This is a genomic window from Plesiocystis pacifica SIR-1 (assembly GCF_000170895.1).
In the GTDB taxonomy this organism is placed as follows: domain Bacteria; phylum Myxococcota_A; class Polyangia; order Nannocystales; family Nannocystaceae; genus Plesiocystis; species Plesiocystis pacifica.
Genome location: NZ_ABCS01000018.1, coordinates 57672 through 115342, shown reverse-complemented (window position 1 = coordinate 115342; position 57671 = coordinate 57672). Strand labels below are relative to the sequence as shown.

At 65.6% G+C, this 57671-nt stretch carries 45 protein-coding genes (2 of these 45 cut by a window edge); 19 read left to right on the top strand and 26 right to left on the bottom strand.

All coding sequences use genetic code 11. The features are described 5' to 3' along the window. Positions 1-1039, bottom strand: the start of a protein-coding gene (locus PPSIR1_RS11900) for an OmpA family protein (RefSeq protein WP_157595462.1). 1211 nt of this gene lie to the left of the window's left edge; only the first 1039 of its 2250 coding nucleotides appear in the window; its start codon is at positions 1037-1039; the stop codon falls past the left edge of the window. 328 nt (positions 1040-1367) lie between these two features. Between PPSIR1_RS11900 and PPSIR1_RS11895 the strand changes: the two genes are divergently transcribed. Then, on the top strand, positions 1368-1898 hold the full coding sequence (locus PPSIR1_RS11895) for a hypothetical protein (protein WP_006971306.1): 531 nt from the start codon (positions 1368-1370) through the stop codon (positions 1896-1898). A 7-nt stretch (positions 1899-1905) separates the two neighbouring features. Here the strand turns inward: PPSIR1_RS11895 and PPSIR1_RS11890 are convergent, their stop codons facing one another. Next, a complete protein-coding gene (locus PPSIR1_RS11890; protein WP_232296467.1) occupies positions 1906-3288 on the bottom strand; it encodes a serine/threonine-protein kinase in 1383 nt (460 codons plus the stop codon). Positions 3289-3537: 249 nt separating this feature from the next. On the opposite strand from PPSIR1_RS11890, the gene PPSIR1_RS11885 reads away from it, so the two are divergent. Next, on the top strand, positions 3538-4095 hold the full coding sequence (locus tag PPSIR1_RS11885) for an RNA polymerase sigma factor (protein ID WP_006971304.1): 558 nt from the start codon (positions 3538-3540) through the stop codon (positions 4093-4095). Here PPSIR1_RS11885 and PPSIR1_RS11880 read toward each other — a convergent pair. Together PPSIR1_RS11880 and PPSIR1_RS11875 are read right to left on the bottom strand one after the other, a co-directional pair. Beyond that, a complete protein-coding gene (locus PPSIR1_RS11880) occupies positions 4092-4436 on the bottom strand; it encodes a helix-turn-helix domain-containing protein (protein ID WP_045115850.1) in 345 nt (114 codons plus the stop codon). The two genes, PPSIR1_RS11885 and PPSIR1_RS11880, sit on opposite strands and share 4 nt — an antisense overlap. Then, positions 4433-4948: a hypothetical protein gene (locus PPSIR1_RS11875; protein WP_006971302.1), complete on the bottom strand. Its 516-nt coding sequence runs from the start codon at positions 4946-4948 to the stop codon at positions 4433-4435. Before PPSIR1_RS11875 ends, PPSIR1_RS11880 begins: the two co-directional genes overlap by 4 nt. A 317-nt stretch (positions 4949-5265) precedes the next feature. Between PPSIR1_RS11875 and PPSIR1_RS11870 the strand changes: the two genes are divergently transcribed. From PPSIR1_RS11870 to PPSIR1_RS51195, 9 genes are all read left to right on the top strand, one after another. After that, complete coding sequence (locus PPSIR1_RS11870; RefSeq protein ID WP_045115849.1) at positions 5266-6597, top strand: M16 family metallopeptidase; 1332 nt, start codon at positions 5266-5268, stop codon at positions 6595-6597. Between the two features lie 41 nt (positions 6598-6638). After that, on the top strand, positions 6639-8033 hold the full coding sequence (locus PPSIR1_RS11865) for a M16 family metallopeptidase (RefSeq protein ID WP_157595461.1): 1395 nt from the start codon (positions 6639-6641) through the stop codon (positions 8031-8033). A 33-nt stretch (positions 8034-8066) separates the two neighbouring features. Next, positions 8067-8321, top strand: coding sequence for a helix-turn-helix domain-containing protein (locus PPSIR1_RS11860; RefSeq protein WP_006971299.1), 255 nt, complete (start codon positions 8067-8069; stop codon positions 8319-8321). Between the two features lie 173 nt (positions 8322-8494). Beyond that, a complete protein-coding gene (locus PPSIR1_RS11855) occupies positions 8495-15697 on the top strand; it encodes an AHH domain-containing protein (protein WP_006971298.1) in 7203 nt (2400 codons plus the stop codon). Further along, complete coding sequence (locus tag PPSIR1_RS11850; protein ID WP_006971297.1) at positions 15694-16251, top strand: imm11 family protein; 558 nt, start codon at positions 15694-15696, stop codon at positions 16249-16251. Before PPSIR1_RS11855 ends, PPSIR1_RS11850 begins: the two co-directional genes overlap by 4 nt. A gap of 1050 nt (positions 16252-17301) precedes the next feature. Continuing rightward, positions 17302-17760, top strand: a complete 459-nt coding sequence (locus PPSIR1_RS49240) for a hypothetical protein (RefSeq protein ID WP_198154496.1) — start codon at positions 17302-17304, stop codon at positions 17758-17760. After that, entirely contained in the window at positions 17697-18971 is a 1275-nt protein-coding gene (locus PPSIR1_RS51200; protein WP_157595460.1) for a DNA cytosine methyltransferase, read from the top strand. Before PPSIR1_RS49240 ends, PPSIR1_RS51200 begins: the two co-directional genes overlap by 64 nt. After that, entirely contained in the window at positions 18971-20512 is a 1542-nt protein-coding gene (locus PPSIR1_RS45960; protein WP_086001241.1) for an ATP-binding protein, read from the top strand. Before PPSIR1_RS51200 ends, PPSIR1_RS45960 begins: the two co-directional genes overlap by 1 nt. Then, the gene (locus PPSIR1_RS51195; RefSeq protein ID WP_086001254.1) at positions 20424-22613 is read left to right on the top strand and encodes a Z1 domain-containing protein; all 2190 of its coding nucleotides are present in this window, start codon (positions 20424-20426) and stop codon (positions 22611-22613) included. The genes PPSIR1_RS45960 and PPSIR1_RS51195 overlap by 89 nt, the downstream gene beginning before the upstream one ends. A 1-nt stretch (position 22614) precedes the next feature. Here the strand turns inward: PPSIR1_RS51195 and PPSIR1_RS47725 are convergent, their stop codons facing one another. Continuing rightward, positions 22615-22965 (bottom strand): hypothetical protein, encoded by a 351-nt coding sequence (locus tag PPSIR1_RS47725; RefSeq protein WP_157595458.1) that lies wholly within the window; start codon positions 22963-22965, stop codon positions 22615-22617. A gap of 166 nt (positions 22966-23131) precedes the next feature. Here PPSIR1_RS47725 and PPSIR1_RS11830 point away from each other — a divergent pair, with 166 nt between their 5' ends. Next, positions 23132-24379, top strand: a complete 1248-nt coding sequence (locus PPSIR1_RS11830) for an ISL3 family transposase (RefSeq protein ID WP_006971294.1) — start codon at positions 23132-23134, stop codon at positions 24377-24379. A gap of 325 nt (positions 24380-24704) precedes the next feature. Beyond that, positions 24705-31394 (top strand): ATP-binding protein, encoded by a 6690-nt coding sequence (locus tag PPSIR1_RS11825; protein WP_232296466.1) that lies wholly within the window; start codon positions 24705-24707, stop codon positions 31392-31394. Positions 31395-31701: 307 nt separating this feature from the next. Here the strand turns inward: PPSIR1_RS11825 and PPSIR1_RS11820 are convergent, their stop codons facing one another. From PPSIR1_RS11820 to PPSIR1_RS11775, 11 genes are all read right to left on the bottom strand, one after another. After that, the gene (locus tag PPSIR1_RS11820) at positions 31702-32850 is read right to left on the bottom strand and encodes a tyrosine-type recombinase/integrase (protein ID WP_045115847.1); all 1149 of its coding nucleotides are present in this window, start codon (positions 32848-32850) and stop codon (positions 31702-31704) included. Positions 32851-32852: 2 nt separating this feature from the next. Beyond that, positions 32853-33068, bottom strand: a complete 216-nt coding sequence (locus PPSIR1_RS11815) for a helix-turn-helix transcriptional regulator (protein WP_006971291.1) — start codon at positions 33066-33068, stop codon at positions 32853-32855. Between the two features lie 51 nt (positions 33069-33119). Next, positions 33120-33746, bottom strand: a complete 627-nt coding sequence (locus PPSIR1_RS11810; protein WP_006971290.1) for a peptidoglycan recognition protein family protein — start codon at positions 33744-33746, stop codon at positions 33120-33122. A gap of 2 nt (positions 33747-33748) precedes the next feature. After that, positions 33749-37273, bottom strand: a complete 3525-nt coding sequence (locus PPSIR1_RS47720) for a methyltransferase (RefSeq protein WP_157595457.1) — start codon at positions 37271-37273, stop codon at positions 33749-33751. A gap of 480 nt (positions 37274-37753) precedes the next feature. After that, positions 37754-38608: a hypothetical protein gene (locus tag PPSIR1_RS11800; RefSeq protein ID WP_232296465.1), complete on the bottom strand. Its 855-nt coding sequence runs from the start codon at positions 38606-38608 to the stop codon at positions 37754-37756. Between the two features lie 54 nt (positions 38609-38662). Continuing rightward, positions 38663-39406 carry a hypothetical protein gene (locus PPSIR1_RS11795; RefSeq protein WP_006971287.1) on the bottom strand — a complete coding sequence of 248 codons (744 nt, stop codon included), beginning with the start codon at positions 39404-39406 and terminating at the stop codon, positions 38663-38665. Continuing rightward, the gene (locus PPSIR1_RS11790) at positions 39403-40281 is read right to left on the bottom strand and encodes a hypothetical protein (RefSeq protein ID WP_006971286.1); all 879 of its coding nucleotides are present in this window, start codon (positions 40279-40281) and stop codon (positions 39403-39405) included. The genes PPSIR1_RS11795 and PPSIR1_RS11790 overlap by 4 nt, the downstream gene beginning before the upstream one ends. Next, entirely contained in the window at positions 40281-40493 is a 213-nt protein-coding gene (locus PPSIR1_RS11785; protein ID WP_006971285.1) for a peptidoglycan-binding domain-containing protein, read from the bottom strand. The genes PPSIR1_RS11790 and PPSIR1_RS11785 overlap by 1 nt, the downstream gene beginning before the upstream one ends. Next, complete coding sequence (locus tag PPSIR1_RS47715; RefSeq protein ID WP_006971284.1) at positions 40490-40630, bottom strand: hypothetical protein; 141 nt, start codon at positions 40628-40630, stop codon at positions 40490-40492. Before PPSIR1_RS47715 ends, PPSIR1_RS11785 begins: the two co-directional genes overlap by 4 nt. A gap of 567 nt (positions 40631-41197) precedes the next feature. Then, positions 41198-42115, bottom strand: coding sequence for a hypothetical protein (locus PPSIR1_RS50120; RefSeq protein WP_006971282.1), 918 nt, complete (start codon positions 42113-42115; stop codon positions 41198-41200). Positions 42116-42118: 3 nt separating this feature from the next. Then, entirely contained in the window at positions 42119-42535 is a 417-nt protein-coding gene (locus PPSIR1_RS11775; RefSeq protein ID WP_006971281.1) for a hypothetical protein, read from the bottom strand. A gap of 490 nt (positions 42536-43025) precedes the next feature. Between PPSIR1_RS11775 and PPSIR1_RS11770 the strand changes: the two genes are divergently transcribed. Then, on the top strand, positions 43026-43793 hold the full coding sequence (locus PPSIR1_RS11770) for a hypothetical protein (RefSeq protein WP_045115845.1): 768 nt from the start codon (positions 43026-43028) through the stop codon (positions 43791-43793). Here the strand turns inward: PPSIR1_RS11770 and PPSIR1_RS11765 are convergent. Next, positions 43735-45158 (bottom strand): IS3 family transposase gene (locus PPSIR1_RS11765; protein WP_086001240.1). Its coding sequence is split into 2 segments (ribosomal slippage): positions 43735-44799 and positions 44802-45158, totalling 1422 coding nucleotides; the frame shifts between segments, so codons are not numbered across the junction. The two genes, PPSIR1_RS11770 and PPSIR1_RS11765, sit on opposite strands and share 59 nt — an antisense overlap. Positions 45159-45362: 204 nt before the next feature. Between PPSIR1_RS11765 and PPSIR1_RS11755 the strand changes: the two genes are divergently transcribed. The 3 genes from PPSIR1_RS11755 to PPSIR1_RS11740 all read left to right on the top strand — a co-directional run bounded on the left by PPSIR1_RS11755 (position 45363) and on the right by PPSIR1_RS11740 (position 48568). Beyond that, a complete protein-coding gene (locus tag PPSIR1_RS11755; RefSeq protein ID WP_157595456.1) occupies positions 45363-45719 on the top strand; it encodes a hypothetical protein in 357 nt (118 codons plus the stop codon). Next, on the top strand, positions 45719-47686 hold the full coding sequence (locus PPSIR1_RS11750; protein WP_006971275.1) for a hypothetical protein: 1968 nt from the start codon (positions 45719-45721) through the stop codon (positions 47684-47686). The genes PPSIR1_RS11755 and PPSIR1_RS11750 overlap by 1 nt, the downstream gene beginning before the upstream one ends. Before the next feature lie 504 nt (positions 47687-48190). Then, positions 48191-48568 (top strand): helix-turn-helix domain-containing protein, encoded by a 378-nt coding sequence (locus PPSIR1_RS11740; protein WP_006971273.1) that lies wholly within the window; start codon positions 48191-48193, stop codon positions 48566-48568. Here the strand turns inward: PPSIR1_RS11740 and PPSIR1_RS11735 are convergent. Then, positions 48532-49110, bottom strand: a complete 579-nt coding sequence (locus PPSIR1_RS11735) for an RNA polymerase sigma factor (protein WP_006971272.1) — start codon at positions 49108-49110, stop codon at positions 48532-48534. The two genes, PPSIR1_RS11740 and PPSIR1_RS11735, sit on opposite strands and share 37 nt — an antisense overlap. Before the next feature lie 95 nt (positions 49111-49205). Between PPSIR1_RS11735 and PPSIR1_RS11730 the strand changes: the two genes are divergently transcribed. Continuing rightward, complete coding sequence (locus PPSIR1_RS11730; RefSeq protein ID WP_006971271.1) at positions 49206-50720, top strand: serine/threonine-protein kinase; 1515 nt, start codon at positions 49206-49208, stop codon at positions 50718-50720. Between the two features lie 8 nt (positions 50721-50728). On the opposite strand, the gene PPSIR1_RS11725 is transcribed toward PPSIR1_RS11730, so the two are convergent. The 3 genes from PPSIR1_RS11725 to PPSIR1_RS11720 form a co-directional block, all read right to left on the bottom strand. Continuing rightward, positions 50729-51244 carry a hypothetical protein gene (locus PPSIR1_RS11725; RefSeq protein WP_006971270.1) on the bottom strand — a complete coding sequence of 172 codons (516 nt, stop codon included), beginning with the start codon at positions 51242-51244 and terminating at the stop codon, positions 50729-50731. Between the two features lie 94 nt (positions 51245-51338). Further along, positions 51339-51506: a hypothetical protein gene (locus tag PPSIR1_RS47710; protein ID WP_157595455.1), complete on the bottom strand. Its 168-nt coding sequence runs from the start codon at positions 51504-51506 to the stop codon at positions 51339-51341. A 6-nt stretch (positions 51507-51512) separates the two neighbouring features. Further along, on the bottom strand, positions 51513-52037 hold the full coding sequence (locus PPSIR1_RS11720) for an RNA polymerase sigma factor (protein WP_006971268.1): 525 nt from the start codon (positions 52035-52037) through the stop codon (positions 51513-51515). Positions 52038-52326: 289 nt separating this feature from the next. On the opposite strand from PPSIR1_RS11720, the gene PPSIR1_RS42470 reads away from it, so the two are divergent. Continuing rightward, a complete protein-coding gene (locus tag PPSIR1_RS42470) occupies positions 52327-53346 on the top strand; it encodes a serine/threonine-protein kinase (RefSeq protein WP_006971267.1) in 1020 nt (339 codons plus the stop codon). 8 nt (positions 53347-53354) lie between these two features. On the opposite strand, the gene PPSIR1_RS42465 is transcribed toward PPSIR1_RS42470, so the two are convergent. From PPSIR1_RS42465 to PPSIR1_RS45940, 5 genes are all read right to left on the bottom strand, one after another. Beyond that, complete coding sequence (locus PPSIR1_RS42465) at positions 53355-53681, bottom strand: helix-turn-helix domain-containing protein (protein ID WP_006971266.1); 327 nt, start codon at positions 53679-53681, stop codon at positions 53355-53357. A 592-nt stretch (positions 53682-54273) separates the two neighbouring features. Then, entirely contained in the window at positions 54274-54462 is a 189-nt protein-coding gene (locus PPSIR1_RS11705; protein ID WP_045115843.1) for a helix-turn-helix domain-containing protein, read from the bottom strand. Beyond that, the gene (locus PPSIR1_RS11700) at positions 54459-54752 is read right to left on the bottom strand and encodes a hypothetical protein (RefSeq protein ID WP_006971264.1); all 294 of its coding nucleotides are present in this window, start codon (positions 54750-54752) and stop codon (positions 54459-54461) included. Before PPSIR1_RS11700 ends, PPSIR1_RS11705 begins: the two co-directional genes overlap by 4 nt. A gap of 19 nt (positions 54753-54771) precedes the next feature. Then, positions 54772-55407, bottom strand: coding sequence for a peptidoglycan recognition protein family protein (locus PPSIR1_RS11695; protein WP_006971263.1), 636 nt, complete (start codon positions 55405-55407; stop codon positions 54772-54774). 2 nt (positions 55408-55409) lie between these two features. Beyond that, a protein-coding gene (locus PPSIR1_RS45940) for a hypothetical protein (RefSeq protein ID WP_157595454.1) crosses the window boundary here: on the bottom strand, positions 55410-57671 show its 3' portion. 1704 nt of this gene lie beyond the right edge of the window; the window shows 2262 of its 3966 coding nt (coding positions 1705-3966); its start codon lies beyond the right edge, outside the window — the gene reads right to left on this strand; its stop codon occupies positions 55410-55412.

The window sequence follows — 57671 nt, the reverse complement described above, 5'->3', positions numbered from 1 at the left end:
TGTGTGTCAGCCACGAGCGCGGGACGCCCTTGGGGACGGTGAGCGTCTCGCTTGCGAGGGTTCGCAAGGTTGCGACGCGCCAGTCCTCGATGTGGTGCTGGTTGATCCCGCCGCTCGTCTCGGGGAGCGCGCGGGCGGCATCCCAGGCCTTGGCGACGAGCTTGTTCAGCGCCGACGCTGCGTGCTGCATCTTCGACTCGGGCGAATCGCCGCTGAGGATGAACAGTGGGTCGAGCGCCTGGGCGGCGAAGTAGCAGAGCAAGAGGTCACCGTAGCCAAAGGACACCTTGGGGCTGCCCGGCTCGGCGTCAAACATCACCTCGTTCGGGTCGAGGTCGATCCTCGCGTCCTTGATGGTCTTGGACATGGCCGCGACCTGTTTGGGGGTGATCGGAAACCACTCGCGGGTCCGCACCTCGTTGGGGATCCACCCGCTGCGTAGCCTGTGCTCGAGCACGGTCGGGACCCCTTGGGTTCGGACGAAGCGCGCCTGCGCGACCGAGGCGAAGCGAGCAGCCTTCTTCCCGCCCACGTAGCTCGCAATGCTCAGGTCGATGCCCAGTTGGAGTTCGACGCCTCCCTTTCCGTCGTCCTCGTAGACCTCGTAGAGCTTTCCGCAGGGCTTTGCGAGTGAATCAGGAGGCTCATCCTTGCTGCGCAGGTACAGTCGGTAGACGCCGTCAGGATCCGACGAACGAGGATCGGCGCCGACACGGACGATGAGGGCGTCCATGCGATAATTGTCGTTGTTATAGACGCCGATGTCTCCGCTCTCAATGGCGCTGATCAACAGCTCGAGGTGAGTGCCTGCCTGGTTGATGAACAGGTGGTAGAGCTGGTTTGACGACGCCCATACCCCCGTGAGGGTCTCGTCTTGCCAGAGCTGCCGTCTTGGCTCGGGGCTTCTCTCTTTGTTGCCGACTCTGCAGGTGGGCTTCGTGTATGTACTGTTGTTGGTCGCGCCCGGAGCGCTCTCTGGGAGGTCGGGCTTGCACTCGTGAGTCGTGCGCTCGTGAGCCTCGGCGTCGGGGTTCGGCATCGACCCATGCTACCAGCAAGGCGATGACGTTCAGTCTGCCTGGGTTGGGTGGCCCCTGACGTCTGGGCCCGTCTGACTGGAGCCGAGGGGGTAGGGAAGGGCTTGCCTGGCGAGGTCGGCCTCGTGGGTGAGCGGTGGCCACGAGTTCAGCCTCGTATTGGCAGAGGGGTGCCGCGCTGGGGATGGCTCCGGGCAGTCGGTCATCTCCCGCCGCGGCCGTGACAGGGCTCTACGAGAACACCGATAGGTCCGTGGATCGCGGAGCTGGCACACGGGTACTCCGACGGAGGCGACCGATGAGGAGCTGGTCCAGTGCTAGCGTCGATTCATGATACTCGCGAGTTCACTCACCATTTTGCAAACTTTCGCCATCCTCTCCGGTGTCCCCGACTTGTGCGGGGAGTTGCACCGCGACGACGACGGCGAGGCCTACGTCGACGCGCTCGGCCAGGTCTTCCCTCGCTACTGCCAGCCCAGCGGGCCCGATGCTCCGATCCTGGATGCCGAGCTGTGCTGTGAGATCGACGAGACCTCTGACCTGGCGGTGTGCGACTTCCCGGATGTCTACGACCGTTGCACGACGGGCGAGCGCTACGCTTGCGAGTACGGCGAGGCGACGGAGGCGGGGGTGACCTGCTACCAGCCCTTTGTCGATGCGTGTGACATGGGCTTGTGCCTCGAGTACGTGGGACCGCCGCCCGTCGAGGCGACCGAGAGCCTGCTGTGCTGCACGAGCCAGGGTTGCGAGCCGCTTGCTGCGGACGTCGCATGGACCTGCATGGAAGCTGGCGGCTACGTCACCGTTTGCGCCGATGGTCAGACAAACGAAGATGGCACGGTTACCTGCTTCGACGACTGAGGGGGAGTCACTCGGAGCTCTTGGCGCCTTGCAAAGCCAGCGCGTCGTCCATCAATCGATTTGCGGCGTCAGTAGGTTGGTCCGTCTCAAGAAGTTCAACAATCACGTCTGAGGTGATCGAGATGACTTTGGCCACCAACTCCTGGCCAAGCTCGGGGTTCTCCTCGAGCACCTCTTTGCTGCGCTGAAGCAGCGCGGCCGCAACGCGCAGCCCTTCCTCCGCGAAGGGCTCGCGCTCGGCCTCTCGTCGCCCTTTCTCGGCCTCCCACACCGTCAAACCATCCTGGTATTTTCCGGCGACGATCAGCGCGACCGAGAGGTCCGTTGCTGAGCGCGCCGGCATCTCCTCCGTTGCGCGCGCCAGTCCATGGTTGGCCTGCGTCTGGACCCTGGGCTGCTGAAGCGCCCATGCGAACCAAGTGAGCGACAGGGCAAACGAGCTCGCCATCAACCCGAGGGCCAGCGCGGCCTGACCCCCGCGCTGCCGCCACCGCCGCTTCGTGTATCCGGGCTCGGGAGTATCGAGCACCTCGAGCAGGGCTCCCAGGTTTGGGTGTCGCTCCTCGGGGTCCGCTCGAAGACCCCGCAGCACCGCGCGAGAAAGAACCTCGGGGATCTCCTCGACCCCGTGGCCGTCGTCCTGCTCGATCTCCCCCCGCTCGATCGCCCCCAGCAGCTCCTCGGCAGAGCTCCCCGCGAACGGCCGAACCCCGTGCAGGGCGTGCCAGAGCGACACACACAGCGAGAACTGATCCGCCCGCGCGTCTCCTCGGTGCCCCCGAATCCGCTCCGGCGCCATGTAGGCCAAGGTCCCGCCCCGGGGCGTCGACCACTCCTCGTCGCCGTCGCCCTCGCTCGACTCGCTGTCAAAGCCGATCAACTCGGCCACGCCGAAGTCGGCGACGCACACCTCCCCGTTCCTCCCCACCAGGATGTTCGAGGGCTTGAAGTCTCCATGCAGGATCCCCGCCCGGTGTGCCGCGTCGAGACCAAGGCAGGCCGCTCGAAACACTCGGCAGACCTCCCTGACGTCGATCCGCTGCCTGAGCCAATCTCGCCCATCGAGCCCCTCGACGTACTCCATCACGATGTACAGGCTGTCCTCGAAGCGACCAATGTCATGGACCGCGACGATGTTCGGGTGCCGGATCTGAGCGAGGGTCATCGCCTCCCGGCGCAGCGCCTCTTCCCCGACCTCTCCTGGGTTCAGGCACAGCTTGATCGCCACGCAGCGCCCAAGCTCCGAGTCCCAACCCCGCGCCACCACGCCCATGCCCCCGTAGCCAATGACGTCGTCGAGCACGTAGCGATCGATCTGAAACGGCTCGACGTCCTCTTGCCCGTTGCGCCGCTGCATCAACGGAGCGTCGATGCGCGCGACCAAGTCCACCCAGCGATCGGGAGGCCACCGAGACTCGGGCAAGGGCTCGTTCTCCTGCTCGTCATCCTCCTCGAGGGCGAGCCACTCGCTGAAGCTCAGCAGCTCGTCGCGCGGACGCCCCGCGCTCTCGTCCTGAGTCCCCATTGATGTCGATGAAGCCTAACACCCACGGTCTATTTCAAAGTCCGCGAACTTCGTCGAAGTTTGCCTGTTCTTCGGTCCAGTCGCGACTTCGCGCGCTCGTGTACGCTGACCGCGATGCGCCTGGACGAGCTCTATCGCGATTATCGTCGCGCCCCCGATGGTCCGGCCAAAGAGCGCCTGGGCCGTGCCCTCGAGCGCTTCTTTGTCCGCCACTTCTCCCGACGCTGTGGCTCCGCGAGAGCCCCCGACTTGAGCCAGTCGGCGGTCGAGACCGTGTGGCGCAAGCTCCCCAACTTCGAGCCCGAGCACGACGACGCCTTCACCCGCTGGGTGACGCGGATCGCCCACTACGCCGTCCTCCACGAGCACGAGAGAAGGCGAGCCAAGGCCGTCGAAGCCGGCGAATTCGAGTCCGTCGAGTTCCAGCACCCCAAGACCAGCCCGAGCGGTCGAGTCCGCGAACGCGAGCGCATGCGTCTGCTCCGGAGCGAACTCCGGCGCCTCCACCCTCGTCTGCGTGGGGCGCTCGAAGATCAGCTCCGAGGTGGTGATGTCCTGGGCTATGCCCGCCGTCAGGGCCTGCCACCCGCGACCGTCCGCACCCACCGTCGGCGCGGGCGTGAGGCCCTCCGTCAGCGCATCGAGCTGCGCGAGCGGACACCCTCGCGTTAGGCCGTCTCGTCTCGGCGATCGAGCTCCGCGAACAGCAGCCGCAAGACCGCGGTCGCCAGCTCGATCTCCTCCACACTGCGCGTGCAAACCATGTCCACGAGCTCCCGGGCGATGTCGCGCTCGCCGATCTCGAAGCCGAAGAAGACCGTGCTGAGCATGAGATCGAGGCCCAGGCACAGCTTGTCCAGGGTGTCGAGGCTGGGCGAGAAGACTCCGTGTTCGAGGCGGCGGATCGTGTCGGAGGACAGGCCGCTGTGCTCTGCCAGCGTCTCTTGGGTCATGCCGCGGGCCTGTCTCAACGAGCGGACATACGCACCAAAGCGGGCCCTCGACCGGCTCACAGGACACGCTCCCCCTGCCGAAGACGGTAGCGCGTCGAACTGGTCCGACCGATGCGCTCGACCACGCCGGATTCGATGAGCCGAGCGAGCGCGGCCTGGAGCTTCCAGCGCGGCCCGCCCACGAGGTCGCGCAACAAGCCCGAGCCTACCCAGCCCTCTCGGCTGTTCTCCGCGTGGACCCCAGCCCGGGCCTCTTCGAGGACCTCACGCACGAAGGCGTCGAAGTCGGGGCCGACGGCGTGGGTGGCTGCTTCGAGGCGAGCTGCGTCAGCGCGGCTCACCGGAGCTCGCGCAGGCGGACGACGGCGCAGGATGACGACAGGATCCGCGAGGACAAACTCCCCGAGCTGCAAGTCGCGCAAGACCGCGGCGTAGCGCCCCTCGCCCTCGATGTGCTCGAGCAGCTGCCCCAGCGTCCAGCTTGGGTGGGCCCGCAGAGCCTGTACGACCGCGCGGCGCTCTACCTGGTCGAGGAAGGGCGCGAGGATCGAAGCCAAGTGATGCGTCGCCACTTCTTAGTTTCATCAGGCGAAGGAGCTGGAAGTTTCAGCGGGCGCCCAAAAAGTGAGAGGAAGCCTCGTGGCTGGGGTATCCGCTATCTGCAAGCCTACTGATCACCAATGCGACTCTCTGGGGGACAGCTCGTCTCGCTCATTTACACAGGCTGACCAGGCTGACCTGCTGGGGACATGTCGGCTCGAGCTCTCGTGATACCTGGCAGGTGGATCTCGGGGCCGACGACCGCCCGACCTGCCATGCTTCACCTCGCGGATCCCCGCCGTGCATCTTCACGCTTTGCGAACGGGGCGGCTGTCGCTATCACTTGGCCATGCTTCGAAGAGCAGCCGCGTGGGTCACGGTCATTCTCCTCACCCTCGCCCCAGCCAGCGCCAAGGCCAGCGAGCTCCTCGCCAACACGCACTACCAGCTCGACAACGGCCTGGAGGTCGTCCTCGTCGAAGACGACCGCCTCCCTCTCGTGGCCGTGAACCTCACCTACCACGTGGGCTCTGCGCACGACGGCAGGTCCAGAGGCCTCGCGCACCTCACAGAGCACTTGATGTTCAGGGGCTCTCGGGATCTCGACGACGGCGAATACTCCGCGAAGATGAGGAGCGCCGGAGCGCTGTGCAACGCCTCGACTCACCCGTCTCGGACCTCCTACCACTGCCTCGTTCCGACGAATCAGCTGCCCCTTGCGCTGTGGATGGAGTCGCATCGCATGGCCTACGTCCTCCCGGCCTTGTCCTCGATCAAGGTTCAAGAGGAGAAGGTGACGACGATCGACGAGTGGCGCTTTCGGGTCAGCTCCCATGCCACTGGGGACAGCCTCGAGGACTTACTGACGACGGTCTATCCCGCTGGTCACCCTCTGCAGCCCGCGACTCCCGCGTGGATCGAGAAGCTTGGCCTCGGCGATGCTCAACAGTTCATCTCGACCTACCACGGCCCCCAAAACGCGACCCTTGTCCTCGTCGGTGACCTCCCAGAGGACGTGCAGCGCACCATCAGCCTGGACTTTCGGCGACGAAAGGGAGGGCAACGCCCGGCGAGTCCGAAGGCCGCGCCCCCAGAACAGACCCAAGAGCGTCGCGTCGTCCGTCAGTCCAAGGTGGCGACCTGGCCGACGGCGATCATTCACTGGCAGACGCCTGGGCTGTTCGAAGCCGGAGACGCCGAGGCTGATCTCGTCGCTGGCGTGCTCGAGAACATCTTCTACGACCTCGCCGAACGTTCGGCTCCAGGTGTTCTGATGGCGTTCAGCGCCGAGCAGCAGAGCCACGTCGGCGTCTCGAGCCTCTCCGTTCACCTCGCAGGTGCGTCGACGGCCTCGCCGGAGCAGCTGCTGGCGCTCTTCGATGAGCTCTTCGACGAGATCTTTGATGATCTGAGCGAGCAGTTCCTGGAGAAGGAGCGCCGCCAGCTCCTTCGTACAAATTACCAGGCTCTCCAAAGCCTCGGGGCCCGCGCTGCGCGAATTCAGATCTACGTCAACGCGGGAAAGGACCCCGACTGGCTCGATGAGGATCTCGCCCGCTATGACGGGGTCACGCTCGAGCGCGTTCAGTCCTTCATCACGACCTACCTTCGGCGAGAGCTGAGAACGGTCATCTTGTCCCACCCCGCCGAGCGAGCGCCCACCAAACAGGGGGCGCGATGACCTGGACACGGCGTCACCTGTTGAAGGGCCTCAGTGGGTCCGTGCTCCTCGGAGGGTGCGGAACGCCAGCCTCGTTCGTGGGCAGCGAGCATGAGCCACCGACGACTCCCGAGACGATCACGGTCACCTTCCCTCCGATCGCCCGTCACGAGTTTGGTGGGGACGCGCAGCTGTACATGCTCGAAGACCGGAGCAGCCCGTTGGTCTCACTCGGAGTGTGCATCCAGGCAGGCTTCGCGGATGATCCGGTGAACAAGGAGGGCCTCGCCCGCCTCGTGGTTTCGTGCATGCGGCGCTCGGGTGGGGGACACCTCGAGGGGCTCACGACGCTCGGCGCCGAGCTCAGTAGTCGGCTGCGGCCACAGAGCATCGGGCTGCGCTGTACGGTCGAGCGCAAGTACGCCGCCCAGGCTCTCGCCCTCCTCGTGCGCGGCTTCTCGAAGCTGGACCGCGACCCTGCGCTGTTCGAGCGTGAACGGAACGCGCAGCTCGAGCTGCTTGGGGCGATGCGCTCCGACCCGAGGTCTCTGGGCGGCCACGGGATCGTGTTCGCCAGCCTTCCGGTCGCCCCGGCGTCGCGCTCGCTGGCGACGGGCTGCCCCGAGAGCGTGGCCTCGATCAGCCATGAGGACTTTCTCCGCTGGGTCGACGCACACCTGCGACCGAGCCGACTCAGCTTCGCGCTCGCAGGGAACCTCAGCCTCGACGAGGCCAAGAGCTGGGCGATCGCTGCGGCGACCGGGTGGACGGTCGCAACCCGGACGCCCGCTTCACCGACTCCTCCCGTCCCGATCGACCCCGACCGTCACGGAGCCGTACTCACGCCGCTCCCGGGGATGCAGGACGTGATCTTGAGCTATGGCGGGACCGAGGCTCCCTACGGCGCTCGGGACCGAGTCTTGATCGAGACGGCCAACTCCTTCGTGGCTAGCTTCATCAACAGGAAGCTCCGCACGCACCTTCGTGCTGCCTACGGCGTCGACTGGCAGGCCTGGCAGACGCGCTCCGAGATCGTTACGCAGTACTTCGCCCCGGTGACGCCGGAGGCCCTAGCCCCAGCGATTCAGGGGTGTCGGCGACAGCTGGAGCAGCTCCAAGACGATCCGCAGATCCGCAGGCGCGCCGGGTTGATAGCCAATGAGAACCGGTTGGCGCAGTACGTCGCGCAGATGCGTCGGTACGAGACGACGAGCGCTGCGTGTGGGCAGCTGCTGAACATGGCGGACGTTCGCCTACCCGTCGAGCGTGCGTACCGAGAACTCGACCAGCTCTACGCCCTGGACGGCAGCAAGATCGCCAGCGTGATTAGCGAGCGCTTCGCGCCTGAGAAGATGCGCTGGAGCGTCGTGGGGCCTCCAGAGGCGATCGAGCGAGCAGCCGGGTCCTTTGGAGCCGCCAAGGTCGTCCGCCGGACGGTCGAGGGCCTGGTCGGGTGAAGCGTCTGAGCGATGCCGCGCTATTCTCTCAATATGGCGGACGCCGGTGAGCTGAGCGCCCACGAGCTCATGACTGAGAATCTGCGTCGACTGACGCAGCTCGGGGGGATTCCGCTGACGGTCGTCGCGGATCGAGCGGGGATCGATCGTCGAGAGCTGTTCGCGGTGATGGCAGGGGAGGTCGATCCAGACCTCAACTGGCTGTGCCGTCTCGCGGCGGGGTTGGGTGTTCCGCTCTCGGCGTTGTTCATCGAGCCTGAGCCAAGGACCGAGAAGCTTGACAGCTGAGGTCGACGCAGCGACGAGCGCCCGAACCATCGACCAGACTCGAGGGTGGGGAGCAGTTGGGGATATTCGCGAAAGTGGAGTCTGAACGATCTGATGGACTCTTGATCGCAAATCCCAATCCGTGAGCCACTAAAGAGGTGTGGACCAGAGCGGATCGTGCCATCGGCCCAGCCTTGCTTCTCGCGCTCGCGGGGACGCTCATCAGCGCCCCCGTCGCGCTGGCGGACCCGCCCGTCGTCGACCCGCCGCCGACCGTCCTCCCGCCTGAGCCGCAGCTCACTCCGACCGCGCCGGTGGGCACGCTGCCCGGGAGCTTCGAGGTCACCGACACGGGCTCCGCGCACTACGCCATCCCCCTAGAATTGCCCCCGGCCCCAGGCGGGCACGCCCCCAACCTCTCGCTGGTCTACGACAGCGCCTCCGGTGATGGCTTGCTCGGCGTGGGCTGGGGCCTCGCCGGGCAGTCGGCCATCTCCCGGTGCGGGCCGAGCCTCGCTCTCGACGGGGAGCTGGCTCCGCTCACCTTCACGGACGACGACCAGCTCTGCCTCGACGGCCAGCGCCTCGTCCTCGCGTCCGGCCAGCACCTCGCCGTGGGCGCGGAGTACCGGACCCGCGACGACAGCTTCGCGCAGGTCCGGCTGCTCACCCCGAGCGAGTGCCCGGCCGGCATGGCCTTCGAGGTTCGCCGCGCCGATGGCCTCATCGACCGCTACGGGTGCAGCGACGACGGCCAGGTCCGCTCCCATGTCGGCACCCAATCCTGGGCGCTCTCCAGCCGCAGGGACCGCTTCGGCAACACGATCCGCTACGCCTACGCCTTCGAGACTCTCCCGACCCCCGAGGGCTTCTCCCGCGTCGACCACCGCCTCGCCCGGGTCGAGTACGGCACGCGCCAGGTGGAGCTCGAGTACGAAGCCCGGCCCGACGACGTCACCGGCTTCGTCCGCTCGACCGCTAGCGAGCTCGGCATCCCCACGGCACGGGCCCACCGCCTCACGGAGGTCCGCACCCTCGTCGACGACGACCTCGTCCGCCGCTGGCCGCTGACCTACGCCAACGACAGCATCACCGCCCGCTCACGCATTACGGCGATCCGGGAGTGCGCCGCCGATGGCGTGTGCCGCCCGGCGACCCGCTTCGAGTACTCCCTCGGCGAGCTCGCGGCTGACAACGAAGTCGAGGACACCTGGTCCTTCGACGGCGTGGCCTTTCCGCACACCTACTCGCAGTGGCACCACGACCCCTACGCCAGCGCCCAGGTCGTCCTCGACGGAGACGGTGATGGCCTCACCGACATCCTCGTCGCCTCCGGCAACAGCGGCGTCCCGGCCCCGATCAGCCGCGGCTGGGAGTTTTGGCAGATGCAGCCCGAGGCCACCGCGGTCAACGGGAACATCTGCGGCCACAACTACGGCGACGTCGACCCCGAGGACTGCCCCGAGGGCATGTACAGCCTCCCCGAGGGCCTCCGCTCCGAGGTGCTCTCGGCCTCGGACCCGCAGTCGATCGGCGTCGACCAGCCGATGTTCGCCTTCGACTACGACGGCGACGGCCGGGACGACGCGATCGCAGCGACGCAGACGGGCTCGCCCGGCTACCCCTACGGCTTCGCGGTGTGGGGCTTCCTGATCACCTCGCCGACCAAGGACGGCTTCGGCGACGTCTCCCTCGACATCTCCGGCCCCGACACGCCCGCGTGGATCTACGCCGCCGCGGACTTCACCGGCGACGGCCTGGGCGACCTACTCTACTGCCAGGGCGAGCCCGAGGACCTCGAGGGCTGGACCGGTACCTGGCGCCTGCTCCCCAACACGCCCGGCCTGGGCTTCGAGCCCGAGGCCGCCTTCGATACCCAGCTGCACTGCTCGGCCCTCGACAAGCTCGTGCTCACCGACCACGACGGCGACGGCGTGGCGAGCCCGCTGGTGATCACGGGAAAGGCCCCGGGCGCCGACAGCTGGCTCCCCGTTGAGCAGTGGGCGGACTACCGCGCCCTCGTCTTCGACGCGGGCCTCACCGAAGCGAGCTGGGCCGAGACCGGACTCCCGCCCGACGTCGTCCAGCGCTGGCGCTGGGCCCCCACGCCGATCCTCAACGTCCCCAAGGAGTACCCCTGGCACGGCCCTACCGTCGGCGTCGACAAGATCGTCGACGTCCAGGGCGACGGCCTTCCCGACATCCTCCGCTACGAGCTCCAGACCGGCGACGGCGTCGAGGACAGCCTCGACATCGCCACCTCCGTGCTCACCGCGGATCCGCCCCAGCCCGAGCTCGGCGGCGTGCGGCTGTGGCTCAACGTCGGCGGCCGCTTCGTCGACGGGGGCTGGGTCGCCCTCGCCGACGAGCCCGGCGGGATGCTGTTCCGGGAGTTCACCAGCGCCAGCCCCCTCGACTGGAACGCCGACGGCGCGATCGATCTGCTCGTCCCCTCAGCCGAGACCCAGAGCTGGACGGCCTGGCTCTCCCAGCGCGATGGGAGCTTCGCCGTCGAGCCGCTCCCCGACGGCCCCACCTGGTGGACCCAGGTCTCGATCAACGCCCGCTCCCTCGCCGCCATGGACGTCGACGGCGACGGCCTGCACGACCCGGTGTTCTGGTCCTTCGCCCTCAACGGCCACTGGGACATCTGGCGCCACCGCGGCGAGGTCCCGGATCGCATCACCGCGATCACCGACGGTATGGGCCAGCGCGTCGAGATCGACTACGCCTCGCTCACCGACTACGAAAAGCCCAGGCTCGAGGCGTTCGACCTCGACGCCTGCAGCTGGCCCCAGGACTGCGCCCGGAGCCCACAAGTGGTCGTCGAGCGCCATCGCATCGACACCGGCCTGGGGTCGACGCAGGCCCCGATCTTCCGCGAGTACACCCACCGCTACGAGGGCCGCCGCAACGATCGCCTCGAGCGGCGCGGCCTGGGCTTTCGCCGCCACGAGACCACCGAGTGGGTCGACGGCGTGGCCGTGGCCCAGCGCACCCGCTCGTTCTGGAACCACCTCTACGACGAGGACCTCGCCGCGAGCCCCTTCGCCGGGCGCCTCGCCAGCGAGACCGAGCAGCGGCGCGACCCCGAGACCGGGCGCGTCTGGGCGAGCCGGACCGCGCGGACCTTCGAGGCGGAGCCCACGGTCCCGGGCGCCTACCACGTCGTCAGCAACCTGAGCGTCTCGAAGGTCTGGACGCTCCCGGGCTGCTTCGCGGATTTCTCCCTGGGCTTTTGCTCGTCCGAGGAGCTCACCGACGAGCACTTGCTGAGCCAGACCACCCACAGCGTGTTCAGCCGGGACGCGCTGCTCATGCCGCTCCAGGAGCGCGCGACCACGGGGATCGCCAACGGCCCCGACGTGGTCACCACCGCGCGACGCCAGATCGAGCACGACCTCGATACCTGGCTCCTAGGCCAGATCGTCCGCGAGACCATCACGAGCGTCGGCGGGCCGGGGGGCCCCGACTCCGTCGCCCGGACCACGGCCTACGCCTACGACCCGGACACCGGCGCCCTCGCCAGCGAGACCCGCGAGCCCGAGCACCCGCTGCTCTACCTCAACACCGCCTACCTGCGCGACGCCTTCGGCAACGTCGAGAAGGTCACGCACACCGACTTCTTCCTCCACTCCCGCGAGCTGACGATCGCCTACGGCCCCGACGGCGTGTTCCCGATCAAGGTCAGCAACGCCCTGGGCCACTCGCGCTCGATGCAGTGGCACCCCGGCCTGGGCGTGCTCGTCGACGCGACGACCATGGCGGGGCTTCGGCAGATCGTCGACATCGACGGCCTTGGCCGGACGACGGGCGTGCGCGTCTACGCGGCCAACATCAACAAGGCCCGCGGCGACGACACGACGCTCAGCTACCTCCCTAGCTCCGGCGGCGGCCTGAGCGTGCGCGTGAGCGCCCTGGGCCACGGCAGCGAGGTCACCGACTACGACCGCCTCGGCCGACCGGTGCGCGAGGCCTGGGTGGGTCCCGACGGCCTCCAGCGTGAAACCCGGACCCGCTACGACAGCGAAGGCCGGGTCCACTCGAGCACGCTCCCTAGCTTCGGGGGGCAAGTCCCCCCGGGCCAGCACGCCTTTTCCTACGACGGCGCGGGCCGGCTCTCCCTGCACGAGTTCCCCGACGGGAGCTTCGAGCGCTGGTACTACAGCGGCCTGACCACCGAGCACCGCGACGCCGCGGGCGAGCGCAGCGTGACCCGGGTCGACGCAGCCGGGCGCGTCGTCGAGCGCACCCGGGCCGGCGGAACCCCGGACGCCGAGCGGCTGTGCTTCGACCACGGCCCCTTCTCTCAGGTGGTCCGCGTCCGCCCCGACTGCATCGAGCCCGGCGAGGACCTGCTCCTCCCGCCTGGCGAAGCCCCGGCCACGGTCAAGACCTTCGAGCACGACCGCCTGGGTCGGCTGATCGCCAGCTACGACGCCCAGGAGGGCCACCAGGACTTGGCTTGGACCGCCTTTGACGAGCTCGCCTCCGTCGTCGACGGCAATGGCCTGCTCACGGAGTTCGGCTACGACGAACTCGGCCGTCTCGACGCGCGCATGGACTCTGACGGCCTGAGCACGTGGACCTACGACGAGCAGACCCCGGGCCTGCTGAGCGCCTCTCTCTCCGCCACGGGCGTCTCCAAGGCGATCAGCTACGACGCCTTCGCGCGGCCGATCAGCGTCGTCAACACGATCCACGGCGAGGACTTCGTGACCCGCATGGCCTACGACGACCGCGATCGCCTCGCCCGCGTCCACTACCCGGCGGCCCCGCACGTCGCCCCGATCGGCGTGAGCCACACCTACAGCGACGAGGGGGCGCTGCTCGAGGTCCGCGACCAGTCCGGCGAGGCGCTGTGGACCGCCGAGGCCTTCGACGAGCACGGCAACCTCACCCGCGAGCGCTTCGCCAACGGCCTGGTCACCGAGCGCGGCTGGGATCCGCTCACCGGCAAGCTCCGGCGCATCCAGACCCTCGACCCCGAGCTCGGCCCCGCGGATCCGCTCCAGGACCTTCGCTACGACTGGAACCCCGTCGGCACCCTGGCCGCGCGCGAGGACGTGCGCGGCGGGCAGCGGGAGGACTTCGGCTACGACCACCTCCACCGCCTGGCCATCACCCGGGCCCTGAAAGGGGCCAAGGTCCACGAGCGCCACTTCGCCTACGACAGCCTCAGCAACCTCGCCTACGCCACCGACGTCGGCGAGTACGAATACGACGGCCTGGGCCGGCTGACCCTCGCGGGCGGGGTGGGGCACGTCTGGGACGATGCCGGCCTGCTGCTCGAGCGCACCGACGCCGAGGGCACCGCCAGCTTCGAGTACACCGCCTTCGACAAGCCCTGGCTGATCACCCGCGGCGCCCACGAGCTCGAGTTCGACTACGACGCCGACGAGGGTCGGGTCTGGCGCTACGACAGCGCGAAGGAGCAAGAGACCGTCTACGTCGGCGGCCTCTACGAGCGGGACACCCGGCCCGCCGAAGGCGGCGAGGAGCTCGAGCACCGCTACTACCTCTACGCGGCCGACCGCGTCATCGGCGAGCTGCGCTTCACCGTCGGCTCGGATCTGATCGTCGAGCAGCAGCAGCGCACGATCCACGACGACCACCTCGGCTCCGTCGACCTGGTCACCGATGAAGCCGGTCACGCCGCGCAGCGGCGCTCCCACGACGCGTGGGGCAAGCTGCGCGACCCCGACGACTGGACGACCCCCGACGAGTTCCTCGAGCCCGGGGAGGTCAACCGCGGCTTCACGGGGCACGAGGGCCAGCTGGACTTCGGGCTCGTCAACATGAAAGGCCGGCTCTACGACCCCAAGCTCGGGCGGATGGCCAGCGCGGACCCCTTCGTGCCCGCGCCCGGGGTGACCGCGGGGTGGAACCGCTTCGCCTACGTGGTCAACAACCCTGTCTCGCTCACGGACCCTTCCGGGTTCTCGCCTGCCCCCTCTTCCGAGCCTGCCTCCCCGGCCTCCGACGCGCCGACCTCCGCCGACTCGACCTCTCCCACCATGGAAGGCGCGAACAAGAGCGGAAGCACCTTTGTGATTCGGGAGGTCGCGCCGAACGAGTTCGAAAGCCACACCGACCTCGGGGAATCCGAGGCTGGAAGCCCAACGGATCATGGGCCCGATAGCCCCGAAGCCGAAACCGCGGACCAAAACAGCGGAAACGCCGAGAGCGAAGCCGAAGCCCGGGGTCCCGCGGGGGAGGCCTCCGGGGCGCCTGGGATGGCCGAAAGCACGGGGAGCGACATCGGGCTGGGCGTCTTCGATGGGCTCACCAACCTCGCCTACTCGAACGATCACTTGGGCATGGCGGTCGCGGCCGTCCGGACAGCCTCCACGGGAGACCTCGGCGCGCTCACCAACCGCGCGGCCTACGAGCGGGGTCGTGTGGGCGGCCTGCTGGGCAGCGAGGCCATCGCACGCCAGCCCGACAGCATCCCCTACCACGCGACCATGCTCCTGACGGAGATGGCGGCGACGGCCGGGGTCGGCGCGGTCGAGGGCCTGGCGAGCGGCGGCCGCTCCTTGCTTCAGCGTGCCCTGTCCCAAAACGGCGGCGGCATCCGGGACGCCCTCATGGAAGCTCTCCCCGAGTTCGGCTGCTTCCTCGAGGGGACCCCTGTCCTGACGCCGGACGGGCCCGTACCCATCGACGAGCTGCGCGCGGGAGACACGGTCCTCGCAGCCGACCTCGACGAGCGCGGAAATGTTCTGGGCTTCACCCAGCAGATCATCACGGGAACGAGCGAACGACAGGTCGATGAGCTCCTCCGGCTGACGCTCGATGCCGACGGTGAGCGCCTAACTCTGACCACCACGCCCGACCACCCCTTCTATGTGCCGGAGCTCGACGCCTACGTTCGGGGCGAGCACCTCGGCGAGGGCACCCAACTCCTCACCCTTGGCGGCGAGCCCGTGAAGCTCATCGGTAAGGCCTCGCTACCCGGACCGGCGGCCGTCTTCAACCTCGAGGTCGAGGGCACGCACAATTACTTCGCCATGGTGGACGGCGTCGCGTTCCTCGTCCACAACGGCGGCTGCTCGAGGCGCCTGGGCAAGAACCTGATCGCCGCGGGCTTCACGAGGCCCCATGGGCACGCCGCGCACCACATCGTCGCCAAAGCCGCAAAATCTGCCAAGGAGGCCCGTCTCAGGCTCGAAAGGCTTGGGATCGATATTGACGACGCAGTCAATGGTGTATTCTTGCCCCAGACAAAGGCCGCGAAAGCGACATCGCAGGCTGCCTACCACCCCAAACTCCACACCGAAAAGTACTACATGGCGGTCACCAAGCGACTACGACGCGCCAAGACTAGCGAGCAGGCCACGAAGATCCTCAACAGGATTGCCGATGACTTGTCAAAGGGAGTGTTTCCATTTTGAGAAGCATCTACGAACTCGAGAGTGACGTCGGCAACTTCCAGGCTTACGTACACGCTTCGGAGTCTGACCTCGAAGTGATGATGGCGGTCCGAGGTCTTCCTCTCATCACCGAATGGTCTCCACCCAGGGTTGTCAGGAGTGACGAGCCTGGTCCGCGCAGCGACTGCCCCAGCCTCTTCGGAACGTCTTCTCCATGCCTCAGTAAACGAGCCCTGGACATCCTCGGAGATGTCCTTCTTGCCAGGGGCGAGGCTCTGCCGGTCGACTGCGAAGACGAGCCGCTTTTCATCTACAACTGCACCCGGTTCGCGGATGTCCTTGACGTTGAGCGGAGCGGCGTTGAGTGGGGCGAGGGGGGGCAGTCCCCACAGGACGAGTCCGACAACATCCTGTGGGTCGAACGGATCGTATGGAAGCCGGAGGCATATACTGAAACGGTTTTCCGCATCCCTAGGATCCAGCACTCTCCGACTTTCATATCGAGCGAAGTCCGTCAAGCGATCGAGGCATCAGGGCTTCAAGGCTTCCTCTTTGAGGAGCTAGAGGGACTCTAACCCACCGACTGGGGGCATGACCCAGAGCTCCTGACACTGGTAGTATCCCCCCTAGCTAGCCAGAGGTCGGCCGTTTGGAGTTGCCCTTGTCAAATCGGACAGTTTTTCAGCCCTGGCTCGTGCCACGGAATTCCCGCGCACCACATCGTCGCAAAGGGAGCCAGGCGGGCCGAGCGGACATGGAAACTGCTCGTGAAGCCGGGCTGATAGCGAGGTGGGTCAAGCGACTCGATTTTGACACGCGGGAGTTCGACCTGCCCGAGGCTGAGTAGCTCGGGCCATGACGCGATTACCGCGCTGCGGGAAAGGCGCGTAAAAACCCTAGCTCGGTGGACGTTCCTCCGTAGAACCGTGTACCGTCGAGGCATGCAGAACCGCCCCTGCTCGAGTTCCCGATCGAGAACTGCCGTCGGCTGACGGAGGAGAGGGGATCTCGTTGGGCTCGTGGCACGGGCAAGTGTCAGCGTGAGCATGCAAGCAGGACGCGCCATGTGCTCAGTGTGCAGTTCCCCTTTGAGCGCCCGCAACACAAGTGGTTTCCTTGTTGTTTTCTGACCCTTACAATCCCAGGCTCGTGAGCACGGACAACACTGAGCGAGTCGAGGGGAAGACCCGCAAGAAGATCCTCGAAAAGGACCAAAAGATCCTTTGGTCACGAGCCGCCGGTCGATGCTCCAAGTGCCGTGTGCCTCTGACTCTGGATACCGAGGTCCGCTCGGTGACTCTCGGTGAGATGGCTCACATCGTCGCGGCTGAGCATGATGGTCCTCGGGGCAATTCACCTCTTACGACAGACGAAAGGCGCCGATACTTCAATTTGATACTTCTTTGTGGCCACTGTCATACTGTCGTCGATGAAGCTCCTGACGCATATCCCGTCGAGGTCTTCATCGGATCAAAGATGAACACCAAGAGTGGGTTCAGGAGTGCCTAAACGTCGAGGAAGTTTCACTAGAAAATAAGGTTTACATTAAAGTTATCGACTCAATAACCATTGCGCTCTATCTTGATCAGTGGGATGAAATTGCGCGACACGCCGTTTCGAACACCATGCCGCGCCGCCTTGCTGGTGCTCGTCGTCAGATGCAGAATATTGGCGCTGGAACAATCTGGCCTGGGACCTATCCGCAGCTAGAGAATTCGATCATGGCCCTATGCGACCGGACCCTTGCTTATCTCGATCACTTTCGAAAGAATGCGGTGGATTCGGGTAAAGGATACTATCATGAGGACAAGTGGTGGGCAGAGCAGGCCTGGGACTCGGATGTCTATGACGACGCCCTTCATGAATCCCGAAAATGGCAGCTTGAGTCGTTCTATAGGTTTGTCATTTTGGCCCGGACACTCGACCAGTTTTCAGAACACGTTCGGCTGTCAGTGAGTAAGAAGTACTTCTTGGTAGAAGGGCTTTTTCTGGTTCGAGAGCGTACTGACCGTGACCAGATATGTCGTCTCAGCCTGGAAAGTGCCCAGGAAGCTCTAAAATCAATCACTGCGGAAACCAAGTAGGCACCGTGGCTCACACGAAGCATCCGTCAATCTCTCTATTTACTGGAGCCGGTGGTCTTGATCTCGGGCTTGAAAAGGCAGGGTTTCAGGTTCGACTGTGTGTGGAGAAAGACACGGCTTGCCGCTCGACGCTTCGTGCCAATAGGCCGGACTGGCCTCTATCCACACCGGGGGATATCCATCTGGGAGAGTCTAGCTCTCTCATGGCCCAAGCCGGTGTCCAGCGCCGGCAACTCTCCCTTGTATCGGGCGGACCTCCATGTCAGCCCTGGTCAAAAGCTAGTTTGTGGACCGACGACGGAACTCTAGGCTACGGCGACCCTCGAGCGGCGACGATCGATGCCTACTTCTCATTTGTCGCGGCCACACTTCCCCAAGCCCTTTTGTTGGAGAATGTTCCTGGGTTGGCATCGCCAAAGGGCGGGGCGCTAAAGCTGATTGAGCATCGTCTCGCAGAGATCAACTCTGCCCATGACAGTGTCAACTATCGACCCCATGCATTCCTTGTAAATGCTGCTGATTATGGGGTGCCACAGTTCCGTCAGCGTCTCTTTGTCTTGGCGAGCATCGAAGGGAAAGACTTCAGTATGCCATCGCCGACACATGGTGACGGCGCGCTGGAGTATATCACTGCCTGGGATGCGATCGGTCACCTTGACAACAAACGTTGGCCAAAAGAGCTGTCTCCAACAGGTCGCTGGGCAGGCCTACTTCCTAGCATACCCGAGGGACACAATTACCAGTGGCACACGAGTCGCATGGGAGGGGAGCCACTGTTCGGCTGGCGAACAAAGTACTGGAGCTTCCTTTTGAAATTGTCCAAGAGCAAGCCATCTTGGACAATTCCTGCTGGGCCAGGGCCTTCAGCGGGGCCATTTCACTGGCGGAATCGCCTACTGTCGGTTGAGGAACTCGCCGCCCTCCAGACATTCCCCGAGGACTATCGATTTGACGCGAGCCGTCACATCTCACATCGTCAGATCGGCAATGCAGTCCCATCTGCGATTGGTGAACTACTAGGCCTTGAGATTCGACGGCAATTCTTTGGAGAGCGGGTCAGGCGAACCCTTCGTCTACTGCCAGAGCGAGCTTCGCGGCCTATCCCACGCCGTCACCCAGTTCGCCCAGTTCCAAAAGAGTTTCTTCATCTTCGTGGGAAACACGCTGCCCATCCAGGGACTGGCAAAGGCCCGTCTCCGCGGCGGAGGTAATGATGGTCAAAACGATCGATATTCGTCCAGAAGTAGCTATGTACTCTGCGTTCGCGCGGCTGAACTACACTCCCTGGCACGCACTAGCAGAGTTTGTGGACAACTCTCTTCAAAGCTACCTAGCGAATAAGAGGGCGCTAAGAAAGGCCGATGGGTCAAACTATACCCTCAGGGTAGACATCTCGATAGACGATGGTCTCATCACGATCATTGACAACGCTGCGGGGATCGCGGAGAGGGATTTTGGGCGAGCTTTCCGTCCGGCAGCGGTTCCTCCTGACAGAACCGGCCTGTCAGAGTTTGGCCTTGGAATGAAGGCCGCCGCTTGCTGGTTTGCTAAGGAGTGGAGTGTCCGGACATCTGCACTAGGCGAAACTGTTCGCCGCGAGGTATACTTTGACGTCCCCCAAATATCGACTTCAGGACTGGATAAGGTTGCAATCGTTTCAAGGAAGGAGGCGAAGAACCGACACTACACCCATATAGTCCTCAAAGACCTCAATCACCAGCCTCGGACTAAGACAATTGGGAAGATAAAAAGCCACCTTGCGTCCATTTTTCGAAAATTTATCCTCTCAGGAGAGCTCTTACTCTGGGTGGGTGATGATATGCTTTCTTACGAAGAACCTGAGATGCTGGTTGCCCCACACTACAAGAGGAAGGGCAAGCCCCGTTTGTGGAGGAAGGATATATCAGTTGTTCTTGATAATGGTGCCCAAATTGAGGGGTGGGCGGGTCTGCTCGACAAGGGGAGCGCTGCAAACGCAGGTTTTGCAATATTTCGAAGGAAGCGCCTGATTCAGGGCAGTGTTGGAACCGCCTATCGACCAGAAGAAATATTCGGAAAATCGAACAGCTTTGTGTATCAGCGCCTGGTTGGAGAGATCAATGTAAAAGGGTTCTCTGTCAGTCATACCAAGGATGGTGTTCAGTGGTACGAGTTGGAAGAGGAGATAACAAAACGCCTCAAAAAGGAATTGGATAAGGGAAGCCTTCCTCTGATCCAGCAGGCGCTCCACTACCGGAAAGGGAGGACGGCGTCTCCTCCGACAACGATGCATCATGCTGCACAGGATGCGACGGCGAATGTAGTGCAGAGTCTCCCCCCTGTCGTTGACGAGCAACTTAGCCGCAGCCCTGACAACCCTCCCAGTCCTCCGCGTAGGCTCACTACCCCAAAAGAAGGTTCATCCAAGTCAGATGGGCTGATGAAGCTTGAGCATGCGGGACGAACTTGGCGGATATCGGTTCAGCTAGAAAATGGGGCAGAGTCCGACAAGTGGATTCGACACTCATTCGATCCGAGGAAGACTCGGGATCGAATTGTGATCCGAATTAATACTCAGTTCCCCTTTCAGAAGAGGTTCGCTACGCCGGATCACAGTGAACTCATACCCTTTACCCGTATTGGTGCAGCACTGGCAATCGCTGAAATCACTGCACGAGAGAGTGATGTCCCCAAGGCGGGGATCGTTCGCCAAAATTTCGACGAATTGCTTCGGGCCTTATCTGGTCCTGTGGGAGAGTACCAAGATGATTGAGCAGCAAGGACTCAGTGCTGCAGAAGGACTAGAGAGTTTCCTACTGCGAACTGAGCGAGTGCCCGCTGCAAGTGTGGTGTCAGTCAAAGAAGAGTCTGCACGAATACTAAAGTCTTGTGTTCCCGTATCGAGGGAAGTGGGCCGGCTTACAGGTCTTGTCTGTGGCTATGTTCAGAGTGGAAAAACTCTGTCGATGACCATGGTGACTGCAATGGGGCGGGACCTGGGATACCGGTTGTTTATCTACATTGCGGGGGGGACGAAGAATCTCGTCGATCAAACTTGGTCACGGCTCTCAAGTGACCTGCGTGAGGCCGCGTCTCCATGGTCCTGGTTGTTGCTCAAGAATCCCAAGGGGCGAACAAGCATCGAGCCTCTCACGGCATGCGTCCGAGAATGGAAGGCTGAAAGTGCTCAAGATCGGAAAGATGCGCGGGTTGCCGTTATCGTAGTGATGAAGCATCACAAGTGGTTGGCACATCTCACAGATGTAATTGCGAGCCTTGATCTGGATGGATGTCCTACGATCATCTTCGATGATGAGGCAGATCAGGCCAGTTTGAACACAAGGCCAGATGAAAAATCAGGCCCCTCAACGACGTATCAGAGGATTCATGAATTGCGGGCCGCAATACCTCACAACTCTTATCTTCAGTACACAGCCACACCCCAAGCTCCTCTTCTGATATCTCAAGTCGACACTCTGTCTGCCGATTTTGCGGAGGTGATTTCTCCGGGAGGCTCCTACACAGGGGGAAAGTCTTTTTTTGGATCAGAGAGAGAGGGCTTGGTTAGGGATATTCCATCAGATGATATTTGTGACTCTCCGAATGATATCCATGGGACCCCGCCTGAGAGTCTCGTCGAGGCACTTCGTTTTTTCATGCTAGGTGTGTCAATCGGAGAGTTGGATGGCGACTCTGGCCACCGGTCGATGCTAGTTCACCCTTCGCAGCGAACCGCTGTTCACGATGCTTATGTTCATTGGTGTACCTCCATTGTCAGTGGCTGGGCCAAGGCGCTACTGAACCCTAGCGATGACTCGTCCTCATACGGGGCGATTGTCGGTGAGTTCAGGAAGTCTTACGAGGATGAGTTTGGAGGCGTCCCTCGCGTCCCTCCCTTTGGCTCAATAAAGAAGCAACTCCCACTTTCCGTGAATCGAGTGTCCCTTACCAAAGTCAACAAAGATGGCGAAGAGGTGAAGTGGGATAATGCGTACGCTCATATATTGGTCGGGGGGGAGAAGTTGGGGCGAGGGTATACTGTTGAGGGGCTGACGGTGACATATATGCCTCGTGGGCCGGGTGGGTTTACCGCCGACACGATACAGCAGCGAGCACGGTTTTTTGGTTATCGTAAGTCATATCTGTCACTGTGTAGGGTCTACTTACCTGCGTCTGTGCGGGAGATCTATGAAGGGTACCTTCGGCATGAGGAGCGAATGCGAAAAGATTTGGCGTCCTATAGCGGGCGGTCGCTCAAAGACTGGCGCCGCGCGTTCTACCTGGAGTCAAATCTGAAACCGACCCGAAATAGTATCCTGTCGACCCCCTACATGCGGCCGCGTTTGCCGGATGGTTGGTGCTGGGCTTCTCGTCCGCACATTGACGAAGGTTCTTCCTCGCAGAATACGCGACTTGTCGAGCACGTTCTGTCCCACTTGGTTTTCTCGACAGTGAAGGGTTTCGAGCGACATCGAGTTGCGACCGTTCGGCTGCAAGGTGTCTTTTCGAACTTCCTGGCTCATTTAGCCTGGGCATCCACGGATGACAGTGTGAAATACTGCTCTGCAAACTGTCATATCGCCGATCTTCTTGATGATGACTTGGGGGCAGAGTGTTCGGTCTTTTTGATGGACGATGGTAAGGTCCGAACGCGCTCTCTGGATCGAAGGGACCGAGTGAAACAGCTTTTTCAAGGACGCTCAAGCGCGGGAGCTGATCGGTATCCAGGTGACCGATCTTTTCAAGATCCCGACCGGCTGTCAGTGCAGATCCACCACCTATCCCTAGAGGTCGGCACGGCGAAGCCATGGGTGGGGTATGTGGTGGCACTCCGGCTGCCAGAAGTCCACAGCACCATTGTTCAAGCTCGATGAGCTATTTTATGCGGTAGCTGCGGTTGAGGGCCGTGGGCCCGTCGACGCGGTTGCTCAGGCCGAGGCGGTGAAGGCGAACGAGGGTCTTGGAGCAGGGTGGGTCAAGTCGATCCGATCCAGCGGTGCACCGAACTGACGAACTGACTTCAACCCGCAGATCTTGATGCTCGACCTGTCGACCGTCGTGGGTCGAGTGGAGAAGGTGCTCCTCGTCGGGCAGACCGGCGTGGGCAAGGGCGACTTCGCACTTGGCTCCCTTGGGCGAGTCCTTGATGCCCGTGTCGGCGGCCTGCAGTAGGTGCGCCTTAAGGCCGCCCGCGAGCGCCGTCGGCTTCGGCGCCAGCTGCTTCATCTCAACCTCGGGCCGCTGTGTCCGTCCTTGTGTCACCTCTGCCCGTGCCCAGATCCGCTGAAGCAGTACAAGGTCGCCTGCGAACACTGGGGCTTCAGGATTTTGAGTGGGTCACCCCGCTGGGAACCCTGGTACGCCCCCTCCAGCCCAGGCATGCTGAGAGCCCGTGCGCGACCGAGACCTCTACGCCAAGCTCCTCGGAATCGAAGACCCCTGGTACGTCCGCGACGTCGACCCGCGCCTCGAGGCTGGGGAGGTCGAGATCTTCATCTCCCGAGACGAGCGCGCCGAGTTCCCGTGCCCAGTCTGCGGGGCCGCGGCCGGGCGCTACGACACGCGGACTCGCACCTGGAGGCACCTCGATACCATGCAGTACAAGACCCTCCTGACGGCCGAGGTCCCGCGGGTCAAGTGCGCCGAGCATGGCGTCAAGCAGCTGAAGGTGCCCTGGGCCGAGCCCGGCTCGAGGTTCACCGCGATGTTCGAGGCGCTCGTCATCGACTGGCTCAAAGAGGCCAGCGTGTCCGCCGTGGCGAGGATGCTGCGCATGACCTGGGACGAGGTCGACGGCGTCATGACCCGAGCCGTCGCGCGGGGCCTCGAGCGCCGGCAGTCCCAGCCGCTGCGCAACATCGGCATCGACGAGACCTCGTTCCAAAAGCGCCACGAGTACGTGACCGTGGTCTACGACTGCGACCGCAAACACGTCATCGACGTCCTCGACAACCGCCGCCAGTTCGACCTCGAGGAATTCTACTTTGGCACCCCCCTCGAACACCTCCAGAGCCTGGAGTCGGTGTCGATGGACATGTGGGGGCCCTACGTCCAGGCGACGCTGATCCACGTCCCTGACGCGGAGCGCAAGATCGCCTTCGACCGCTTCCACGTGGCCAAGCACATCAACGACGGGGTCAACAAGGTGCGGGTCGATGAGCACGCCGAGCTGCGCGAGCTCGGAGACCGGACCCTGACGGGGACTCGCTACCTGTGGCTGAAGAACCCCGAGAACATGACGGCCAAGAGCCGGCTTCGCTTCGAGGCCCTGCGCGGGAGCTCGCTGCGAGTAGCGAGGGCGTGGGCGATGAAGGAGGCCGCGCGCCAGCTGTGGAGCTACGAGCGGCGGGGCTGGGCGCGGCGGGCTTGGAAGCGGCTCATCGGCGGGATGGCGCGGTCTCGACTGCCGCCGATGGTCAAGGTCGGCCGGACCCTGCGGGCGCACCTGTGGGGCATCGTGAACGCGATCGTCCTCGGGGCGACGAACGCCTCACTCGAAGCGGTGAACTCGAAGATCCAGGCGCTGAAGAAACGGGCGTGCGGGTATCGGAGCCGGGCTCGGTTTCGGAGCGCGATCTTGTTTCACTGCGGGGGGCTCGAGCTCTATCCGAGCGCTCATCTCGCCCACACGAATTCCTGAAGCGCCCGAACACTATGCCCAGGTCGCCAGGGCCTGTACTCGCTGTCGACGCGGCTGATCGGGCTCCATCCGAAGACTGAAGTTTACTGTACAGAATGGCTACGCTTCGCATCAAGGTGGTGGGCGAAAGCGCTCCGACGCCCAGATGAACTGTCGGGTTGACGCTCGACTTTGATGACCTGTAGGGTGACTGGGTCGTCTTCCGGGCCAAAGTCTTAAATGGCGAGGCGGCGGAACGGGGGCTCGATCGGTGAGTAGCAATAGAAGCAACAGTGGAAACAGTGGAGCGTCGAGGGAGAGAAACTGGCTCTCGCCCAAGATCGTGGTGCCTTTCGGACGCTACGTCTCACGCTCTAAGGACGAGCCAGGCGACAACCAGGTGCTCGTTGGCCGGGATGGCCAAAGAGCACACTTTCGCGACCTCCTGCTCAACCATGGTCCCCGCGGGGCGTTCCTCGTCACGGGGCAGCGCGGCGCGGGCAAGACCAGCTTCGTGCACGAGACCTTGCGAGAGTACGACGCGGACGTCTTCTCTCGGGCGCTGCGCTCGGAGGTGGGCAGATCCATCTTCTGGGACCGGGTGATGTTCATGCTCGTAGGCGCTTTGGGGCTTGTGTTGCTGCTGCTCGCCCACGAGGTGTTCAACATCCTGCTCTTCCTCGAGGAGAGTTGGTACATGCCGCAGGACGAGCGGGTCCGGTCCTTGGTGTGGTTTGCGATCGCGCCCTTTTTGATCGTCTGCGCTTCGCCGGTCTTGTACTGCTGGAAGCTGACTCAGGCGACCACCATGAAGCGGTGGCAGGCGGCGGGGCTCACGGTCGCATTTGTGCTCATCGCGGTCGGCTTGACCCTGCCCGTTGAGGTCGCCCATTTCCTGGGAAGGAAAGAGGGGGCACTGTCGAACCTTGGTCAGCTCAACTTTTCTCCGCACGTGACCGCCGCACGCATGTTCTTGGCGACGACGGTCTTCGCCGTGGTTTCGCAGAGCTTCTCGGCCGTCCAGCGTGACTCAAAGGTCCCGAAGTCCCACGGCTTCTTGAGCCCGAATCGTTCCCCTCGCCTGAGAAGGACGACCGTGTTGGCGACTGCGCTAGCGGTCCTCGCCCCTTTGAGCTTCGAGCTCTCGCTCATGACCATGTGCGGCTTGGATACCCAGGCCTGTGAGCCCATCGCCTACTACGGAAACTTGAGTCTGGGTTTTCACGCGCTCGCACTTTTCTGGTTGATGCGGGAGTGGAGCCTACTGTCAAAAGGGGAGCCAAAACATCGAGCTATCCTCCCTTCGATATTCGCATTTTTTGTTAGCGCTGTGCTGTTTTTCACTGGAACGATGGACTACGCCGGAGCGGAAGCGGGGTTCAGCCCATGGGCCGTATATGGGGGGGCTGTGGTGCTGTCGAGTCTTGGCTTGGCTGTCGCGCTTGCCTTGGCTCCGCTGGAGGTCGTGGGCGAGAACCATCGGACGATGTTCGCGGCGCGCCCTCGCTCGGCGCTGGTCCTCAAGGCGGCGGCGATGGTGTTGGTGAGCGTGCAGCTCCTATCGCCGTTGGTCCAGATTCTCCTGGTCGGACAGGCCAAGGTCGAGATCGACGCCACGCACTGGCCGCTGGCGCTGTTGCCCCTGCTGTTCTTCCTGTTCACCCTCGAGTACGAGTGGATCGTCCGCCCCTTCGCGTGGCTGCGAGACGATCGCGCCCGCGACTTGAGCCGAGGGCTCGACGCGGTCTCTGGCTACACACCCGCCGAGCAGGACGCGTACTACACGGCCGAGCAGCACGCCCACCGGGTCCTGGCCCGTCAGACCTTTCACTGGTGGCTCTATCACTCGTGGCTGCGCACCCTGACGATCCACGTCAACCTGGGCTTTGACACCCTCGAGCACCAGCACGTCGTGCACGCCATGCTCGCCGGTCTGCGAGTCGCCTTTCACCGGCGCTTCGTCGCCTGGGCGAGCCCTGTGGCGATGCTCTTTGTCGTTGTGAAGGTGCTGCTGATCCTGGTCCTGTCGACGCTGATCGGAGACCGCCTGTTCGCGCCCCCCGCTCCGGTGGTCGACATTCACGGCGCGCAACAGTGGACCGTGGAGCGGAAACGGGCTCAGGAAGGGAACGCTCGAGAGCCGAGCGCGCTGAAGCAGCGACTGGACGACGACGCCGCTCTGCAGACCAGGAAGGTCGAGGCGCTTCGGGACAGCTTGGAGGCGTGGTTCGGACAAGCGTTCTCTTGTCAGGGTGAGGGCTCGGACCTCTTGGCGAGCCGAGCTATGGAGGCCCGCGCCGAGTGCTCGCTGAGAGCTCTCGAAGAGTGGGAAGTGCAGAGGCGAGCGTTGGAGGCCCGCTCAGACATCGACAGAGGAGGGGCCCGCGCGTCGCTCGGGGCGTCCAAGCTCGGCCCCGCCCAAGGATACCTCGTCGACGCTCAGGTCGAGTACACCATGAGCTACGCCATGGCCGAGGCGGGCTGCTTGTACTTCCCCGATGGCGTCGCCGATCACTCCTTGATCCGGCCGCTTGCGCGATACCCCACGCTGATGACCTGGGTCTATCAGCCGCTCGTGGGCGGTCGCTTTGACCTACCCGCCCATGGCGGACCTGAGCGCTGCACCGAGCTCGAAGAGCAGCTCGGGCCGACGCTGAGGGCAGAGGTTGAGGAGGCCCTCGCGCAGGAGGCGAGCACAGCCATAGTAGACCCTGTATATCGGAGCGATCTGGCGCTGTGCGAGTTCTTGCCCTGCGTCAAGCCCTTACCGATCCCTCGCCGAGAGCCTTCTTCGGGGAACCTGCGGGGGCAAGCCGCCTGGAACGACGCGGTCCAGGTCTGGCGCGGGCGAGTGCCCATCAGCCACGAGGGGGTGACGGTTCGTCTCTATCACTTGCTGACCTTTTTGGTGCTCTACCTCATCGTTCGGTTGATCGAGCGCCAGTATTCGATCACGCCCTACAGCCCCCTGCTCAAGCGCCTCGACGAAGTGCTCGACAGCATCGCGGGTCGGCGGGGGGTGTCGGCGCACAGCTCACGCATGACCCTGCGCGGCTCGCTGGGCTCGCTGACGACGCCGCACGTGGTCGAGTCGAAGGAGTTTGAGAAGTCCGACCCGCGGACCATCGAGATTGCATTGATGCAGATTCTTGAGGAGATGCGTGCTCCGCGCCTGCCCTTCATCAGCCGCCGACAGCTGAGCCTGCCAGCGCCAGAGATCACCTTCGTATTCGACGAACTCGACAAGCTCGGCGCGCGCGGGGACCCAGAGCGGGACGAGGCCGAGCTCTCGCCCGAGGATCTGGCCGCTCGCGGGGCCGAGGACATGCGCACGCGCAAGATCAACGGCTTGTTCGCCGACATGAAGAACCTGCTTAGCGGCGCGCCCGCGCGCTTCATCATGGTCGGAGGGCGCAACCTCCACGACGAGTGGCTAGCCGATCTGACCGCCCGTGTGCCGCTGCTGACCAACATCTTTCGAGCCTCGATCTATCTACCCTCGCTGTTGACCGACAACCCCGAGCCCGACAAGGCGCGTTGGAGCCGTCGCATCGGGCAGTATGTTGACAAGCAGCACGAACGCGCTCGGTCCAACTATCGGTCGTGGCGGGACGACTACACGCGATTGAGCATCGCCATGCAGCGGCGCCCCGAGTTTAGTCTGGGCTTCGTGCAGCCTAGGATCGAGGCGCCCAGGGGCAGTGCCGCGGTGCAGGAGGAACATAAGGCGAGCCTGAGCTTCGTCGAGTGTGTCCCCGGCGCCCCGGAGATGGCGACGCTGTGGTCGCGGTGCATGCAAGAGGACTTCGTCGACTTCCTGACCTTTCGTAGTATGGGCAACCCCAAGAAGCTCAAGGAGCTACTCGAGAGCTTCGTCCGCCCGACGGGGCGGGTCGCGCGGAGCGAGGCGCTGCGCTGGTCTTCCAAATTGGGCGAGAGTGATCACGTGCTGCTGTTCAGCGAGGACGAGCGCTTTCGGGTTCAGTTTGTCGCCACGGTCTGTCGTCGGCTCGCCGCGAACTTCGAGCTGCGCTATGCGCAGCGCGACGACAAGCTGGTCCTCGCACTGTTTTACTTCTCTGACTTCCTGTTCAAATTTCACCAGCGCGCGTTCACCTGGACGAACCTTGAGCGCGTCGACGAGCTGGTCCACGTGCACAGGGCCCCGGATCACCGCAAACTGCTCGAGGAGCTGGTCTTGAGCTGGTCCGAGCGCATGCTCCACCCCATCCTCAACGGCCTCTACGCCTACCGCTTCCGCAGCGACGTGACTCGCGAGATCGTCTACATCTCGCGGCGCTCGAAGGAGGAGATGGCGGCGTTCAACTTCACCCTCGACGAGTCTCAGGCGCTCAAGTCGATGTACAAGCGGACCATCCTAGCCATGGGAGACGACGCGCCCCACGACGTGCTCGCAGGGCTTGGCGAGCTGTTCGAGTTTGACCAGGAGTTCGACTCGGCGCGCTACTACTACGGGATGGCCCTCGCCAAGCTCGACGGGCAATTTCGCGGCCGCATGGGCCACGGTACGCGCAACCCCGTGCGGGACGTGATCTTGAGTAGCTTCAGCGAGGGCGAGGCCAAGGACAGCGCCGGACAGAACATCGCGTGGGGCGTGACCCGCCTGCGCTTGATGCTGCAGGTGGGGCTTACCTTCGAGCTCTCGCGCAACTACGAGCGCGCGGCGAGCGAGTATCGCGACGCGCGCAGCTTCGCGCGGACGTTGTTGGCGACCTACCTCGACTCCGAGTGGCCCAACTTCGAGCCGTGGAGTGACGACAAGGTCGCGAGACCCAAGGGCGCCAAGAGCCTCGAGCAGGTGCGCCTGCACAGCCTCAAGCACCTCAACATCCTCTACCAGGGGGCCTACGCCGAGGCCTGGATCGCGGAGAAAATGAGCGGCGGTGTGGACACGAGCACCAGCCTCGTCGAGGAGGAGCTGTACCACCTGCGCCTGGTGCTGCCCTTCGTCGGCAGCACCAGCACTGAGGGCCCCAAGACCCCGGACCCGGTCAACGTTCGGCACTCGAATTTCTCGCTGATCATGGCCGAGCTGCACAACAAAGCCGGCGACCTGTACTTCTTCAAGGGTCGACAGATCCCCCAGGCCGCGGACCTGAAGAAGCAGTTGCCGACAGGCGCTCAGGCCACGGGGGAGGCACTAACGATACTCAAGCTCCGGGGCGGGGCCGAGGGCTATCTACTGCGCGCTTATTACCACTACGCCCTTGGGCTGCATGACCTCAGGCGCTTCATCCACACGCGGCTGGCGTCCTCGGGGCCCAAGTACAATGTTTGGAGCCCAAAGAAACCGGGTGAGCCGCTCGCCTCGACCATCGAGTTTCGGGGCTGGTCGGACTTCATGTTCCGGGTCGCCGGTAGCGGGCTGGCGGATCTGGCAGAGAGCGCGCTCTCTCGAGTGTCGCTGTTTGGCCTCATCGAGGGCATCTTGACCGGTGAGCGGCGTCGGCGATCTTCTGCTCCGCGCCCAGAGATCATCGACTTCAACGCCATCGCCAAGAGCTTCAACGTCAGCCTCATCATGTGGTTCGAGGACGACGGGCGTGATGCTTTCCCCAAGAAGAAGGAAGACAAGATAGCCTATTCCGAGTGGCAGGCCGTGAGCGCGCCCTTGCTCCCGGTCCTCGATGGGGACGACATCGGCACACTCTCGGGATGGTTTGGCTTGCTCCGCCTAGGTGCTTCTGAGTCCGAGCCCGAGTCGGAACCCAAGCCTGACGAGAGCTTGTCCCCTGGGAGTCGTTGGCTAGAGTTCAAGGAGCGACACACGGACGCCCAGCGCCTGCTGCTGTCCTTGCTGATGTCCGTCTCGAGCGCGAAGCTCCTTCGTCGGGCTGGCTACTTTGAAGACGCGGCGCGAGAACTGCTTCAGGTCGCGGACAGCGTGAGCCACTACTACTGGTGGGCAAACGGGATACGTAGCGTCGACAAGTTCAACAAAAAGTGGCTCATGCTCGTGGACGTCAACAAGCTCGAGAAGGGCTTCGGGTTTTGGTCTTGCTTGCTCGACCTGGGGTTGTTTGGACTGTGTCAGGCCCTCGACTACCTCGAGCGAGGGGCACCGTGGAAACCGCGGAGCGTTGAGGTGGCCAACGTAGAGTACGGGGTTGGGAACCATGTCCCGGTCGACCTAGTGTACATCGCCTGTAGCTTGGGGCTTGGGGCCAAGTGGGAACGCTGGGACAGCTCGCGTCGCAGGCGCGATTTACTGGCACGGTTGCTAGAGAGGACGGGGGCTCTTGGGCTCCTCGATGACGCGCGGGCAGGCAGCGACGCGGGGCGGAGTAAGGAGTTGGTGTGCACCGGGACGCAGTCGCAGTTTCGCGAGACCTTGCGTAGCGTGGTGGAGGAGACTCTGAGGATGCACAGCTTCCCGGTCCTCGCGCGCTTGCGGGGTATCAAGCTGTTGATCGACGACATCTTGATCCGGCCGGGCGTAGCCACCGGGTCCCTCGACGCCGCGCAGCTCGCTCGCGCGCGGTCGCTATCGGAGGAGCTGTGGCGCGTCAATGATCAGGTCCAGGCGCCCATGCACTTCACACCCATGCACCTGGGCACGACCCTCGCTCAGCTGTGGATCAAGTGCCGGAAGAAGGCCCATCGTGACTCCATGGATCCCCTGGAGCTCGAGGCGCTCAAGCGTAGGGCCCTGCGCTGTCTGGTGCAGAGCCAGGAGGTCATCTCGATGCGGCGGGCCTACTACGAGACGATCTCGGAGCTGTACTATCTCTACGATGACTTTAACGACCGGCAGGTGCACTACAACCATGCGCTGCAGATGGCGGGCTGCGAGTATGTCGCGCTCATGCGTGAGATGTTGAGGACGGCAGAGAACGAGCTGCTCGTGATGATCTCGGCGGGGCGTGCGTCGCGGCGGCCCCGGCGAGTTCGACGACCTCGACGACCTTGGCGAGTTCGACGAGCTCAACGACCTCGACGGCGCGGGCTGACTCGACGGCCTCGATGCAGGAGGGGGTGGCGTCGACGGGGCTCTCGCCCTCCGCTGGCGAGCTGAGGGAACGGGGCCTGGCGTAGCGGGTGCCCGTCCTCCTCTGCGCTCAACACAGCAGTGCGAAGTCCGGAGGTCACTTGGCGCTCTTTGACAGCCTCGTCGCGGAACGTCCTTGTGCCGCCAGTGTGCCACGACGGAGCGGGACGAGACGGAGCTACAGAGAACGAGACGGACTACGCCGGGACGCCGAATCCCTTGTAATCTCAACGGCGTGCGGGCCAAGGTCGCCTGATCATTCAGGTTTTCCGCAAGCTGAGAGACGGGTTCGACTCCCCGCGCCTCCAACCCGGAAACGGGCAGCTAGGGTACCCTAGCTGCCCGTTTTCAGTTCGAGGAGCGACGTGGTGCTGTCATGGTGCTGTTGCGGATCGAGCGCTGCCACGGCGTCGATCAACGTTGACGGCGCGAGGTGGGCGTAGCGCATGGTCATCTCGATCGTCGAGTGACCGAGCAACTCCTGGATCGCCTTGAGCGGGACGCCGCGCATGGCGAGGTGCGAGGCGAAGCTGTGACGCAGGTCGTGCCACCCGAGGGCCTCGAGGTCGGCCCGATCCCGCGCCCGTCGAAGCGGCCACTTGCACATGCCCTTGGTCAGCATCTCGCCGGCATGGTCGCCGTCGAGCTGGCAGAACACCCAGGGGCTGCGCAAGTGTCGGTAGCGGGCCTGATGCCGGACGAACTCGGCGAGCGTCGCCGGGCTCAGGGGTACCTCGCGGGCGCGCCCGCTCTTGGGCGTGCCGAGGATCCCCTCGGCCACCGCTTGGCGGACGGCGATCCGCCGGGCCTCGAAGCAGACATCCTGCCAGCGCAGGGCGAGGAGCTCGCCCTGACGCAGGCCCGTTCGCAGGCCCAGCAGGATCATCATGCGCCACTCGGGCTCGCAGCGCGACGCCTCGAGCAGGCGCTCGGCCTCGGCGAAGTCGAGCCAGCGAAACTCGGGCTTGGCCGCTTTGAGCCAGCGGATCGACGGGACCTTGTCGATCAGGCCCCACTCGCGGGCCGTCTCGAGCAGCTTGCGCAGGATCGTCAGGTGGTTGTTGAGGGTCTTGCGGGAGTAGTCCTTGAGCTTGGTCGCCTTGTAGCGCTCGATGTGGCGGGGCCCGATCGCGTCCAGGCGCATGTAGCCAAAGAAGGGGATCAGGTGGAGCCTGAGAACCCGCTCTTTGCTGCGCTGCGTGCTGGGCTTGTTGTTCGTGGCCACGTAGTTGGTCTGGAACTCCCGGGCGAACACCCGGAAGGTCGGCGCCTGGTCGGCTTGGGCTTCCTTGTCGTAGGTGCCCGTGAGCAGCGCGTTACGTAGCTGCCGCTCATAGGCTTCGGCACCCCGGCGCGTCTGGACGGGCGAGACCTTGCGAACGGTCTGCCGACGGCCATTGGGGTGGGTGAACTCGATGTGGATCATGTACTTGGATCGGACACTGCCGTCCGCGCAGGTCCGGGTACGTTTACGGACGCTCATCTCTAGGGGTCCTTTCGGCCAGAGATAACGCCGCCTTGGCCCAACCAGCCTAGCACCACGTCGCGCTGGAAGCGGAGGCAGCGACCGACTCGGATGACGCCGGGGATCTGCTCGTGCTTGATGGCCTCGTAGAGGGTCTTGCGGTTGACTCGGAGGAGCGCGGCGACCTCGGACGTCTTGAGGATCGGGGGGAGATCGGCGGGGGCTTGGGTGGGCATGGGGGCGGTCTCCGAAAGTTGGGAACGGAACAGGGATGGGAGCGACCGGGGTCAGGGCGTGGGTCGGCGCCACTGGTCGGGGATCGGGGAGCCGCCTCCGATCGCGTAGTTGGGCCCTCCGTTGTCGAGCTCGAGGGAGCGGATCGCCCACTCGCCGACGGAGGCCCAGATCTGCGGGCCCGGGTCGTTGCCGCGCTTCGCCGAGCTCTGGCGGTGGGCGAAGACGTGGCGGATGCCGATCGACTTGAGCATGCGGAGGAGGGCGCGACCGGCTTGGATCTGCGCTGGGGTCGGCTCGTCGGCGCCGTACTTGTCAGGGCTCCACCACTTGCCAGTCGCAGCCTTGAAGTTGCCGGCGAACTCGATCGAAACGGAGCGGTTGTTGAAGCCGTCGGCGGCCCAGAGCTTCGCGGACAGAGGGTGGAGCTGGATGATCTTGCCGTCGGGGAGGATGACGAAGTGGGCGGTGACCTTGCGGTAGCGGGTGGGGTCGTTGCCGCGGGAGAAGCCGGTCTGGTGGAGGACGACAGCGTCGAAGCCCTTTGAGCGCTTGTGTCGCTTGCTGGTGGGGGAGGCGTCGAGGAGGTTGATGATCTCGGGGCGGCGATCGACGCGGGTCCACAGGGCGAAGGCGCCTGCGACTGCGATGGGGGTGAATCCAACGATGAAGCCGATCATGGTCAGTACCTCCGGGCGAGCTCGGCCATGATCTGCTGCGTGGCCTCGGAGATCGGGCCCCCGAGCTTGGCGAGACGCGCGGCGCAGTTGCGGATGTCTTCGGGCATGGCTTCGGGGCGCTTGACGAGGACGAGGTGACCGACGGGGATCGCCGGGGCGGCGGCGGGGTCGGTGAGGCCCAGATCGAGGACGGCGAAGGTCTGGTCGCCGAGGGTCTGGACGCGGAGGACGACGAACTCTCGGGAGGGGGAGACACCGAGGCCGGTGGCGATGCGGGAGTTCTTGCGGAAGCGGACGACGTCGCGCCGGCGGAGTCGGGACTTCCAGGCGCGGAGGTCTTTATTGGTGAGGGTCGGCGCCTTGGCCTTGGAGCTGGACTTGGCCGAGGACCTCTTCGTTGACGCCTTCTTGGCTGCAGCCTTCTTCTTGGTCGCGCTCTTCTTGGTGGTGGCCTTCTTCGCCGTGGCCTTCTTGGTCGCGGACTTCTTGGTCGCGGACTTCTTGGTCGCGGCCTTCTTGGTCGCGGCCTTCTTGGTCGCGGCCTTCTTGGTCGCGGCCTTCTTGGTCGCGGCCTTCTTGGTCGAGGCCTTCTTCGCCGTGGCCTTCTTGGTCGCGACCTTCTTGGTCGAGGCCTTCTTGGTCGCTGGCTTCTTGGCCGTGGCCTTCTGGGCCGTGCCCTTCTTGGTCGCTGACTTCTTGGCCGAGGCCTTCTTGGTTGCAGTCTTCTTCTTTGTCTTCGCCGCCATCTTTTCCTCCTTCTCCGCCTTCTCCGCCTTCTTCCGGACCCGCTCTTGCTTGCGCACCCAGGCTCGCGCCCACTTGATCCGCTTCGGTGCCAGCTCGACCCAGATCGGCAGCACGTTGTCGTCGGGATTCTCGAAGGCGAGCGCCGTGTACTCCCGCGCTTGCTCTTCGGTCGTCTCGACGTCGAGCGTGGCGTTCGTCGGAGGCTCGAAAGTCACCTTCTTACCGAAGTCACTCGGGAAGAGGACCCCCAGCCACGCCCCGGCGACCCGAGGCGTCACCGTCCGCGGCATGTTGGGCAGCTGCTCGAGCAGGGTCATCGCCATGCGGTGCTGAAAGTCGGGAAAGCCCCCCTTGGTCCGCCACTTGCCACGCAGCGGCATCGACCCGCGGTTCGTCCACTCCTCCCCCTCGGCCTTGAAGTAGACCGCCTGCGTCGGTCGATGCCAGGCCGACCAGACACGCCGCCCCTTGAGCAACATGGCGACGAGCACGGAGTCGTCGAGGCTCATCCCCTTGGGCAGATCGGGCAGCGGGAGCTCGAGCTTCGCCGCGCTGGCGAACTGGTTGAGGATCGCCCGGCTCTTCACCAGCTTGCCCGACGCCAGCACGGGCCCGTAAGTCTCCTGGGCCTCGTGGTCGTGCAGCCAATAGACGCTGCGACCCGCGAAGCGCCCGTACTGGACGTCGTGCATGGTCAGACCAGCCTTGCCCAGGGCCGCTCGCCGATGACCCGGGATGTGCTCGAGCAAGGCGCTGACGGTCCGCGGCGAGACGTTGCCCAGGTACACGGTCAGCTCGCCGCTCACCAAGCGATCTCGAAACTCGACGAGCGGCATTCGCCCGCCCGCCGAGACCATTGGCCGGAGCGTCTCGTCCGCGCTGATCTCCCCAGGCCAGCCGAGGATCGAGACCTCCGAGCCGTTGGGTCGCACGACGTTGGGCGGGCTCGCCTTCACATAGAGCGGTGCGAGCGGCATCGACTTCGTGTAGACGATGCGGGTCGGCGCGAGCTGGTCGAGCACGCGCTCGAGGCCCTCGAGGTCGTCCCCCGCAGGGTCGGGCAGGGGCGCGGTGGGAGCCGCCGCCTTTCGGCCCCGGACGAGTCGGTTGGTGGCCTCCGCGGACGCGTCGAGCACCCCCTCGTTGCGAGCCGGGAAAAACTCGAGCTCCTCGTCGACCTGGCAGAGCATGAACTGCTTACCCGCTCGGTCGATCGGAGGGCACGCCCCCACCGCGTGCTTTTGGATCGCCGGGCACAGCGTCACCGAGGCATCCCCGGACTCCCGGACAAAGCACGAGGTCTTCGGGATGTTCTTCCAGTCGACTCGACTGGGATCCCCCACTCGCTTGGTGTGGGCCTTCCACGCGTCCTTGAGCGCCGCGATCCTCCACTTCGGGTGGGCCTTGCTCTTCGACTTCTTCGCCATCGCCCGCTCCTTCTTCCTCTCCCCAGGCTTCGCCGCCACGATCAACACCGTCTGCACCTGCGTCCCCGACTCCGCGAAGGTCCCGCTCGGCAGCGTCTCGAAGCTCGCGCCGAGCTTCCCCAGCTTCTCGACCAGCGCCCTCGACTTGCGATCGCTGCGCTGCTCCAGGCCCCCCGCGGCGATCGCCACGAGCCGCCCTCCAGGCGCGAGCAGGGTCAGCGCCCGCTCGATGTGCTCGACGTCTTGCCGCTTCTCAAAGGGCGGGTTCATCACGATGCGGTCGTAGGGCGTCGCGGCCTCGAAGCTCGTGAAGTCATCGCCCACGAGCTCGAAGCCCTCGCCGCGAAGAATCTCCCGCAAGCTCACCTGCCGCTCGATCACCTCGAGCACCGCCCGCGGATGCCGACGCCGGATCACCTCCGCGATCGCCCCCGACCCTGCCGAGGGCTCCAGGACCCGCATCCCCGGCCGGATCGCCGCGAGCTCCACCATGCGCTCGCCGAGCTCGAGCGGCGTCGGGAAGTACCCGGGGATCTTCGCAAACCGAAGCTCTCGCTTCTTGGCCGCGAGCGGGTCCTCTCGGCGCGCTTCCTCCTTCCCTCGACAGCACCCCACGTACTCCCGCGCAGCCGCCTGAAGCTGCTCGGTCGTCGTGACCCCGAGGTTCACGAAGCGCCCGAACTCCCGGATCCGCTCCAGCAAGTCCTTGCTCGACCACGGCAGCTCGCGCCCATCGGCCTTGCGCACCGCCCGGGCCAGCTTCAGGACCGCGGCCATCTCGGCGTCGCTAAGCTCCAGCCCCTGCTCCGCGCTCCCCCGCATCGCCGCGGCCAAGACCTGCCGCCGCTCCTCCCCGAGCCCATGCAGTCGGTGCGCTGCCTGGGCCAGCTCTTCGAGCTCCCTCTTCCGTGCCCAGGGTCGAGAGAGCTTCACGTACTGAATGTCCTCGAGGGTGGGCTGCTCGAAGCGGTAGTCGATCGAGCGCCCCTCCTTTCGCGCTCGCTCCCACATCCCCCGACGCAGCGCGAGATCCAGCGCCTCGACCTGAGCCTTGCTCGACAGCCGAGACACATACTCGAGCTCCCCCGCCTCGACCGCGTCCGCTGCGCGTCGGATCGTCCGCGCGAGCACCCGGTCAAACTCGGCCCGCTCGCGGATGTTCGCGGCCATGCTCGCCCGCCGCGCCGTGTTCTCCACCCGCTCGGCACCGAGCTCCTTCTCAGCCGCCGCCTCCGCCTTGTCCGCGATCCCCCGCAGCTTCGCCGCCCGCTTCGCGTTGTCTGGCCTCCGCCCCGCCTTCGACGCCGGCACAGCCCCCGCCCGCACCGGCGGCCCGTCGAAGATCGTCACCACCGGCACCCCCTCCGCGACTAGGGCCTCCGCCAGCCGATCGAGCTCCGCCCGGCTCACAGCCTTCCCCCGAGACCCGCGCACGTACCACGCGCACCCTTTCGGCAACCGCCGCGAGAACTGAAAGCGAAACGGCTCCCGAACCCGCTTGATCGCCTCCTTGTACGGATAGGTCTCCCCACACAGCAGCACCCCCTCCGCCTTCGAGTAGCTCAACCGCAGCGGCTCGCTCTCCCTCACCTCCGGTTCAGCGATCCCCCCGTCCCCAAACAACGACCCCGGCCGCTGCACCTCCAACACCTCCTCACACCTCCAGTCCGCATCAGGAGCCCCGCTCCCGCTCGACCCATCCGCCCGCCGAAACCACACCCGGACTCCCTCCGGCGAGGCCTCCAAGGCAAACACCTCCCGTTCTCCGTCGCCGGGGATGCGCACGACATCCGCGACGCGAAGCGCTCGCGCCTGAATCTCCATCATCTACTCCTACGCCCCGAGCTCGAACTCCCAGCGTCCGACGAGCACCTTGCCCACCTCCGGGTCATTGTCGAGGCACCGCACCACGAACGAGCCCCGCGGGTTGTCCTCGGGGAACATGATCTGCTCGAGCAGCCCATCCTGCCCGATGTGCAGCATCACCCCCGTATTCGGCTCGATGTACCACTCGAGCTCCTCCGTCCGATACGGCATCTTCAGGTCATAGGGCGTCCCCGGCCGGACCTCGTAGACCTGCTTCGTGTGCGACGTCGGCTTGAAGGCCGCCACCGAAGGCCCGCGCCCGTCATAACCATCGCCGGTCTGCTCCGACGCCGCCACCAAGATCACCGACTTCGGCACGTCGACGATCGCCCCCGCCCTCAGACCGTGCCCGGCCTTGGTCCCGAAGTGCTCGGAGTGCTTCACTGGCCCCATCACCCGAGTCTTGACCGCCTCATCCTCAACCTCGAGGACATGACCAGACAGCACCTCCTCCACAGGCCGCGTGTACGGCCCCGTCGGCTGGCTCTTCACCGCGAACACGACCACGTCTTCGGGCTCGAGATCGTCGACGACCTCCTCGGACGCCGCCCAGCCGTTGCCGAAGCTGTCGTCGATCGCCTCGATCAGCGCCGCCGGGAGGGTGTCCCGATCGAGAAAGTCAAAGGCCGGCCGATGACGCTTGTCCTTTTCGCTGTCCGGCGTCGAGCCGTCCGCCTCCTCGGTCTCCCGTGGCGGTCCGCTCGGCGTCGGTCCCTGCTTCGCCTCCGAGGGCTCCTCGTCCTCCGCCGTCTTGTCCTCGCGCCGCTTGAGGTACCAGACCAGGGCGCCCACGCCCGTCGCCAGTGCGACGCCCGCGGCCAACCATCCGATTAGCTTGCTACTCATCCTTGTTCTCCACTTCCTCGCTTCAAAACCTCATGGGATCAGCGCGGCCCCGCGATACTTCGGCCACTCCTCGGGCACGCGCCGCTCCAACACGCTCTTGGCCAGGCCGAGCGCCTCGCAGGCCCGCTCGCAGTTGCGCCGGGTCGTCCGCGAGCGGGCCTTCGCCTCATGGATGTCCGCCATCAACGCCGGCGAGGCCATCCCTCGCTTGACGGTCAGCACCGTCTTGGCGCTGTCGGGCAGCCTCCGAAAATCATCTCGCGCGATCAGCCGACGCACGTACTCGAGGAAGAACACCGTCGACTTCCACGGACTGAACACGTCGTAGGGCGACACGCGCCCGGTCATCAGCGCTTGGGTGCCCTTCCACGGGGCAAGGGCGTTGGCGGGCAGCAGTCCGTAGGCGCCGCCCGAGCCAAACACCCACATGTATCGCGGGTGGGGCGAGTCCGCGTAGGCCTCCGCGTTGCGGTCGTAGGCCGTCGCGGCCGCCTTCGCCTCGGCGACCTGCTGGTCTCGGGGGGCCTGCCGCGGCTTCGCCCACGCCGGGAAGAGCTCGACCTTGCCCAGCCCCGTGAGCGAGTTGCCCCGGCTCTCGGTGTAGCGCTGGAGCGCTGCCAGGGTGTGCACCGCATCGGGGAGCTCCCCCGTTCGGCGGAGCAAGATGTCATAGCCCGGCGAGGGGGCGCTCTTGACCAAGGCCAGCCCCAGCCCGCCGAGCGCCGACGCACCCAGGGTCCACCACACCCACGAAGGCACGCCGGACTCGCTCACGACTCGCTCCCTCCTCGAGTCTTGCCCGAACCGCTCACGCGACCCAGCCCGACGACGACACCGACGGCCGTCCCCACCGTCGCCACGGTGCCACCCACCAACCACCAGCGCATCTCCTGGACCTGCTCCCAGAACTCCGCGCCTTCCTCCCGAACCTCACGGCCCGACTCCTCGACCAGCTTCGCCGCCTTGTCCGCCTGGTCCTCGGCCGCGTCGAGCCTCGCCATCACCCGTCCCATGAAGCCCTTGCCCATCTCGTGGGCGTGCTCCCCCAAGATCCCGAGCTGATTGGCGAAGTACAGATGCATGATCGCATCCGGCACCGGCCCCAGCCCCGGCCTGCGCTTCACCAGCCCGAGGTAGACCTCGTCCGTGTCCGTGCTCGAGGGGTCGAGCCCGTCGAGCCGTTGCTTGTAGGCGTTGATGCGCCGGGCGTAAGCCAGGAACTCCCGGTCAAACTGCTCGCGCACCGACTCCGGGAAGGCCGACTTCGGCGTCCGCTCCCACAAGTCCTGCGCGATCTGGTGCACCCGCAGCGCCTCATCCCCGACCTCGTTCAAGAGCATGAGCAGCCGCCCCACCGTGCGCTCCTCGGGGTCATCGAACTCGGCCCACAGCGGATCGAGGATGTTGGTGTAGTGCATCGTCCCGCCGCCGATCAGCGGCACCTCCCCGGGCGCCCCCGGGTCGGGCTCGACGCCCGCGCCCATCGTCGGCGCAGGCCCATCGTCATGCACGTGCGGCCCCGAGGGCCCCAGCGTCGGGTCAAAGTGGGCGTGGACGGGCTCTTGCGTCGCCGGCCCATCGCCGACCACCCCAACATTCGGCGACTCAAACACGAAACCCGGCCGCACAAAGAGCTTCTTCAAGTCCATCACAGCCCCCGCTCGTCCCGGATGATCAAGAATATCGCCTTGGCCTCCATCACCAGCGCCAGCGCGACGATCGTCGCCGAGTCCAGCTGTCCGGTGACCGGGACCATCCGCTTTGGCGGCATCGCGTTGTAGTCCCGCTGAAAGCGCTGAACCTCCGCCACGCCCTCGCCGTAGCCCAGCTCCGCGAGCTGCTCTTGGAGCAGCGCGCTCATGCCTTCGACGCCTTCCGCAGCTCATGGAAGCGCACGCGGTTCGCCAGGGAGTTGTTGATCGCAATCTCCATCGCACGCAGCGTGTACTTGCCCGGCACGTCGTCCACCGAGAGCAGCCCCCGGTAGTGCTTGAGCATCGACGGGTCGTGGACCCCCGCCCCGAGCTTGACCTTGCCCGAGTCGATCCCCCGGATGATGCGGTTCCAGTCAGCTTGGAAGCGCTGAACCTCGCGGTTGGTCTCGTCGATCCCACCAGCGGCGCGGCCTCGATCTCGACGGTGTAGCCCAGGCTCCGCATGGCGATGCGCACCGCCATGGGCGAGGGGAACATCGTCGTGTTGTAGCCCTCGGGGTCGTTGCTCATGTTGGGCGGATGCCCCGAGGCCCGGCCGCCGCTCTTCGAGCCGCCCCCGCCCTTGGAGCCCTCCTTGTCCGACCCGCCGCCCTTGGCCTCATCGCCGCCGGGCAAGGGCGTGTCGTCGATGATCAGACCGCCGCCGCCCCACCAGCCCGAGTGCTCGCCGAAGCGAAACAGCCCGTAGGCCAGCAGCCCCAGCCCCGTCGCCACGCCCGCACCCACGAGGACCTTGGCGCCGGTCCCCATGGGCTCGTCGTCCGTCGCGAGGGCCGTCTCCGGCACCGCCAAGGCCCCCGAGCTCGACGCGTCCTCGGCCCCGGGCGGCGGCCCGTCCACGAGCTCGGTCTCAACCGGGCTCGGGAAGCTCAGAACGTTGCTCGCAGCAGCACTCGTGTCCGCCATCGTCTTGCTCCTGACTGGTCTGGGTGTGGGTGGAAGACTGCGCCCCGAAGGCGCTCACGGGGTCGAGGACGCTCCCGTCCTCGCGCTGGTAGGCGAGCCGCTCGCCGTTGATGAGGACCACGCGACAGCTGACCCCGGCCGCGAGCTCCCGGCCCATGGAGTAGGCGACGATGCTCGCGCTCGAGGCCGAGCGGGTCTCGAGCAGGCACCGGGCGTCTCGCAAGAGCGCGCCCTCGTCGAGCTCGAGGCCCGCACAGCGGACGCAGCAGGGCATGGTCTTGCCGGCGTCGCGGGCGAACAGCTGCGCGTTGATCTTGGCGACGGCCTCGACGATGAACACGAGCTGCTGGATACTCGGCAGCTCTGAGGACAGCCCGAGGCACAGCCGAATACAGCGCGTGGGCTCGGCGGGCTTCTCGATGGGCGTCTCCGGCTCGGGGCAGCGAGAGTCCTCCTTGGGCTCGGGCGTGGCCGGCTCACAGGGCCGCTCGTCTGCCTTGGGCGCCCCCGTCGGCTCCCTGGGCTCCTCGCACTCGCTGGGCGTCGTCGGCTCGGGCTCCTCGGCGCAGGGGTCGTCGCAGCAGCCATCGCCGCGCCACACCACCGTCGCCTCGAAGCGCTGGTCGCCGCAGCCACGGTTGGACACCGTGATCTCGAAGCCCTTCCCCGGGCTGCGGACCTCGACTTCGGGAGGGCTCGCCCCCGCCTCGGGGTTGTCCTCGGGCGGAAGCTCCGAGCTCGAGCTGCTCGACATCTCCGGAACCGCGCTGCTCGCCTCGTGGCTGGTCGAGAGGTTGGCCTCCCCCTCGCTCGTCGGGGTCTTCACCACCACCGTACGCGTGGTCTTGGGCTTCTCCGCCATGGCTCAGCCCTTCTCCACGATGAGGTTGCGGGTCAGGATCGCCAGCTGCGAGTGCAGCAGCACTTTCCCGGAGCGCCCGAGGACCGAGAGCATGCGCCCGTTGGTGTCGAGCTCCCGGCCGATCACCGACACGCTCGCCAGCTTCGCCGCCGAGCCCAGGACATAGTTCAGCGTCGGCCCCACGGGCACGTCACCGAACTTGATCGTCGAGATGGCGCCCGCGCCCAAGCTGGCGAAGCCCTCGAGGATCTCGACGGCGGTATCGTCGACCTTGGCGTGCTGCTGCTTGGTGGCGAGCTGCTGCGCGTCGATCGCAGCCTTCTTCTTGAGTTGGCGCTCGCGCTCCGCCTCGCGCGCACGACATTCCAGGCCAAAGGCGGTGGCCTCGCTCTCTTCTTGGATCGTCCGCAGCTCCTTCATGAAGTCCTCAGACAGCTGAGGAGCTGGGACGGGTACACGTTCATTTGGCATCGCAGACCAAGCTAGCTCAGGTCGATGTGTTTGGTAACTGGGCTGGCGAATGGGGACATCTTCAACCTTCAGAACTGCGGGAAATGTCCACGGTCGGACCGGTAACATATTACCCATTGTGGCGCGGACTGAACTCAGTCGCGCTTCAGTCGCAGCTCAGTCGAGCGACTCTAGTTAAATCGTTCTGAAACGGTCTGCGACTGAAGAGAGAGTCACAGGCCCTCATCCTTCAGTCAGAAGCTAGTTTCGCGGCTGCGCCGCATCCTGTATTCAGTCGAAGTACAGTCCGAGGCCCTGAGTCCTCAGTCAAAACACAGTCGCGCCAGAGTCGAAGTAGAGTCTCGGCTTTAGTCGCGCCTTAGTTCGGCCTCAGTTAATTGCTTGCACAGACCATGATTTGGGCTCAGAGTCATGACCATAGAAAGGAGCGATTGAGTCGATGCCCCAAAAGAAGCACCCCGTGGTCGCGCCACCACCGGAGTGGGTCAGCCTGCTCGACGAACACGAGGACGAGCTCGTCCGCGTGCGCTTGCTGTGGCGGACAGGCTCGTCCAAGTACCGGCCCGTCGTGCCGATCACCGCCGACTTCGAGTCCCTCGAGTCCGCGTCAGACAGGGCCTGGGAGGCCCTCGAGCTCAACGACACCCACTTCAACTGGCTCAGGACCGAGGGCGAGTCGCCGAGTGAGCGTCAGGGCCGGCTGGAGGGCGCCGCCTCACGCCTGTGGAGCTTCAGCCGCCGCTTCGCCCGAGCCCTCGATCAACGCTGCGACTTTCAGCTCCGTGGCTATGGCAACGACGACGAGGTGCTGTTTGAGAGCGGGGCACGCTTCAACCCCAACACCAACCCCGTTCGCTCGGAGGGCGACGACGAAGCCCGCGCGGCATCTCCCCACACACCCCCGCCCGGCCCCACCGCTGGCGCGGTCCCACCCGCCTGGAGTCGAGCCAGCCTCGAGGAGGAGGAGCGCCGGATCCACGGGCTCAAGGACGAGCTCATCAAGCGGCTGACGGAGGAGCGCAACCGGACGGATGAAGACTTCCGTAATCTGTCTCAGCAGTCGCCGACCCTCATCACCCACGCGGGCGAGATTCTCAAGGAGGCGATCCGGAAGGTGTCAATGAAAATGAGACAGCTTCGGGTTGGGTTTAGTGTCCCGCTGCGGGACTCGCGTGGGTATCGATGGTCTTGTTCGAGGGCTGGTTGATCCAGATCTCGGTCGGCAGCGAGGGCGGTGTTGGGGGTCCGTTTGGGAAGCGCTCGGGATGCGCTGCGAATGCAGCGGCGAGCGCTCGGGCACGGGCCTCCTGCCGCTCCTCAGCGAGGCCATGGTGGATGTCGTGGGGGGTCATCAGCCCCAGGCCGCTGTGGAGATGTTCGTGGTTGTACCAGCTGAAGAAGTCGCGGCAGTGGCTCTCGGCAGCGGCGAGGTCATCGAAGCGCCCGGGGTACTCGGGTCGGTACTTCAGCGTCTTGAAGTGGGACTCGGAGAAGGGGTTGTCGTTCGAGACCCGTGGCCTCGAGAAGCTCTTGGTCACGCCTAGGTCGGCGCAGGTCTGCGCGAAGGTCTTGGAGGTCATCGGCGAGCCGCGATCTTGGTGCAGCGTGAGCACCTTCGGCTCGATCTGCTGCCGAGCGCAGGTCTCGGTGATGAGCCGCTGCGCTAGACCTGCCGACTCGGCCTCGGCGATGAGCCAGCCGACGACGTAGCGACTGAAGAGGTCGAGGACGACGTAGAGGTAGAAGTAGGTCCACTTGCGCGGGCCGAGCAGCTTGGTGATGTCCCAGGTCCACACCTGGTTTGGCGCCCTCGCGCACAGCCGCGGGGTGGCGTTGGGGGGATGCACGCGCTGGTTCCTGCGTTCGCGGACTTCGTCGTTGTCGGTCAAGATCCGGTACATGGTGCGGACCGAGCACAGGTGCTTGCCTTCGTCGAGCAGCCGCCCGTAGACCTCAGCAGGGGCTTGGTCGACGAAGCGTTGTTCGTGGAGGGTATCGAGCACCGCCTGGCGCTCTTGTCCCGACAGCGCGCGCGAGGGCTTCGGGCGCGGCCGCTTGGGTCCGTGGAGCTCCCCGTAGCGCTTGCGGTAGTAGGTCGCACGAGACAGGCCGAGAGCGGCGCATGTCGACTCGACGCCGAGCTCGGGGGCGACCCGGTTGACGATGTCGATCATGGCTCCTCGTCCTTGCCGAGTTCCTCGAGCATCGATGCCAATTTTTTTTGGACCTCGACGAGGGCCTCGGCGCGCTCACGGCGGGCGCGCTCCTTGGCGAGCTGCTTCTCGAGCTCGGCGATCTTTTTATCGCGGGGGTCGGTCTTCGGCTTGGGCCCGCGCTTTTTCGGCTCGAGGGCCGCGAGTTCACCGAGCTCGCGGGCTTGCCTCCAACTCGACAGGTGCGACGAGTACAAGCCCTCACGACGCAGCAGCGCGCTGACCTCACCAGGCTTGGTGCAGGCATCGGCTTGCTCGAGGATCCGGCGCTTGTACTTGGCCGTGAAGCGCCGCCGCTTTGGTTTTGCCACCACCTGTACTTCGGGCTGAGTCTGGCGTGGTTTGGTTGTCTGAGTCATCGGCTGGCTGGTTCTCGCCCTCTACACTAATCTCGGGGGCTTCGCTGTCTCACCCTTGTTGGCACAGAGGGCCGGGTCGTCGAGGAGCTGGTCAGCCAGCGTACGGGTGATGTCGAGGTCCGCGTCCGTGCCTTCGCCGAGGAGCAAGAGACCCGCCGCGAGGCCTTGCGACTGGAGTGGCGCCGCTACGCGATGGACACAGTCTTGGGCAACCTCGTGCCTTTGGCCTCGACGGTCTTCGACGCCTGGGCGAACCGTCCAACCAGCAACATCGCGCAGTTTGAGTACGCCCAGCAGGCGATCGCTTACCTCGGGATGACGCTGAACGAGTCGCAGCTGTCGACCCTCTTCAACGGCAGTCACGCCGCCTGGCAGAACTTCGTCGAGATTCTCGAGTATTCGGCCAGCCAGACAGAAGAGCGGGAGGCCATCCGGGCGCTCAAGGGTCTCGAGGTCTTGCTCCGCAGCCAGCGGTTCCGAGACGTCGCGGACCCCGAACAGCAGCTGGCCGCCCGCTTCGTCCTGGCGCGCGCCGCTTTGTACCGAGTGGGCGAACTCTGATGCTCCTACGCCCCGATACCACCTTCCTCGATGAAGCCACCAACCGATCCGAGCGTATCTTCCCGCGCGGCGAGGACTGGCTCCACTTCGAGTCCAAGCTCCCCGGCGGCACCGTATTCGCCAACGCCGTGCTCGAGCCTGCCGTAGGCGTCATGGGCGAGCTGGCGCTGGAGACCTTCGCCAAGGCGGACTGGTCCAATTGGATCTCCGCCACAAAGATCAGCCTCTACGAGGTCGGGACCCGCGTCGGCCTCACGCCGATCACAGCTGCCCCGCTGACCCAGTCCCTGGCGAGCGTCTACAGCGACATCGAGTTCGCCTTCTCGTCCTACCAAAGCGGGGCGCTTCCCGAGGAGGTCATCCCCGACCTGCTGAAGAACGCGGGCCTGCAGGCGCTCCAGCAGATCACGGGACAGAGCACGCTCGTGGCCCAGACCGTCGCGCAGGTCGTGGCGGCGGCGATGTGGGCGGTGGACGTGGTCGCTGCTCACCGCTCGCAGGAGCTGCAAAAGCACGTCGCCCTGCCCCCCTTGCAGAGCGAAGACCCCGCCACGGACACCTGGCAGGTCAACCGAGCATTCGAGGCCATGCGCCAGCGCGGTCACGGGGGCGTTGTCTTCCCCGACGGGGGCATGCAAGCGGCCTCGAACGCCGACTACACCGCGTTTTTCCTGCCCGCCTATCGCTACGACAAGCCCTGGAACATTCAGTACCGCGCCCAAGGCGTGACGGCGCAGCAGGGCGACCCCATACGCGCACGGGGTCCGCGAGGCGAGACCGAGTACAAGTTCGACGTCGACGACGCGTCGACCTTTGGCTTCATGCCGGGCACGACGACGACCCTGCGTGTGTTGCAGGCCTCGTATCGCTTCTACCAGAGCCCACGCGGGACTCCGGTCGATCGCTACACGCTGCGCTGTCGCGGCGTGGACAAGCCGTGTTGGAAGAGCCCCAAGAGCTTCGACGGCTCCAAGAATTGCCGCCAGTGCGTCATGGCGGAGTCGGTCTGGCCCACGAAGGGGGTGGGCTGGGCCTACGGCGGCGCCCCGCTTAACGCGACAACGCCGGGCGAGAACGTCGGGGCCTTTTACCCTTCGTTAAACAAACTATTGCTAAACCTGCTCGAGAGCGTGGTCCGGCTGGGGCCGCTGATCTACACGGTCGACTTCGAGCGCGTCTACGATCGATGGAGGGCGTCCTTCGAGCTGTTTTGGGAGTTTGTGCGTCGGGAGTGGGGGCGCCATGGAGGGCCAGGCTGGCGCGGGCAGCTCGCGCGCCTGGCCACGTTGATGACGGTCTTTGACTCGGACGGAGGGCTCGTCGTCGGGGGGAGGCTCCCAAGGATGCCGCTGAGTCGGATCCAGTCGCCCCTCGAGGCCGAGTTTGGCGTCCCCTTCGAAGCCTCGGTGTTCAGCGAGCTGATCGCCCCTTACTGTCGCGACGCGGCCGCGATGCAGCTGCACGGCCTGGACACCTTGGAGGTCGCCTACATCCCCCCTGGGGCTGGGGCGCTCTACAAGCCGGGCGGCGGGGTACGAAGCTCACCCCTCGGCAGGCGCTTCGTGGACGCGCGCAAGCAACTGCTCATGAGCAGCAAGCGGATGCTGGTGGACCTGCGCCAGGTCAGCGACCCCGCGTACCGAGCGGAGCTGCGCGCCTCGGGCGTGAAGGAGTCGACGGTCAACCCGCTGCTCCACGGCAGCCCAGGAGTGGGTCACGAGCTCCTCACACCGCAGTCGAAGCCTGCGCGCGCCCCCAAGCGTCCGAAGCGAGCGACGGGCTCCCCCTTGTCGGGGCTGGCGGCTCTTGCCGCGGGAGCGCCGAGGCCGGATCGAGGACCGGCTGGAGGCGTCGCGGTCGAGAGCCAGCCTCGCAGCTCGGGCGGCACCGCGGTGGCCGCGCTCGCGGCCTTGGGGGCTGCGGCTACGGTCGTGGGGCTGCGCGTTCGTGACAGCGACGACCCCTGACACCCTCTCGCTGAAACTTTTCACCCGGCGAGGAGATGGAGGGGTGGTGCGCAGCGCAGACTTCATCCCTCTCCTCGAGCAGGCGCAGCGGCGAGCGATCGTCGCGGTCTTGCGGGGCCATCCACGCTGGACCTTGGGTGACCTGCTCGAGCACATCGAGCGCTCGGGGCCGCGGGCGTCGGCCTTGCGAGGTCTACGCCTCGAGGAGCTTCAAGGCTGCCGCGCTCGGTCGATCCCCAGGAGCGTCGACGACCTTCGACGTCTCGAGCAAGCACGCCACGTCGCGGGGGCTGAGTTTGACGAGCTGGTCCGGGCGGTGCTGCTCGAGGCTCGGGCTGTCTCTCCTGGCGGCTGGGTGTCCGCGGGCCACGTCAGAGAGCGCGTCGGGGGCCCCCGGTGGAAGCTCCTGGGCTCCTTTACGCGGCTCGTCGAAGCTGGCCTCGCCGAGCGCAAGGGGAAGACCAGCTCGACTCGATATCGCGCTCTCGACTCTGGGGGGGCGCCTTGAGCCACAAGCAACGGAGCGACCCGGAAGCCCGCCGCTTTGGCCGGCACATTCGGGCCCTGCGGAGCGAGCGAGGTCTGACACAGGAGCTGCTCGCCGAGCGCTCGGGGCTTTCAGCGGACAGCGTCCGGAGCCTCGAGAACGGGAAGTTCTCGCCGAGTCGGGGGACCCTGCGCAAGTTGTGTACAGGCCTCGACCTCCAAATGAGCACCTTCTTTCTGCTCTATGAGACAGGCGGGCGCCGGGGAGAGCACGAGCTGCTGGATCTGTTGAGGACTCGGTCCCCAGCGGAGCTTCGAGCGCTCACGGCGATCGTGCGCGAGCTGATCGCCCAGCTCGATCAGCTCAGCCCGCCGGAGGTCGAGGGGCAGCTCTGAGGGGTCCGGCGGCGCGCCGCGATGCGCTGCTGGAGGCGCTTGCGCCCCCGGCGACGGTGCGTTCGAACGGTCGCTTCCGGGAGGCCGTGTCGGCGGGCGAAGGACGCGACATCACCACCGCGGAGCTGATCCTCTACCGCCCGACGAAGGGGAGACTGGAGCCGGTTCATCTCGCTCTCCAACATGCGCGCGTGCTCGAGGCGCTCGACCCCGCTGCTGGGGCTGGTCCCGAGGTTGTGCTCGAGCAGGCTCGCCGCGTTTCGACGCTCGGCTTGACGACGCTTCCATTCCCGCATGACGAGGATCCGGGCGATGCGGTTGACCCAGCGGCCGAAGGCCTCGGGGTGCTCCGGCTCGAAGGTCGGGATCAGGCGCCAGACGGTCTCCGCGGCGGTCTGGGCGAGATCCTCGGCGACGGTCTTGCCAAAGCGCTGCGCGAAGTAGTGGTGTAGCCAGTGGTTCAAACCAGCGCCCAGGGCCTCTTTGGGTCCTCTGCGCTCCGAGTTGTCGGCGAACTCGCTATAGAGGCGATCGAGCTCCACGAACAGACTCTACACCTTCGCGAGGGGGAGGGACTGGCCCGAAGACCAATCACCCGCCGCGCGACCAGTCAGTGTTATCGTCGCCTCCCTTCGAGATGGCCGTAGACGACCGCGACGACCCCCACGGCATGCGTGCGCTGAGCGTGGAGGAGATCCAGCGCCTCATCGAGGAGGTGGGGGACGAGGACCCGCCGGAGCTCCCCAAGGAAGAGCAGCTCCCGGAGCGGTGGGTGGGGCTGCTCGCGCGCATCAACGAGCACCGCGTCTTGCGGGTGATGGACCTCGACATGCCTCGCATGCAGGTCGGCCGCTACGTCATCGAGGAGATGATCGGCCACGGCGGCATGGGCGTGGTCTTGCGCGGCTGGGATCCGGTGCTGGGGCGCTGGGTCGCGCTCAAGCTGTGCCTGGCCGCTGGTGTGGAGGCTGAGGGCGTGCTCGAGCGCGAGGCGATGGTGCTCGCAAAGCTTCGACACCCCAACGTGGTGACCGTGTACGACGTGGGGCGCTTCGAGGGGAGCCTCTACATCGTGATGGACTACGTCGAGGGCGAGGACGGCCGGGCGTGGCTCGAGCGGTGGCCGCCCGTGGCGGAGGTCGTGCGCGTGTACACGGCGGCCGCGCGCGGGCTCGCGGCGGCGCACGCCCAGGGGATCCTCCATGGGGACTTCAAACCGTCAAACGTGCTAATCGGCGTGGGGGGCGAGGTCGTGGTCGCAGACTTTGGGGTCGCGGAGCTCCTGGGCTTTTTGGAGTCTGGCGAGGACCACTCGGAGGATAGTTGTCGTCGGCGCGGCGGGACGCAGGCCTACATGGCCCCGGAGCGGCTTCGCGGCGGGCGGGGGGACGCGCGCTCGGATCAGTTCTCGCTGTGCGTGTCGGCGTGGCACACCTTGCATGCGATTCGGCCCTACGCTGGCGAGACCACGGGCGAGCTGCTCGAGTCCATGGAGGCGGGGGAGGTGCGGTGGGGGGAACTGGCCCTGCCGGGGATCCCCAAGGCGATCGAGGATGTCATGCTCCGGGGGATGCACGTGGACCCGGGGCAGCGGTATCGCAGCCTGGAAGCACTGATCGACGCGCTCTCCGACGCGATCGAGCCTGATGCTGGCGGCGCGGAACCACTGCGCGAGCAACGATGGCTGCACGCGGCCGTGCTCGCAGGGGTGCTGTGTGTCGTGTTCGGTGTGGTGCTGGGGAGCCTGTGGGCGCAGGTTCGAGCGCCTCGGGCCGGGGAGGCGATCCCCGAGGTCGAGGTCGAGGTCTCCATGCCGGCCGAGTCCCTCGTGGACGTGGCGGTGGGCTTGATCCAGCGGGGGAAGTACGACGAGGGCTTGGTCGTGTGGAAAGGGGAGCTCGAGCGGCGGGAGCTGGCGGGCGAACCCATTGCTCCCGCCGCGCTTCGCGTGGGGCGAGTACTGCTCAAGCACGGCGAAACCGCGTTGCAGGCGGGACAGTTCGAGTTGGCGAGTGAGCTGGCCAAGGAAGCCAAGTCCGCGAGCCTCGAGGCCAAGCATGAGCTGTGGACTAACGGGGCATCAACCAAGGAAGCCGTCGAGCTCTTGGAGGATGGGCGGTCCCTCGACGAACGTGCGTCTGCGTCTCAGTGACGACTAAATCACTCGTCTTCGAGACAGTCGACGGTTCCGTCCTCGTTGGTCGCTCCCCCATCACATGCGACGAGGTAACCGCCGACCTCGCCGCACGCTACCGTCAAATCGACAGTGATGGTCTCGCAGCCTTGCGAGGTGCAGCACAGCAGCTCCGACCCCTTGGCCTCGACCGGAGGCACCCCCACGTACTCCACGCAAAACCCGAAGTCGCACGCGTCGGGGAACGGCTGATAGCAGGTGACGCCATCGGCTGTCGCCTCCCCGAACTCACAGGAGTAGCGGTCGCTACCGGTCGCGCAGCGCCCGTTGTCGTCGGGAAGGTCGCACTGCGCGTCGTCGCCATCGATGTCGCAGCAGACCTCCGCATCAAGCCGCGGCGCGTCCGGCCCGGTCCACTCGCAGTAGCGCGAGAGGGTCTGGCCGAGCACATCGGTGTAGGGGCTACCGTCGTCGTCTGTGAGGATGTCTCCACAAAGATCGGGAGCGACTGCAAGAGTGGTGAGAATGATCGCGAGTATCATAAATGGACGCTATCACTGACCTGGCACCTCGCTGGGCCGGTCAGTGTCGCGTCCAAGGATGTGACGGGCGGGTCTCCCGCCAATGTTCGCGTGTTTAGGTGGATGGGTCTTCGAGGGCCTCGACGAGCAGGAGCAGGTGACTCACGGAGAAGCACGCCGGGACCTCGAGGAGCACGTCTCCGATCGTCAGCAGCACCCGGGGGCCTTCGGAGTCGGCAAGCGCGGCATGGATGCGGATGGTGGTGTCTCGAGTGTCAGGCACGCGCAGCTAGACGGGGTTCGCCAACGTTTGATCCTCACGTTCGAGCCTGGTCCGCATCATCGTTCGGGCCCGGGACACACGGGAGCGGACGGTGTTCTCCGAGCAGCCGAGGGCCTGGGCGATGGCTTTGTTGCTCATCCCCGTCAGCCACAGCCGGACGGTCGACTGGAAGGGCTCGGGCAGCTGCGAGAGCCAGCGGCGGAGCCTGGCGATCTCGTCCGCGTGCTCGAGGCGAGAGGAGAGCGTGGTCGCAGGGTCGGGGAGGGACTTTGAGACGAAGTGCTGCCGGGCGCGGCGCGGCCTCGTCGTCCGGTACCACTCGGCGATCTGGCGGCGCGCGACGGCCCGGAGGAAGGTGCGCAGCGAGCTCTCGCCGCGGTAGCTCGGGCAGGCGAGCCAGGCGTCTTGGGCGAGGTCTTCGGCGATGTCGCGCGAGCCGATCTTGCGACACAGGTAGGTGACCAGCTCGGCGTTGAGCTGGCGCAGGGTCTTGGGGCCTGCGGCGATGGGCCAGCGCTGGAGGTCGTTCATCGGTGGACCGTAGCAACGCGGGCCTTCGGGGACGCGGGCACATATCCACTCTCCGTGATCGCAAAACCTCCCGGGGCAGGGGTGGGCGTGGTCGCTAGCCTGCGCGAGCGTGGATGAGAAGAGGGAGAGCTTGCCGCGGTGGTGGGGCCCGGAGATTGGGGGAGCACATCCTGAGCTCGAGCGGATTGTGGCGGAGCTCGAGTATCGGCTACCGGAGTCGAGGAGCTCGGCGCGGTACTTGCTCATCGCGGACTCGAGCAGCTCACCCTCGGTGCGGGTCCATGTCGCCGTGGATGCGCTGCTGGGGCGGGTCGTCGTGATCAAGAGCCTCGAGCATCCCGAGGCGCTCGCCGAGGCCCGGGCGGCGAGCGAGGCCCGACACCCGAACGTCGTCGGCGTCCATGGCTTCGGCGAGCACGAGGGCCGGGGCTACATCGTGCTCGAGTTCTGCGAGGGGCAGACCTTGGACCAGTGGTCTCTCGGGCGTCCGTGGCGGGAGGTGCTCGCGCGGATCATCGAGGTCGGCGACGGGCTGCTCCACTGCCACCGCCGCTTGCTCGTGCACGGGGACGTCAAGCCAGCGAACATCATCGTCACCCGAGGCCGCGCCGTGCTCATCGACTTCGGGCTCGCGGGACGGCCCGACCTCGCCGAGACTTTCGCCGGGACCCCTGGCTACATCGCCCCCGAGCTCCTCCAGGGCCGCCGTAGCCCCTCCAACGATGTCTTCGCCCTCGCGTGCACCGCGTGGGCCTGCCTGTTTGGCACCCATCCACATGCGGGCTCCTCGGCCTCGACCCTGCTCATCGCCGCGACGGAGCGCGAGCTCCAGCGTCCCGCTCGCCTGCCCAGGGGGATGCCCGAGGCGCTCGTCCGGGTGCTCGCGTCTGCTCTGGAGCCCGAGCAGGCGAAGCGCCCGGAGCTCGCAGAGTGGCTCGCCCAGCTCCGTCAGGCCGCTGCTCCCCCGCGCAGGCCCCACGTGACCCGGTTGCCCATTGCCCTGGCCGTGCTCTTCGTGGTCGCGCTCCCCTACGCCGCGCACATAGCCGCTCTCACACCCGGGGTCGCTGCCAGGGTGTATCGTGCGCCGGTGGACGAGCGTCCCATGCACGAAGTCGTGAGCGCGAACATCTTGCGCATCGCCGACGCCAAGGACATCCCGCTCACGGAGATCGCCGACAAGGCCGGCCTGGACCGGCGCGAGTTCTTCGCCGTGCTCGAGGGCGAGAAGGAGGGCGACTTCGACTGGCTCATCGCCGTCGCGCGGGCCCTCGGGGTCCCGGCGTCGCAGCTCGTGCTCGAGACCTGAGCGCGGCCTCAGCTGGTCATCGACGCCTGCACGTAGAGCGTGCCCAGCATCGCCACGGCGACCTCCTTGTGCGGGGAGGGCAGGGCTCGGAGCATCACCGCGAGGTCGTCCTCCTCGTCGTAGTGGTCGGTGATCAGCGCGACCTTGGGGACGTTGAGGCCCTTGGCGAGCTTGGTCAGCGTGTCGAAGGACGGGCTGAAGGCCGCGTTCTCGAGGCGCCGGACGCTGTCGACGGAGACCTCGGCGGCTTCGGCGAGGGCCTCCTGGGTGAGCCCCCGGCGCTTGCGGAGGGTTCGGAGCCGTTCGCCGAGTTCCTCTCGCGTCATGACCTCCATGGCGCGGGCCTCGGCTGGGGGAGAAAGGGCGGCAGGGGGCTATGGAGCATGCGTACCTCGCGGGCATGCGGGCGCGAGGCGGGTAGGAGACCACCCCGCTACTGCCGTGCCCGACTTCGCACGGCAGGCCGTACAACAGCCCAGGCAGGGCCGCGCATGGCGTGATGAAATTTTCGCCTGGCCCCTCCTACAGGACCGTGAGAAAGGTTAGCAGAGGTCGCTGAGAGCGACCACCGGAGGCTGAGGCTCCCAGTCGTCGGGTCTGGGCCAAGTAGGGCGCACAGGTGAACTGTTGGTTCGAGTCCGGGGTTCGCGCCCAGGCCACCCCAGGGCTCGCCCCCACGCCACCCAGCGAGTTTTCGAGATGGGCTGCGGAGAACCCGAACGATGTCGGGGTCTTGGCCCGCAACCCACCGAAAAGACAGGCCTTTCCCCTGAACCCTCTCTATCCCTCTCGTCCACCTCTTCCACGGTGGAACCGCAGACTCGCAGCACAACGACAGCACATGTGCTGCGGCACGAGAAGAAGCCGGCCTCGCTGATTCAGCGAGGCCGGCTTCTTGCAGTTCGTGAGGGGCAGCTCGATCGAGCTTCAACCCGTGTCCGCGAGCCACTCGAGCACGGCGTCACGCCGGAAGCGGATCAGCCGCCCGACACGCAGCGCCCCCGGGATCTCACCCCGCGCCACCGCTTCGTAGATCGTCTTGCGGCTGACTCGCAGCAGCGCCGCGAGCTCCTCGGCCTTGAGGTACTCAGGCAAGCTCGCGGCTCGAGGGTTCATGGCTCGGAGTGCTCCCGATGGGGCATGAGGATCTCCGAGATCTCATATGGCACTTCGGACACTCCTGTCTGCGCACTCGCGACGCCGGCCCAGACAAGCTTGGCGAGACGTCCGAACAGATCCGCGAAGCGCTCTTCCGATTCGCGTGTCCAGTCCGCCGTGCCCAGGCAGTCGCACAGCTCCCGTAGGAACTCCGCGAGCATGGGGTCCTCGACTTCGGCCGCAACTTCAGCGCAGTGCTGCTCGAGGCCTTCCATGAATAGTTGGGACGGGGTCAGGTTGGGTTGCATGGTGATCTTCCTCGATGGTTCAGGTGTGGACGGAGTAGGTGCGCCAGGCGCTGGGGACCGGGCTCCCGGAGTCGATCGCGTAGTCGTGGCCGCCGTCGCTCATGCCGAGGACGTCGATGCCCCACTGGCCGACGGCGGCCCAGATCTCCGGCCCCGGATCGTTGCCCCGGGAGGCTGAGCTCTGCCGGTGCGCGTAGACCCGGCGAATGCCTGCAGATCGCAGCCGGCGAAGCAGCAGACGGCCCGACTCTACCTGCGCCGGCGTGAGCACGTCGCGGCCGTAGACGTCGGGCTTCCACCAGGTGCCCTTGGCCGACTGGAGGTTGCCCGCGAACTCGATCGCCACCGAGCGCGAGTTGAAGCCATCCGAGGCCGACAAGCGCGCGCTCATGGGGTGGAGTTGAGCGACAGTCCCGTCGGGCAGCACGATGAAGTGCGCGGTGACCTTGCGGTAGCGGGTCGGGTCGCTCCCCCGGGAAAAGGACATCTGGTGAAGGACAACCGCGTCGACGGGGACGCGCCGCTTGGACCGCTTGCTCTCCGGCGTGTCTGCGGTCATGTCGAGGATCGTCAGCCGATTCGCCCGGACATGCGTGACCAGAGCGAAGGCCCCGAAGGCGAGCACGGGGGACAAGCCGATCAGCACGGCGATCATCGTCAGGACCTCTCAGCCATCTCGGCGAGGATGCGGCGGGTCTTCTTGGTGACCAGGCCCGGGAAGCGCGAGAGCTTGGCGGCGCAGGCGATCGCGTCGTCGGGGAGGGGGGTGTGGCGCTGGACGAGTGCGAGGTGACCGACAGGGACGCGGATGTATGCGTCGTGGCGGCCCTTGGGGAGCTTGAGCACGGCGGAGGTGCGGCCGTTGTTCGTCTCGATCATCTGGACCTCGAGGACGACGGACTCGCGGATCCCCAGACCCGCCGCGATCTGGGAGCGCTTGCGGAAGCGGACGAGATCCTTACGCTCGAGCTTGAGCGCACCGCGATTGCTCGCGGCCGACTTCTTCGCCCTGGTCGACTTCTTCGCCCTGGTCGACTTCTTCGCCGCGGTCGGCTTCTTCGCCGCGGTCGGCTTCTTCGCCGCGGTCGACTTCTTCGCCGCGGTCGACTTCTTCGCCGCGGTCGACTTCTTCGCCGCGGTCGACTTCTTCGCCGCGGTCGACTTCTTCGCCGCGGTCGACTTCTTCGCCGCGGTCGACTTCTTCGCCGCGGTGGGCTTCTTCGCCGCGGTGGGCTTCTTCGTCGCGGTGGGCTTCTTCGCCGCGGTCGGCTTCTTCGCCGCGGAGGGCTTCTTCGCCGCGGCCGGCTTCTTCGCCGCGGCCGGCTTCTTCGCCGCGGTCGGCTTCTTCGCCGCGGTCGGCTTCTTCGCCGCGGAGGGCTTCTTCGCCGTGGTCGACTTCTTCGCCGCGGAGGGCTTCTGCGCCGCGGTCGACTTCTTGCTCGTCTTCGACCCCTTCTTGCTGCTCTTGCTCATGGTCTTCTCCGTCCCCGCCCGTTTCGCTGCCGCGGCCTCCCGCTCGGCCCGCTTCGCGGCCTGCACCTCTCGCCGCCGCCACTGCTTCGCCCACTTCACGCGCTTGGGCCCGAGCTTCGCCAGCCGCGCGAGGGAGATGTTCTTCGGGTGCCGCTGCGCGAGCTCGAGGTACTCCGCGTACTCGGCCTCGATCCGCGCCACGTCGAGGTTCCCTCCCGTGGGAGCGTCAAAGGTGGCGCGCGCGCTGTCGTAGTCCGAAGGAAAGATCGCCCCTAGCCACGGCCCAGCCACACGAAACGCCGCTGTCTCGTCATCTCCGAGCCGGTCGAGCAGCGTCGCCCCCATGCGGTGCATGAAGTCGTCAAAGCCCCCCTTGGCCTTCCACTCCGCGCGCAGCGGCAACGTCCCACGCAGCTCCCAGGGCTCGCCCAGGGCCTTGAAGTGGCTCTCTTTCGTCTTGCGGCTCCACGCGAGCCAGCCGCGTCGCCCCTTGAGCACCATCGCCACCAGGATCGTCTCGTCGAGGCTCATGCCCTTGGGCAGCCTGACCAGCTCCAGCGTGGCTCCCTTCTTCGCCTCGAAGTGCTTGAGGATCGACTTTGTCGTCACGGCCTTGCCCCGCGCGGTGACGGGCCCGTAGGTCACGCCCTCGACCGGATCCGTGAGCCAGTAGACGGAGCGCCCGCTGAACCGTCCGTGCTGGACGTCCGCGACGCTCAGCCCTTGCTTGGCGAGACGAGGCCGGACCTTGTTGGGGATCTTGGCGAGCACGTGCCCAACAGTCGAGGGAGCCACAGCGCCGGCGTAGACGTGCAGGTCCTCCCCGAGGCGCTCGACCAGCCTGACCATGGACATGTCTTCCATGGCCCTCACCCGGGGCTCGAGCTTGGCGTCCTTGGGTAGCGCCCCGCTCCAGCGGCTAACCGGGGTCTCCTTGCCGTCCGCGGTGACGACCGCAGGCGGGGCCAGGGTGACCCCGTGCAAGCGAAAGGGCTTGTCGCGCTCGTAGATGACGCCGGTGGGCACGACCCGAGACAACCAGTACTGCTGTGCCTCGAAGTCATCGGCGGCCGGGATGAACTCGGGGCGACCTTCGGCCTTGCTCTTGCCCACACGGCTGCGCGTCACCGCGTTGCGGGCCTCAGCGGTCGCGTCTGCGATCCCGTCGCCTGCCTTGGGGAAGAACTCCGGGTCCTCGTCGACCTGACAGAGCATGAACGAGCGCGACTTGTTGTTGAGCCCGGCCATCGACGGTGGGCAGGTGCCCACCGCGTGCTTTTGGATCGCCGGGCACAGCGTCACGGAGACGTCGCCCTCCTCGCGGACAAAGCACGAGGTCTTCGGGATGTTCTTCCAGTACTGGATCGAGACCGTCGAGCTCTTCTTTCGATGCGCGACCCAGGCCTCGTTGAGTTCTTGGATCTTCTTCGGGATCTCGGGGCTCGT

Bases quoted from the DNA above. Each gene is read 5' to 3' on its own strand.
- PPSIR1_RS11895 (WP_006971306.1), top strand. From the start codon at position 1,368: ATGATACTCGCGAGTTCACTCACCATTTTGCAAACTTTCGCCATCCTC.
- PPSIR1_RS11885 (WP_006971304.1), top strand. From the start codon at position 3,538: ATGCGCCTGGACGAGCTCTATCGCGATTATCGTCGCGCCCCCGATGGT.
- PPSIR1_RS11870 (WP_045115849.1), top strand. From the start codon at position 5,266: ATGCTTCGAAGAGCAGCCGCGTGGGTCACGGTCATTCTCCTCACCCTC.
- PPSIR1_RS11860 (WP_006971299.1), top strand. From the start codon at position 8,067: ATGGCGGACGCCGGTGAGCTGAGCGCCCACGAGCTCATGACTGAGAAT.
- PPSIR1_RS49240 (WP_198154496.1), top strand. From the start codon at position 17,302: ATGCCGCGCCGCCTTGCTGGTGCTCGTCGTCAGATGCAGAATATTGGC.
- PPSIR1_RS51200 (WP_157595460.1), top strand. From the start codon at position 17,697: ATGTCGTCTCAGCCTGGAAAGTGCCCAGGAAGCTCTAAAATCAATCAC.
- PPSIR1_RS45960 (WP_086001241.1), top strand. From the start codon at position 18,971: ATGATGGTCAAAACGATCGATATTCGTCCAGAAGTAGCTATGTACTCT.
- PPSIR1_RS51195 (WP_086001254.1), top strand. From the start codon at position 20,424: ATGTCCCCAAGGCGGGGATCGTTCGCCAAAATTTCGACGAATTGCTTC.
- PPSIR1_RS47725 (WP_157595458.1), bottom strand. From the start codon at position 22,965: ATGAAGCAGCTGGCGCCGAAGCCGACGGCGCTCGCGGGCGGCCTTAAG.
- PPSIR1_RS11820 (WP_045115847.1), bottom strand. From the start codon at position 32,850: ATGAGCGTCCGTAAACGTACCCGGACCTGCGCGGACGGCAGTGTCCGA.
- PPSIR1_RS11815 (WP_006971291.1), bottom strand. From the start codon at position 33,068: ATGCCCACCCAAGCCCCCGCCGATCTCCCCCCGATCCTCAAGACGTCC.
- PPSIR1_RS11810 (WP_006971290.1), bottom strand. From the start codon at position 33,746: ATGATCGGCTTCATCGTTGGATTCACCCCCATCGCAGTCGCAGGCGCC.
- PPSIR1_RS11790 (WP_006971286.1), bottom strand. From the start codon at position 40,281: ATGGACTTGAAGAAGCTCTTTGTGCGGCCGGGTTTCGTGTTTGAGTCG.
- PPSIR1_RS11785 (WP_006971285.1), bottom strand. From the start codon at position 40,493: ATGAGCGCGCTGCTCCAAGAGCAGCTCGCGGAGCTGGGCTACGGCGAG.
- PPSIR1_RS47715 (WP_006971284.1), bottom strand. From the start codon at position 40,630: ATGCTCAAGCACTACCGGGGGCTGCTCTCGGTGGACGACGTGCCGGGC.
- PPSIR1_RS50120 (WP_006971282.1), bottom strand. From the start codon at position 42,115: ATGGCGGAGAAGCCCAAGACCACGCGTACGGTGGTGGTGAAGACCCCG.
- PPSIR1_RS11775 (WP_006971281.1), bottom strand. From the start codon at position 42,535: ATGAAGGAGCTGCGGACGATCCAAGAAGAGAGCGAGGCCACCGCCTTT.
- PPSIR1_RS11770 (WP_045115845.1), top strand. From the start codon at position 43,026: ATGCCCCAAAAGAAGCACCCCGTGGTCGCGCCACCACCGGAGTGGGTC.
- PPSIR1_RS11750 (WP_006971275.1), top strand. From the start codon at position 45,719: ATGCTCCTACGCCCCGATACCACCTTCCTCGATGAAGCCACCAACCGA.
- PPSIR1_RS11730 (WP_006971271.1), top strand. From the start codon at position 49,206: ATGGCCGTAGACGACCGCGACGACCCCCACGGCATGCGTGCGCTGAGC.
- PPSIR1_RS11725 (WP_006971270.1), bottom strand. From the start codon at position 51,244: ATGATACTCGCGATCATTCTCACCACTCTTGCAGTCGCTCCCGATCTT.
- PPSIR1_RS11720 (WP_006971268.1), bottom strand. From the start codon at position 52,037: ATGAACGACCTCCAGCGCTGGCCCATCGCCGCAGGCCCCAAGACCCTG.
- PPSIR1_RS42465 (WP_006971266.1), bottom strand. From the start codon at position 53,681: ATGGAGGTCATGACGCGAGAGGAACTCGGCGAACGGCTCCGAACCCTC.
- PPSIR1_RS11705 (WP_045115843.1), bottom strand. From the start codon at position 54,462: ATGAACCCTCGAGCCGCGAGCTTGCCTGAGTACCTCAAGGCCGAGGAG.
- PPSIR1_RS11700 (WP_006971264.1), bottom strand. From the start codon at position 54,752: ATGCAACCCAACCTGACCCCGTCCCAACTATTCATGGAAGGCCTCGAG.
- PPSIR1_RS11695 (WP_006971263.1), bottom strand. From the start codon at position 55,407: ATGATCGCCGTGCTGATCGGCTTGTCCCCCGTGCTCGCCTTCGGGGCC.